Genomic DNA, 57,671 nt, shown 5'->3' on the forward strand with positions numbered 1-57,671 from the left:
CTGCCGAACACGGCCCCCTCGTCCCCGACGAGCACCGCACGGACGCTCTGTGTACCGAGATCGATACCCATCCACATATCGGCTCCCTCTGTGAAGTTCTCACTCTGCACCGAGATTTTGCGATGTGCGAGGGATTGACGCGCAACTACCGGTGTTCCAAGCTCTGTTAACCACTCGAAGGAACGCGTTATCCACGGGTGGGAACGTGGCGACAACGTCTCCTGCCGGACCGTGGAGGTCACGGATGGACATGCACGGGCAGCTCGGGCACGACCGGCGGCGGTTCCTCGCGCTCACGGCGGCGGCGTCTTCCGTCCCGTTGCTGAGCGCCTGCGGGGCCGGCTTCGGTGACGGTGACAGCAAGAGCGACGGGTCCGCCGCCGACGACGTCACCGGATCCTTCGACTGGCAGCGGCACAAGGGCACCACCGTCAAGGCGCTGCTCAACAAGCATCCGTACACGGACGCGCTGATCGCCGATCTGAAGGCGTTCACCGCGAAGACCGGCATCAAGGTCGAGTACGACGTGTTCCCCGAGGACAACTACTTCGACAAGCTGACCGTCGACCTCTCCAGCGGCCGGGCGTCGTACGACATCTTCATGCTCGGCGCCTACATGGTGTGGCAGTACGGCCCGCCGGGCTGGCTGGAGGATCTCGGCCCCTGGATGCGCAACGAGTCGGCCACCGGCGCCGAATGGGACCAGGACGACTTCCTGCCGAGCCTCCTCGAAGGCACCCAGTGGTCCCTGAAGGCCGGCACGCCGCTCGGGCAGGGCGGGCAGTACGCGCTGCCGTGGGGCTGGGAGGCCAACGTCGTCGCGTACAACACGGAGGTCTTCAACAAGCTGGGGCTGCGGCCCGCCGAGTCCTTCGACGAGTTGCGCGAACTCGCCGGGACCATCAAGCGCAAGGCGCCCGGGGCCGGTTTCGACGGGATGTACGGGGTCGCGGTGCGCGGCTCGCGGAGCTGGGCGACGATCCACCCCGGCTTCATGACGATGTTCTCCCGCTACAAGCTGAAGGACTTCACGGTCGACGGGGAGAGCCTGAAGCCCGCCATGAACTCCCCCGAGGCCATCACGTTCACCCGTGACTGGGCGGACATGGTCAAGAAGGGCGGGCCGCCCTCGTGGACCTCGTACACCTGGTACCAGTGTTCGAGCGACCTGGGCGCGAAGAAGGCGGGCATGCTCTTCGACGCGGACACCGCCGCGTACTTCCAGGCGGTGAAGGGCGCGTCGCCCGCCGCCGGGAAGATCGCGTTCCATCCGGGGCCGAAGGGGCCCGACGGTTCGCTCGCGACCAACATGTGGATCTGGTCGCTCGGCATGAACGCCAAGAGCAAGAAGAAGAGCGCCGCCTGGCTGTTCCTCCAGTGGGCCACCGGCAAGGAGCACCTGCGCAAGGGCGCGATCGAGTACAACCACATCGATCCGGTGCGCAAGTCGGTGAGCGACGACCCTGCGTACCGGGACAAGATGAGCGAACTTGCGGGTTTCATCGAGACGTTCGAGGCCGTCCAGGACCAGACGCGGATCCAGTTCACCCCGCAGGAGCAGTTCTTCGACGCGACCACGAGCTGGGCGTCGGCGCTCCAGGAGATCTACGGGGGCAAGAGCGCGGGGCCGGTGCTGAACGGACTGGCGGACGATCTGGCCTCGAAGGTCGGGTGACGCCCCATGTCCTCGTCGACGGAGGCCGATCACGGGGCGGCCTCGTCCGACGACGCGGCCGTGGCCGGCGCCCGTGAAAAGGCGTCGGCCGCGGATCGGGGTTCGGGCTCCGGCCCGGCCGCGGGCGCTCCCCCGCCCGCGGGCCCCGGCGCGGAGAGGAGCGTCCCGCGGTGGCGGCGCTCCCTTCGCCCGTATCTGCTCATCGTGCCCGCCCTGCTGCTGACCGGCGGGATCCTCTACCCCTTCGGGCTCGGCCTGTACTACACGGTGTTCGACTTCGCGGCGAGCAAGCCGCAGCCGGACTTCACGGGCCTGGAGAACTACCGGCGGATCTTCACCGACTCCTCCTTCTGGGACTCGGCGTGGGTGACGGTGCTCTACGCGGTCGGCGCCGCCGCCGTCGAGACGGTGCTCGGCGTCGCCGTGGCGCTGCTCCTGCACCGCTCGACACTGGTGGGCCGGGTGCTGGAGAAGGTCCTCATCCTGCCGCTGATGATCGCGCCGGTGATCGCCGCGATCATCTGGAAGCTGATGCTCCAGCCGTCGGTCGGGGTCGTGAACCACCTGCTGCGGCCGTTCGGTCTGGGCGGGGTGCAGTGGACGGACACCCCGACGGGCGCGCTGCTCTCCTCGATCGCCGTGGACGTGTGGGTCTACACCCCGTTCGTCGCGATCCTGGCGCTGGCGGGGCTGCGCTCGCTGCCCGCGTCGCCCTTCGAGGCGGCGGCGGTCGACGGGGCGGGCTGGTGGTTCACCTTCCGCAAGCTGACGATGCCGATGCTGTGGCCGTACGTCCTGGTCGCCGTGATCTTCCGGTTCATGGACTCGCTGAAGGTCTTCGACATCATCTACGCCCTGACGGAGGGCGGCCCCGGCGACTCCACGGTGGTGCTCCAGATCCGCGCGTATCTGGAGGCGATCCGCTTCCAGCGCTACTCGTTCGGGCTGAGCTACATGATCGTGCTGTGGGCGGTGGTCTATCTGGCGGCGATGGTGCTGGTGCGCTATCTGGGCCGGATCCAGAACCGGGCGGCGGAGGTGTCGAGGTGACGAGACGTCAGCCGCCTGCGCGGCGGAACGGGGCGGCGCGGCGACGGGTGCTGGGGATCGCCGCCGACGGCGCGCTGATCCTCTACTTCCTCTTCGCGCTCTTCCCCGTCATGTGGATGGTCGTGCTCTCGCTGAAGCCGGGACACGAACTCTTAAGCACCTACTTCTCCTTCACCCCGACCCTGGACTCCTACCGCACGGTCCTCGGCGCGGGCGAGGACGAGGGTGTGCCGTTCGTGCGGTTCTTCCTCAACTCCCTGGTGGTGTCGCTGGGGGCCGTCGGGCTCTCCCTGGTGATCGGGCTGCCCGCCGCGTACGCCGCGGCGCGCTGGCGGTTCCGCGGCTCGGAGAATCTGATGTTCACGCTGCTGTCGTTCCGCTTCGCGCCCGAACTGACCGTGATCATCCCGCTGTTCGTGCTCTACCAGCAGCTCGGTCTCTTCGACACCCACCTCGGCATGATCTGGGTCCTGCAACTGGTCACGCTGCCGCTGATCGTGTGGATCATGCGGTCGTACTTCGCCGACCTGTCACCGGAGCTGGAGCAGGCGGCGCTGCTCGACGGCTACACCCGCAAACAGGCGTTCTTCCGGGTCGCGCTGCCGCTGGTGAAGCCGGGGATCGCGGCGGTGTCACTGCTGGCCTTCATCTTCGCGTGGAACAACTTCGTCTTCCCGCTGATCCTCACCTCCTCACAGGCGCAGACCGTGACCGTGGGCGCGCTGTCGTTCCTCGGCGGCGACCGGCCCAAGTACAACCTGACGGCCGCCGCCGCGCTCGTGTCGGTGATCCCGCCGTTGCTGCTGGCGCTCACGATCCAGCGGTATCTGGTGCGGGGGCTGTCGTTCGGGGCGGTGAAGTCGTGATCGCGGCCGGGTCCGGCACCACCTCGATAGGGCTGCGCGGCGTCCACAAGTCGTACGGACGCACCACCGCGCTCGACGGCGTCGAACTGGACGTGGCCGAGGGTGAGTTCTTCTGTCTGCTCGGCCCGTCCGGGGCGGGCAAGACGACGACGCTCAAGACCGTCGCCGGTCTGGAGGAGCCGGACTCCGGCGCGGTCGAGCTGGGCGGCCGGGACATGACCGGCGTCGAGCCCTACGACCGGGGCGTGGCCATGTGCTTCGAGTCGTACGCGCTCTATCCGCACCGCTCCGCCTACGACAACCTCGCATCGCCGCTGCGCTCGCCCAAGTACCGGCTGCCGGCCGCCGAGGCCCGTACGCGGATCCACGACATCGCCGAACTGCTCGGTATCGAGCAGCTGTTGGAGCGTCCGGTGGGCGCCCTGTCGAACGGGCAGCGGCAGCGGGTGGCGCTCGGGCGGGTGCTCGTACGGCCCGCGCGCGCGTTCCTCCTCGACGAGCCGCTCTCCCATCTCGACGCCAAGCTCCGCCAGGCGATGCGCGCGGAGCTGAAGGCCATCGGGGACGTCCGGCACACGACCACGCTGTATGTCACGCACGACTCGGTGGAGGCGCTGGCGCTCGGCGACCGGATCGGGGTGATCAGGGAGGGGCGGATCGTCCAGACCGGGACGCGGGGGGAGATCTGGCACCGGCCGCACGACACGTTCGTCGCCCGCTCCTTCGGTCGCCCGATGATCAACCTGCTGCCGGGGACGGTCACCGCGGACGGGCACTTCGGGTCGGCGGAGGGCGGCTTCGAGGTGCCGCTGGACGTACCGGCGCCGCCGGGCACGGCGGTGCAGCTGGGCGTACGGCCGAGGGACGTCACCCTGGGTGAGGCCGGGGGCGCCGGGGACGCGGCGGGCGGGAGCGGCGCGGTGGAGTTGACCGGCACCGTCTACGTCACCGAGGTCCTCGGCCGCGCCACCGAGGTCACCGTCCGGCTCGGCTCCCGGCAGCTCTCGCTCGTCGCCCCGCGCGCCGGCGCGGCCGGCCTGCGCACGGACGATTTTGTACGGCTCCGCGCGGATCTTGAGAACCTGCTCCTGTTCGAGGCCGACCGGCCGGGACGTCCAGGACGAAGGATCAGCACATGAGCACCCAGCAGCAGCGCGGCCCCGCTCCGCGCCAGGCGGCGATAGCCGAGTACGTCCTCGCGCAGGGCGAGGGCACCGCCGCCGAGCTGGCCGAGCGGTTCGACGTCAGTCTGATGACCATCCACCGGGACCTCGACGAGCTCGAACGCCAGGGCATCGTGAGGAAGTTCAGGGGCGGGGTGACCGCGCAGCCGTCAGGTGTGTTCGAGTCGAACGTCGCCTTCCGGCTCAAGGCGATGCACGAGGAGAAGGCGGCGGTCGCCCGGCACGCGCTGAGCCTGATCGAGCCCGGTATGGCGGTGATGCTGGACGACTCGACCTCCACCCTGGAGATCGCGCGCCGGCTCGGCGCCATCACGCCGCTGACCGTCGTCACCAACTTCCTGGAGGCGATCAACCTGCTGTCCGGGGAGCGCGGCATCCATCTGATGGCGCTGGGCGGCGACTACGACCCCCTGCACTCCTCCTTCCTCGGGGTCAGTTGCGTCGAGGCCGTGCAGTCGCTCCAGGTCGACGTCTGTTTCACCTCCACCGCCGCGGTCTCCGGGGGCTTCGCCTACCACCAGGAGCAGCACATCGTCTCCGTGAAGCGGGCGATGCTCGGCTCGGCGGCCCGCAACGTCCTGCTGCTCGACCACTCCAAGCTCGGCCGGGTCGCACTGCACCGGCTGGCCCCGCTCTCCGCCTTCGACCTGGTGCTCGTGGACGCCGGCGCCTCCGCGGAGGCGCTGCGCGATCTGGACGAGCACAAGGTCCCCTATCAAGTCTGCGAGGTGGGCGGTGACTGAACTGACCCTGCGTGAGCTGCGCAAGACGTACGTGTCGCGCGGCCGTCCCCCCGTGGACGCGGTGCGGGGCATCGACATCGGCCTGCGCTCCGGCGAACTGCTCGGTCTCCTCGGCCCGTCCGGCTGCGGCAAGTCCACCACGCTGCGGATGATCGCCGGTCTGGAGGAGGTCACCGGCGGCGACATCCTGGTGGGCGGCGACTCCGTCGTCGGTCTGCCGGCGCGGGAGCGCAACATCGGTGTCGCCTTCGAGAACTACGCGCTCTACCCGCCGCTGACCGTCCGTGAGAATCTCGGCTTCGGGCTCGCGGCGCGCGGCCTGCACGGGCGCACGGAACGGGGCCGCCGGGTCGCCGACATGGCGGAGCGGATCGGCATCACCGACCTCCTCGCCGCCCGGCCCGCCGGTCTGTCCAGCGGCCAGAAGCAGCGCGTGGCGCTGGCCAGGGCCCTGATCCGGGAGCCGGACGTACTGCTCCTGGACGAGCCGCTGTCCCATCTGGACGCGGCGCAGCGCGATACGACCCGTCGTGAACTCAAGCGCATCCAGCGGGACTTGGGCCATACGACGATTCTCGTCACCCACGACCAGGAAGAGGCGCTGTCGCTCGCCGACCGGATAGCCGTCATGAAGGACGGCGTGATCCAGCAACTCGGCACGCCGTACGAGATCTACGACGCCCCGGCGAATGTGTTCGTCGCCGACTTCGTGGGGGAGCCCGCGATCAACCTGCTGCCGGGCGTCGTGGCGGCCGACGGGTGGGTACGGCTCGGTGCGTCGGCGCGGTTCCCGTGCCCGGCCGGTCCGCCCGTCGGCCGGGAGGTGGTGCTCGGCATCCGTCCGGAGGACCTGCGGCTGGCCCGTGAGGGTGAGTCCGGGCCCGGGACGGGGGACACCGGGTGGGGCGAGGACCCGGGCGGCGCCGTACGGGCTACGGTCAGCGCCCATGAGCCGCTCCTGGAGTCCGGAATCGCCACGCTCATGCTCGACGGCGTCGCCGAACCCCTTGTCGTGGAGACCGGCCCGGAGACACGCCTGGACCGGGGCGACACCGTACGCGTCACCGCCGACCCACGGCACACGCATGTCTTCGACGCCGAGACCGGAGAGGCCCTGACCCTGACATGAGGATCCTCGCAGCTGGTGATCATTTCGTCCTCAACTCCCTGATCACCGAGGCCCTGGGGCGCGTCGTCCCCGGCCCGGCCGAGATCACCCGACTCACCCTCCCCTGGCCGCTCACCCCCTTCGGCAGGGTCGCCGAGGTCGACGAGGCCAACGACTGCGAGGACGCGCTGATCGAGGCGCTGGACGGGGTCGAGGTCTGTGTGACCCAGATGGGGCCCTTCACCGAACGGGTGCTGGCCGCCTCCCCCGCGCTGCGGATGGTCGCCGTGTGCCGGGGCGGCCCGGTCAACGTCAACGTCGACGCCGCCCGCGCGCGCGGCGTCAAGGTCTGCTTCGCGCCGGGACGCAACGCGGCGGCCACGGCCGAGTTCACCGTCGGGATGATCCTCGCGGCCCTGCGGCGGATCCCCGAGGCACACAACTCCCTCGTTCTGGAAGGAAAATGGGACGCCTCGCACTACACGTACGAGCGCTGCGGCCCGGAGCTGGAGGACACGCCGGTGGGGCTGATCGGTTACGGCGCGGTCGGCAGCCGGGTCGCCCGCGTGCTGACCGCGTTCGGCGCCGAGGTGGAGGTGTACGACCCGTATGTACGGGGCGACGTGCACGGCATGCGGTCCCCGTCGCTGGAGGCGCTGCTGTCCCGGTCGAGCGTCGTCACGCTGCACGCGCGGCTCACCCCGGAGACGAAGGGTCTGATCGGCGCGCGTGAACTCGCGCTGCTGCCAAGGGGATCGACCCTGGTGAACGTGGCGCGCGGCGGGCTCATCGACACGGACGCGCTGTGCGACGCGCTCGACAGCGGGCAGCTGGGCGCGGCGGCGCTCGACACGTACGAGCAGGAGCCACTGCCGGCCGGGTCCCGGCTGCACGGCACCCCCAATGTGGTGCTGACCCCGCATCTGGGCGGGGCCAGCAGGGCCGTGGCCCGCAAGGCGGCGCGGATCGCCGCCGCCGAGGTCGCGCGCTACGCCAAGGGCGAGCCACTGGCGCACTGCCTGACATGAGGCCGCGCGCCGCCTTGAGGACCCCCGGAAGCTGAGGAGAGCGCGATGTACGTCGGTATCGATGTCGGCACGTCGATGGTGAAGGCCGCGGCCTTCGACGCGGGAGGCCGGGCGCTCGCCGTCGAGTCCCGCCCGGTGCGCCTCGACATCCACGGCGGCCATGCCGAGCAGGACATGGAGGAGCTGTACGGCGCGGTCGTCGACGCCCTCGACACGCTCACCGCCGCGCTGCCCGGACCGGTCGAGCTGGCCGGGCTCACCGGTCAGGGCGACGGGGTCTGGCTGGTCGACGCCGAGGGGCGTCCGGTGCGGCCCGCGATCTCCTGGATGGACGGCAGGGCTCACGAGTTCGTGGACGAGTGGCTGGCGTCCGGCGTCTTCGAGTCGGTGTTCCGGCGCAGCGGCAGCGCGATGTTCCCGGGCTGCCCGGGACCCGTGCTGGCCTGGCTCGACCGCCACGAGCCGGCCGCGCTGGACGCCGCGACGACGGCGCTGTACTGCAAGGACATGGTCTTCCAGCGGCTGACCGGGGTGCGTGCGACGGATGTCTCGGACGCGTCGATGCCGTTCCTGGACCCGAGGACACGGCAGTACTCGGGCGACGTGCTCGCGGAGCTGGGCCTCGCGCACCGGGAGGGGCTGCTGGCCCCGGTCAGCGATCCGGTCGCGATCGGTGAGCTGCCCTCGGGGTTACGGATCGCGAACGGGCCGTACGACCTGCCGGCCTGCGCACTGGGCGCGGGGGTCACCGAGCCGGGCGACGGACTGCTGATCATCGGTACGTGCCTGGCCTCGCTCGTCGCGACGGACACCCTCGACCTGGAGGGTGAGCCGGGCGGGCTGCACATCTCGACGGACCGGCCGGGGCACTGGCTGCGCGCCATGCCCGCGATGGTGGGGACCGCCGCGCTCGACTGGGTGCTGACCACGACCGGCACGGACCTCACGGAGGTGGACTCCCTGCTGGACGCGGTGGAGCCGGGCGCGGGCGGTGTCAGGGTGCTCCCCTACTTCGCGCCGTCCGGTGAGCGCGCGCCGTTCGTCGACCCGGCGCTGCGGGCCGAGGTGACCGGTGTCTCACTGGAGTCGACGGCGGCCGATCTGATCAGGGCCACCTGCGAGGGCATCGCGTACGCCGCCCGGCACTGCCTGGAGGCGGCGGGCCTGACGGGCAGCCTCGCGGTCTGCGGCGGCGGCACCCGGAGCCCCGCGTGGATGCGCCTGTTCGCCGATGTGCTCGGCCGCCCGCTGCGGATCGTGGAGGGCGAGGTGGGCGCACGGGGCGCGGTCCTCGCGTCGGCGGCACGCCACGGGGTGCCGCTGGACATCGCCGCGTGGACTTCCCCCGCGGCGGTGGTGACGCCGGACCCAGTGCGGGCGGCGTACTACACGAAGGGTTACGACGACCACCTCGCGCTCCTGGCGTCGGCGCGGGCGCGGCACGGTTCGTAGGGGCGGGCGGGGTGGCCCGGCGCGGGGGTGGCGCACCGGACGGGTGTCGGCACCGTACGCGGCCCCGCCCCGTCGTCATGTCCGGGACCGGGACCGGCTCGTGCGGCCCCGCACCCCCGGCTCGGGCACGGCGCACGCCGTTCGACGGGAGGCGGTGGCTCGTGCGCGGGACGCGGCCGGGGTCGCAGTCCGGACCGCGCGCCGTACGCGGCGCTCGGGAGCCGGGCGCGCCCGGCGTCGGACACCGGGTGCGTGGGCGGGCGGCATTCGGGGTGAACCCCGGATTGACGGCCGCCGCACAGGCGGTGAATCCGGCGTGCATCGCGCCAACTCGGGCCGCTCGCCTGCCTATCGTGCTGCCGCCGAACCCTGGATCACATCAAATGACCGACGTTCACGAGCCCGACGAGGGAGACCCGAATGTCCGCACAGCCCAGACGCCGCTCGATACTGCTCGCGGCCGGCGCCGCCACCGCCGCCACCGCGCTGCCCGTCACGGCCACCACCGCCGCCGCGTCGCCCCGGCGGCCCGAAGGCTCCGGCCGGCCCGTGGTCATCGGCCACCGGGGCGCCGCCGGCTGGCGGCCCGAGCACACGGCGGCGGCCTACACCTACGCCGTGCAGACGGGCGCCGACTGGATCGAGCCCGATCTGGTCCCCACCAAGGACCATGTCCTGGTCGTGCGGCACGAGAACGAGATCTCCGGGACGACGGACGTCGCCGAGCACGCGGAGTTCGCCGGCCGGCGGACGACGAAGACCGTCGACGGGCGGCCGGTGACGGGCTGGTTCACCGAGGACTTCACGCTGGCCGAGCTGAAGACCCTGCGGGCGGTCGAGCGCCTGCCGCTGATCCGTGACCGCAACACCGTCTTCGACGGCCGCGAGCCGGTGCTGACCTTCGAGGAGGTCGTGAAGCTGGCCCGTGAGCTGTCCCGGCGCCACCGCCGCCGGATCGCCGTCTTCCCGGAGACCAAGCACCCCACGTACTTCCGCTCCATCGGCCTGCCCCTGGAGCCCGCGCTCGCGCGGATCGTGCGGCGCTACCGGCTGGACGCCGACGAATGCGTGGTGCAGTCGTTCGAGCCCAGCAGTCTCGCCGCGTTCGCCGAGGAGCGGCTGCGGCTGCCGCTCTGGCAGGCGCTGGGCACGACGGGCGCACCGTACGACCACGTCGCGGCGGGTGACCCCACGACGTACAAGGACATGATGACGCCGCAGGGGCTGGGGAGGATCGCGCGGTACGCGGACTGGATCGGGCCCGACAAGTCGTCCGTCGTGGAGCCGTTCACCCTGCTGGCCGATGCGCACCGGGCGGGTCTGAAGGTGGGCGCGTACACCTTCCGCGCGGAGAACCAGTACCTGCCGGCGGCCTTCCGCCGCGGCACCGACCCCAACGCGTTCGGTGACGCCTTCGCCGAGTACGCCCTGCACTTCGGCCGCGGCGTGGACGCCGTGGTGACGGACTACCCGGACATCGCGTCGATGGCGCGGGACGCGGCGGAAGCCTGAGCGCGGGCCGGGCGGTACTTCGTGGACACGGCCTAGGACCAATGCCTGATCAACATCGGACCCTCTTGCTGTTAGCGTGCAGTTGCATAAGATGTGCAATAAGCAGCAGGAGGGCTCGCCCATGGCCATCTACACACTCCCCGAACTCCCCTACGACTACGCGGCGCTCGAACCGGTCATCAATCCGCAGATCATCGAGCTGCACCACGACAAGCACCACGCCGCGTACGTCAAGGGTGCGAACGACACCCTGGAGCAGTTGGACGAGGCACGCGACAAGGAGTCCTGGGGCGCGATCAACGGCCTCCAGAAAAGCCTCGCGTTCCATCTGTCCGGCCACATCCTCCACTCGATCTACTGGCACAACATGACGGGCGACAACGGCGGCGGCGAGCCGCTGGCGGCCGACGGTGTGGGCGACCTCGCCGACGCGATCACCGCGTCGTTCGGCTCGTTCGCCGGCTTCAAGGCCCAGCTCACGAAGGCCGCGGCGACGACGCAGGGCTCCGGCTGGGGCGTCCTGGCGTACGAGCCGGTCAGCGGCAGGCTGATCGTGGAGCAGGTCTACGACCACCAGGGCAACGTGGGTCAGGGATCCGTGCCGGTCCTGGTGTTCGACGCCTGGGAGCACGCCTTCTACCTCCAGTACAAGAACCAGAAGGTGGACTTCATCGAGGCGATGTGGCGCGTCGTGAACTGGCAGGACGTGGCGAAGCGTTTCGCGGCGGCGAAGGAACGGGACGACGTCCTGCTGGCGCCCTGACCGGTCCCCGCGCCCGTGCCGCCACCCCCACAGGCGTCCTGCTCGTGATCGTCTTCTCAGCCTTCACCTGCGGACGGAGTGACGAAGGACCCCCGCGAGGACATGACTCGCGGGGGTCCTTCCACATACGCCCGGTCACCGGTGGGCGCCGCGACGGTCTCACCGCGCGGCCCGGGAAAGGCCGGTCAGTCGAAGATCGGGCCCTGCGTACGGGTGCGCTTGATCTCGTAGAAACCGGGGATCGAGGCGACCATCAGCGTGCCGTCCCACAGCTGGGCGGCCTCCTCGCCCTTGGGGGCGGGGGTCACGACCGGGCCGAAGAAGGCGATCTGCTCGCCGTCGGAGCCGGGAACCGCGATCACCGGGGTACCGACCTCCTGGCCGACCTTGTCGATGCCCTCCTTGTGGGAGGCGCGCAGCTCGGTGTCGTAGGTGTCCTTGTCCGCGTAGTCGATGAGGTCCGCCGGCAGGCCGACATCGGCCAGCGCCGCGACGATGGTGGCGCGCTCGTTGCCCTCCCCGCCGTTGTGGATACGGGTGCCGAGCGCGGTGTAGAGCTTGCCGACGACCTCGTCGCCGTGCAGTTGCTGGGCGGCGATCACGACGCGGACCGGGGCCCACGCGGCCTTCATGCCCTCCCGGTACTGCTCGGGAAGCTCGTCGAGCTTGTCCTCGTTCAGCACGGCCAGGCTCATGACGTGCCAGTTGACCTCGACGTTCCTGACCTTCTCGACCTCCAGCATCCAGCGGGACGTCATCCAGGCCCATGGACAGATCGGATCGAACCAGAAGTCGACGGGCGTCCGGGCACTCGTTTCACTCATGGGCGTGTCTCTCCTAGAAAAAGAACCGGCTGCGGTCCAACGATGGGCGACGTACGGGGCAACGCCACCGGTCGCCGGAGTCATTCCCGGCAGCCGTCGGACACGGTGCCCCGTGGGAGAATTCGAACCGTTGTAGGCAAAAACACGCACCTAGGAGTGTCCGTGCCCGGTGAGAACCTGTCCCGCGACGAGGCCCGCGAGCGGGCCGAGCTGCTGTCCGTCGACCGGTACGAGGTCGCGCTCGACCTGCGGTCGGCGGTCGGCGAGGCGCCGGGTGACGCGCCGGACGGGGCCCCGGCGGACGGGCCGGGTGCGCCCCGCACCTTCCGCTCCGTCACGACGATCCACTTCCGGTCGGCGCGGCCGGGCGTGGCCACCTTCGTCGACCTGGTGGCGCCGAGCGTGACGTCGCTGACCCTGAACGGCCGCTCGCTGGACCCGTCCGTCGTGTTCGACGGCTCGCGCATCGCGCTGTACGGGCTGGCCGAGGAGAACGTGCTGGTCGTCGACGCGCGGTGCGCCTACAGCCGTACCGGCGAGGGGATGCACCGCTTCGTCGACCCGGAGGACGGCGAGGTCTACCTCTACACGCAGTACGAGCCGGCCGACGCGCGCCGCGTCTTCGCCAACTTCGAACAGCCCGATCTCAAGGCGCCGTTCACCTTCGAGGTGACCGCGCCGGCGGGCTGGACGGTCTGGAGCAACGGTGGGACGACCGGATCGGGAGCCGAGACCGGGGTGTGGACGTTCGCCGAGACCAGGCCGATCTCGACGTACATCACGGCCGTCGTGGCGGGGCCGTACCACCACGTCACCGATGTGTACCGGCGCGAGCTGCCCGACGGCTCCACGCTGGAGATCCCGCTCGGCGCGCTGTGCCGCAAGGGCCTCGCCCGGCACTTCGACGCCGACGACATCTTCCTGGTGACCAAGCAGGGCCTGGACTTCTTCCACGACAACTTCGACTACCCGTACCCCTTCGGGAAGTACGACCAGGCGTTCGTGCCCGAGTACAACATCGGCGCGATGGAGAACCCCGGCTGTGTGACCTTCCGCGAGGACTACGTCTTCCGGGGCAAGGTCACCCAGGCGTCCTACGAGCGCCGCGCGAACGTCATCCTGCACGAGATGGCGCACATGTGGTTCGGCGATCTCGTGACGATGCGCTGGTGGGACGACCTGTGGCTCAAGGAGTCGTTCGCCGACTTCATGGGTTCGCTGGCGCTGGCGGAGTCGACGCGCTTCACCAACGCCTGGGTCACCTTCGCCAACAACCGCAAGGCGTGGGCGTACCGCGCCGACCAGCTGCCGTCCACGCATCCGGTCACGGCCGACATCCGGGACCTGGAGGACGCCAAGCTCAACTTCGACGGCATCACCTACGCCAAGGGCGCGTCGGTGCTGAAGCAACTCGTCGCGTACGCCGGGCGCGAGGCGTTCCTGGAAGGCGCGCGGCGCTACTTCAAGCGGCACGCGTACGGCAACACCCGCCTCGGTGACCTGCTCTCCGTCCTGGCGGAGACGTCGGGGCGCGACATGGTGTCGTGGTCGCGTTCCTGGCTGGAGACGGCGGGCGTCAACTCGCTGACCCCGGCGGTCACCTACGACTCCTCCGGGCATGTGACCGAGCTGGCCGTGCTCCAGGAGGCCACCGGGTCACATCCCGAACTGCGCCCGCACCGGGTGGCGGTGGGCCTGTACCGGCGCGAGAGCGTGGACGCCGAGCTGGTCAGGTACACACGCGCCGAGGTCGACGTCGACGGGCCGCGCACGGTCGTCACGGAGCTGGCCGGCGCCGAGCGGCCCGATCTGATCCTGGTCAACGACGACGACCTCACGTACTGCAAGATCCGCTTCGACGAGGGCTCGCTGGAGACGCTGCGCGGGTACCTCGGCGAACTCACCGACCCGCTGGCGCGGGCGCTGTGCTGGTCGGCGCTGTGGAATCTGACCCGCGACGGGCTGATGCCGGCACGGGACTTCATCCAGCTGGTGCTGCGGTTCGCGGGGCGCGAGTCGGACATCGGCGTCCTCCAGAGGCTGCACGCCTGGGCGCAGGGCGCGCTGATCCACTACGCGGCGCCGCAGTGGCGCGAGGAGGGCGCGCGGGCGCTGGCGGAGGGCGCGCTGCGCGAGCTGCGGCTGGCCGGGCCGGGCAGCCAGCACCAGCTGACCTGGGCGCGGTTCTTCGCGTCGACGGCCACCTCGGACGCCGATTTCCAGCTGCTGCGGAGCCTGTTGGGGAACACGGCGAAGATCGACGGCCTCGACGTGGACCAGGAGCTGCGCTGGAGCTTCCTGGGTCCGCTGGCCGCGCACGGTCTGGCCGACGAGTCCGTGATCGCGGCGGAGCTGGCCCGCGACGACACGGCGTCCGGCAGGCGCCACCAGGTGCGGTGTCTGGCCTCGCGCCCCTCGGAGGAGGTCAAGGCGACCGCGTGGGCGGATGTCGTCGACTCCGACGCCCTGTCGAACGCGCTGGTGGAGGCGACGATCGCGGGCTTCGCGCAGCCGGGGCAGCGGGAGTTGACCGCGCCGTACGCCCAGAAGTACTTCGAGATGATCGAACGGGTGTGGGCCGAGCGCTCGATCCAGATCGGCATGGACCTGGTGCAGGGGCTGTATCCGAGCCTCCAGGACCGTCAGGAGACGGTGCGCGACACGGACGCCTGGCTCGCGGCGCATCCGGACGCGCCACCGGCCCTGCGCCGTCTGGTACTTGAGGCACGGGACGATCTGGCGCGGGCGCTGGCGGCGCAGGCGTGCGACGCGACGTCGGCGGCGACGTCGGGCTGAGCGGGGCGGGGCGCATCCCGCATGATCGGCGGGATGCGCCCGAAAGCACCCCGCGTGATCGGCAGTCGAACGTCCGTACTTTAGGACGAGCTCGTCCTGATTTGCCGACGGACCCGTAACAGCGGTTAGCGGGTGGGCCGTTCGTGGGGAGGCCCCGGACATGAACAACTCCTCCACCTCCCGCGGCGGCGAAGCCCCTTCCCCCCTCTCCCCCCGCCCGCTCAGCCACCTCGCCGGCGCGCAGCGGCGTGTCCTGTCCGCCGCGCAGTTGCGCGAGCACGGTGTCGGCGCGGCGAGCGCCGCCGCGCGGTGCGCGCCCAGAGGCCCCTGGCAGCAGTTGCTGCCGGGGGTCTTCCTGCTCCATCAGGGGCCGCCGACCAGCGAGGAGCGCCTGCACGGAGCTCTGCTGTACGCGGGGCGCCGGCCGGACGTCCCGGTCCGGCCCACCGGCCCCGGCACCGGCGCCCCCGGCGACCTCGCGATGATCACCGGCCTGGCCGCCCTCACCCTGCACGGTCTCCCGTCGGCCCCCACGCTGACCTTGCTGGAACACATCGACGTACTGGTCCCCCGCACCCGCCGGCTGCGCTCCACCGGCTGCGTCCGTATCGTGCGGGCCCACGCGCTGCCGGCCGCGCGGCAGGTCACCGGCCTGCCGGTGGCCCCCGTGGCACGCGCCCTGGCCGACGCGGTCGCCGGGCTCACCGACCCGGCGGCCGTCCGCCGGCTGCTCACCGGGGCCGTGCGGCACGGCCACTGCGAACCGGCTTCCGTCGTGCGGGAGTTGAGCCGGGCGCGGCTGCTGTCCCGGCCGCATGTCGTGGACGCCGTGGACTCACTGCTCGCCGCCGGACGGGCTGTCGCCGAGGGCCGGCTCTACGAGATGGTGCGGACGTACGGACTCCCCGAGCCGGTCTGGAACGTCGACCTGCGTCTGCCGGGCGGCCCGCACCTCGGCGGCCTCGACGCCTACTGGCCCGACCACGCGGTAGCCGTGGAAGTGGACACCCGCGCACCGCGCCACGGCAGGACACCGAAGGACGACGTCACCTGGTCCGAGTGCGCCCGTAAGCGCGAACACCTAGAGCGCCTCGGCATCACGGTGGTCCACCTGACCCCCCGCAAACTGCGGGACTCACCGGAACTCCAGGCCACGGTGGTCCGCACGGCCCTCCTCACCTCCTCCGACCGCGAGCCCCCGGCCCGTGTGATCGTGCTGCCCAGATGACGGCGCGGACCACGGCAGGACCGAAGAAGACCCGGATATGCGGCGGTTGGTCCTCGATGGCGGAGGCCGCGCGATGGCGGATGTGCGCCACCGGCACTTCCCCGCACCGACAGCTCTCCACAAACCCTGGTCATTTACGCAAAGCTGAGCGGTCATCCGGTACCGAATTCCGGACTGTCTCTTTCACAACCAGGGATGCTGATGACCTCCGAATCCGAGAGCTCCATATCCGGGCCGAGACGCGTGGCTCGGGTCGCCGCCGCCACGGGCCTGGCCGCAGCGCTGATAGCCACCGGCGCGCTGCCTGTCTTCGCCGCTCCGGCTGCCGACGACCCGGCCGCCTCCGCACCTGTGAAACCCGCCAAGTCCGCCTCCGAGAAGCTCGGTTCGGACGACGTCGATCTGCTCGACAAGGCGGTGGCCGAGGGTGAGAAGAACGTCACCGTGATGGTGGCCACGGCCCCGGGCCGGACCGAGCAGGTCTCCGACCAGTTGGACGCCGTGTCCGGCGCCGTGGTCGGCAAGACGTACGACAAGCTCGGTTACGTACGGGCCACTCTGCCCACGGGCAAGGCCGAGGCCGCGCTCAAGGCGGCCGGGAAGCTCTCCTCCGTCCACGGCATCGACCTCAAGCACGAGATCGAGCTGGACGACCCGACGCCCGCCGCCGACACGGTGAAGGGCGCCGCGAAGGCCTCGGGCGCCAAGGCCGCCACGGCGCCCGGCGCGAACACCCCGGCGAAGAACCCGTACAACCCGTCCTTCGAGACGGGCGCGGTCGATTTCGTCAAGAAGAACCCGAAGGCGGACGGCCGCGGGGTCACCATCGGCATCCTCGACTCGGGCGTCGACCTGGGCCACCCGGCGCTGCAGAAGACCACCACCGGCGAGCGCAAGATCGTCGACTGGGTCACGGCGACGGACCCGGTCAACGACGGTGACGGCACCTGGCGTCCGATGCAGCTCGACGTCAAGGGCCCGTCGTTCACGGTCAACAACCGCGCGTACACGGCCCCCGCCGGCAACTACAAGTTCAACCTCTTCGCCGAGTCCGCCACGCGCGGCGGCGACATGGCCGGGGACCTGAACCGCGACGGCGACACCACCGACGTGTGGGCGATGCTGTACGACCCGGGCACCCGGACCGTGCGCGTCGACCTCGACAACGACGCCAAGTTCGGCAACGACAAGATCATGAAGCCGTACCGCAACGGCTTCCAGATCGGCTACTTCGGCGAGGACGACCCGAAGACCGAGATCGTCGAGCGCATCCCGTTCGTCATCGAGGTCCGTGAGGACGTCGTCAACAACGCGGGCGTCAAGTCCGACTACGTCAACATCGGTGTCATCGAGGGCTCGCACGGCACCCACGTCGCCGGTATCACCGCGGCGAACAGCCTGTTCGGCGGCAAGATGAACGGCGCGGCGCCCGGCGCCCAGCTCGTCTCCTCGCGCGCCTGCACCTGGAGCGGCGGCTGCACCAACATCGCCCTCACGGAGGGCATGGCCGACCTCGTCATCGAGCGCGGCGTGGACATCGTCAACATGTCCATCGGCGGACTGCCCGGTCTGAACGACGGCAACAACGCGCGGGCCGAGCTGTACACCCGGCTGATCGACACCTACGGCGTCCAGCTCGTGATCTCCGCGGGCAACGACGGTCCGGGCACCAACACCATCAGCGACCCCGCGGTCGCGGACAAGGTCATCTCGGTCGGCGCCTCCATCTCCAAGGAGACCTGGGCGGCGAACTACGGCTCGGTCGTCACGACCGACTACGACATGATGCCGTTCTCCGCCCGCGGTCCGCGTGAGGACGGTGGCTTCGCGCCGATCATCTCGGCCCCCGGCGCCGCCATCAACACCACGCAGACCTGGTCCGCCGGCGGCCCCGTGGCCGAGGCCGGCTACCAGCTGCCGCCCGGCTACTCGATGCTCCAGGGAACCTCGATGGCCTCGCCGCAGGCCACCGGCGCGAGCGCGCTGCTGCTCTCGGCGGCCGAGCAGAAGGGGATCGACCTGACCCCCGCGAAGCTGCGCACCGCCCTCACCTCCACCGCCGACAAGATCGACGGCAAGAAGGCGCACGAGCAGGGCGCGGGCCTCATCGACATCGTCGACGCGTGGGACGCGATCAAGGACGGCGCGAAGGCCAACGAGTACAGCGTCAAGGCCCCGGTCGACACGTCGATCGACTTCGCGCTGGAGACCCCGGGCTTCGGCACCGGTGTGTACGACCGTGAGGGCGGCCTCCAGGCCGGCAAGAGCCGGACGTACGACGTCACCATCACCCGCACCACCGGCCCCAACCGTCTGGTGGAGCACCAGCTCAACTGGAAGTACAACGACGGCACCTTCAAGCTGCTGAGCGGCAAGAAGGTCAAGCTGCCGAAGAACAAGGCGGTCACCGTCACCGTGCAGGCCCGGCCCGACCAGGCCGGCACGCACAGCGCCATCCTCGAACTGGACGACCGTTCCAGCACGGGCGTGGACAAGCAGATCCTGACCACGGTGGTCGTCTCCAAGAAGCTGGCGAAGCCCTCGTTCACGTACTCGTCGCTGGGCTCGGTCGAGCGCAACGGCACCGAGTCGTACTTCGTCACCGTCCCCGAGGGCGCCAAGACCCTCGAGGTCGCGCTCGGCGGACTCGCCGAGGGCAGCCAGACCCGCTTCATCAGCCTGCACCCGCAGGGTGTGCAGATGGAGGACAGCTCGACGATCTTCTGCTACCCGAACTACACCAACCCGGCCAACACCTGCCGTCCGGACCTGCGTTCGTACGTGGACCCGACGCCGGGCGTCTGGGAGATCGAGGTCGAGTCGCGTCGTACGTCGCCGACGCTGAACAACCCGTACAAGCTGGACGTCACCGTGCTCGGTGCCGCGTTCGACCCGGCGGTCACCACGCTCCCCGAGGCCGAGATCGGTACGCCGGCCCCGGTCGAGTGGACCGTCACCAACGAGGCCGCCGCCATCGACGGCAAGCTCGCGGGCGGCTCGCTCGGCTCGGCGAAGGTCGACCGGCCTTCGATCGGCCAGGGCGAGGAGAAGGAGACGACCGTCACCATCGGTGAGGGTGTCGAGCGGCTCGACGTGGCCATCGGCGGCGTCTCGGACCAGTCGGCGGACCTGGACCTCGCGGTCTTCAGGGACGGCGTGCTCGTCGGCCAGGCCGCCGACGGCGACTCCGAGGAAGCCGTCAGCCTGGTCGAGCCCGCGGCCGGTGAGTACACCTTCGTGGTGGCCGGCTACTCGGTCCCGGCCGGGACCACCGAGTACGACTACCGCGACGTGTTCTACTCGGCGTCGCTGGGCGAGGTCACGGTCGGCGACGCCCCGGTGAAGCTCGCCAACGGCGCGTCGGCGGAGGTCTCCGCCGAGGTGACGGTGGCCGGCGCCGCTCCGGAGGGCCGGCAGTTCTTCGGCGAGGTCCAGCTGCTGAACGCGCGCGGTACTGCCGCGGGCACCGGCAGTGTCGTGATCGAGAAGGTCCTGCCGTAACGGCGTAACGGTCCCCGTACGCGTTGCGGGGGGATCTGCGTGGCAGAAGGGGGCGGGCGTCCGGACGGGCGCCCGCCCCTCACGTGTGCCCGCCCCGCCGTGTGACCCATGACGCACCGTCCCGACCAGCAAAATGGATTGGACAAGCCGGGCTCGGACAGACGCATCATGGACGCGGCACCCGGGCCGCATGTACGTACGGAGGAGTCCCTGTGAAGGTCGGAATCGTCGGAGCCACCGGTCAGGTCGGCACAGTCATGCGCACCATCCTGGCCGAGCGGGACTTCCCGGCCGACGAGCTGCGGCTGTTCGCCTCCGCGCGCTCGGCGGGCTCCACCATCGAGTGGCGGGGCGAGCCGATCACCGTCGAGGACGCCTCCACCGCCGACTACACCGGCCTGGACATCGTGCTCTTCTCCGCGGGCGGCGCCACCTCCAGGGCGCTCGCCGAGAAGGTGGCCGCCCAGGGCCCCGTCGTGATCGACAACTCGTCCGCCTGGCGCGGTCACCCCGAGGTCCCGCTGGTGGTCTCCGAGGTCAACCCGCACGCGGTCGCCGACCGCCCCAAGGGCATCATCGCCAACCCGAACTGCACGACGATGGCCGCGATGCCCGTGCTGCGACCGCTGCACGCCGAGGCGGGCCTGGTCGCGCTCGTCGCCACCACCTACCAGGCCGTGTCCGGCTCCGGTCTCGCGGGCGTCGCCGAGCTGCACGACCAGGCCCGCAAGGTCGTGGAGACCGCCGACCGGCTGACCTTCGACGGCGACGCCGTGGAATTCCCCGAGCCCACCGTCTACAAGCGCCCGATCGCCTTCAACGTGCTACCGCTCGCGGGCTCGATCGTGGACGACGGATCCTTCGAGACGGACGAGGAGCAGAAGCTCCGTAACGAGTCCCGCAAGATCCTGGAGATCCCGGAGCTGAAGGTCTCCGGGACCTGTGTGCGGGTGCCGGTCTTCTCCGGGCACTCCCTCCAGGTGAACGTGCGCTTCGAGCGCCCGATCGGTGTGGAGCGCGCGTACGAGCTGCTGAAGGACGCCCCCGGCGTCGAGCTGTCCGAGATCCCCACCCCGCTCCAGGCGGCCGGCACGGACGCCTCCTACGTAGGACGCGTCCGTGTGGACGAGACGGTGGAGAACGGTCTGGCGCTGTTCGTCTCGAACGACAACCTGCGCAAGGGCGCGGCGCTGAACGCGGTGCAGATCGCGGAACTGGTCGCCGCGGAGCCGCGCGGCGACAACTGACGCGTTCGCGCCACCACCAGCCCACCGGGCCGGGGCGTTCGACGGGCGGCCCCGGCCCGTCGGGGGCGGGTGTCGCAGTCGGCGGGGAGGTGTTCCCCGGCTTCGTCGGGACCGGCGCGGTGCGATCCGCGGGGCGGTGCTCCCGCCGGGGCCGGGGACGATGTCCTGGGAGGGCCCGCCGCTCCGCCGGGGGGGGACAGCAGCCGCAGGGCGCGGATCCAAGGGGACGGCGGCACGGCGTCCTGCCCACGCCGCCGGTGATATCTTCCAGGGCACGGCGGTCCGTGGCGTTACCGCCTGGAACCGGGGGGTGCCACCATGACGCCGTATCTGCCGCGCTCGGCCACCGGGTCGGGGTTGCCGCTCTTCTGCCTGCCCTGCGCGGGCAGCGGCGCGTCCGCCTACCGTGGGTGGCAGCAGACACTGGACGAGCTCGGCTCCGGGCTGCAAGTACTTCCGGTGCAGTTGCCGGGCCGTGAGGAGCGGGCTCACGAGCGCCGGTTCACCGAGGTCTCGGCCCTGGTCGAGGAGATGGACGAGCAGCTCGACGCCGCCCTCGCCCGGCCTCACCTCCTGTACGGGCACAGCATGGGCGCGTTCGTCGCCCACGCCCTGGTGCTGCGGCGGCAGCGGCGCGGTGCGCTCTTGCCGCGGGCACTCGTGCTCAGCTCCCACCGCGCCCCGCACGTGCCTCCCAACCGCGTCCTGGATCCCGGCGCCGACGACCAACTGCTGGCCACGCGGCTCGCCCAACTGGGCGGCATCCCGCCCGAGCTGGCTGGCCGGCGCGGGTTCCGGTCCAGGCTTCTGCCGCTGATCCGGGACGATCTTCGGCTCTGCTCCACAACCCTGCCCGTGGCGGAGACCGAGCCCCTGCGCGTGCCGCTGCACCTGTTGGTCGGCGCCCGCGATCAGCTGGTGCCGGTGGCCGCGATGGAGGCATGGTCCGCGCACGGCGGCCTGGGCAGCGAGCTGCGCACGATGCCCGGCGGACACTTCTTCGTCCGCACCCACGAGGACGCCCTACTGCGCCACCTGGCCGCGGTGGCAGACCGGTACCGCGCTGTTCCTGCCGGTGTCCTGCCCCGTCACTCGGCAGGACACCGGACGCACGAGACACCCTGTTCAGGGCAGGGGACCGAAGCGTGCGCAAGGTGAGCGCCCCGCGGGGAACGGCGGTACGGCGCGAGGCGGCCGTCACGGTGGGCGAGGTGTGCGCTACGGGCGTCCGGGCTGGGACGGACCCGGCCCCCGGCCGGTCCGTCGCGCATCCGCGCGCACCGGGGCCGACGGCGCGCGGCAATGCGTTGTCCGCCGCCCCACGCGGGCTCACACCCCGTCAGCACGAGATCGCCCTCCTCGTCGTCGAGGAAATGACGAACCGCCGGATCAGCTCCGGGCCGGTCGTCTCGGAGTGGACCGTGACCAGCCACCGGCGTGCCGTCACGCGGAAGCCAGGTTGTGGCAACCGGGCGCACGTGGTGGGTCCCCTCGCGCGGGCCCGGGGGTGAACATGCAGACACACGGAGGCGTGCGCCTGTGGAGGGGCCGCGCACCGGACACCGCCGATGCCGGAGACGTGGCCCTGCTGGACGAGCTGGAACAACGCCGCTTCGAGAAGTACCGGGACCCGGTCACGGCCGCCCACTACGCCGGCGCCCGGGCCGCGATCCGGCGTACGGTCGCGCGCTGGCACGGTGTCCGGCCGACCGAGGTGGTGTGGGGCAGGGGGCGATGCCCGGGCTGCGGCAGCGATCGGCATGGCCCGCCGCTCATCCGCGCGCCCCGCACCGACTGGCGGGTGAACTCGTCACGCTCCGGCGCGTGGTGGATGCTCGCCCTCTCCCACTCGGTACCTGTGGGTGTGGACATCGAGCACCGCCGCCCGCTCGCGGTGCCCGCCGTGGTGCGCCGCTGCCTTGGCGCCGAGGAGCGCGCCTACGTCGCCGCGGAGCCGGAGGGCCGGGCGCGCGACGAGGCGCTGATGCGCTGCTGGGTACGGAAAGAGGCCGTGGCCAAGGGCTGGGGCGTCGGGCTCGGCACCGACCTGGCCCGTCTGGCGGTCCGTCCGGACCGGCCCGGAGCGGTTCTGGAGCGTACGCGGGCGCAGGGCGCGGCCGCGAGGGAGCTGTGGGTGGTCGAGGACGTGCCGGCCGGAGCGGACTGCCTGGCGGCGCTCGCCCGCCCCGCCGGACCGTCCGGGCCGCTGGTGGTCCAGCCGCCGGAGGCCGGGGTGTGGCGCGGGGATGACGCCGCGGTCGCCGAGGGGCTCGGGGCAGGCTGAAAGGGCAGGCAAACGAGCCGCCGGCTCCCGGGTGTCGTTCCGGGGCCGGCGGTCGGAGTGACCGGTCGTCAGAAGACCAGCGGTCCAGGCGTCTGCTTGGAGACGGCCTTGCACGTGTTCGGCACGCCCAGAATGTTGAGGCTGAGCGACACGTCACCGGAACCGGTGGCCGGGATGTACGAATCGAGGCTGTCACCGGCGACGACCGGCGCGGTCAGCGGGCCGATGGTCAGCGGCTGGCCGGCGGGCGTCGCCTCGTTGGCGGTACCGGTGAAGTCCACCGTGCCACCGGCGGCCCTCTCCAGGCGCAGGGTGGCGGTGACTGAGTCAGCCGGAATGTCGGCCGGAGCGAGACCGCCGCTGGTGGACACCTTGACGGAGCCGACGCCGCCCGAGGCCGAAGCCTCGATCTCCAGGTCGGTGACCCCGAACGCGCCGCAGTCGTACGTCGCGCTCACGGTCTGCGCCGCGCCGGGGACCGCGGAGGCCGGGGAGGCAAGGGCCATCCCGCCGAGCAGCGCGGCAGCGGCGGCAGCGGTGGCTGCCTGGATGATCCGACTCATGTCTCTTCCTCTTCTCACTGGTGAAAGGGGTGCTGAGGCGTGTGGGGACCGGCCACCCCCGCGGGGGTGGACACGGTGTGCTCGGGCCGGCGGACATGGCGGAGCCCGTCCGGGCCGACCCGCTCGGTCACTCGCGCACACCCCCGGCCCGCCAGTGCACGGCCGCCGCTCCGGCGAAGTCCCCGGCATGGGCGAAGCCGGCCAGCATCAGCAGGCTGCCGTCCGCGACCCGCCCCTCGCGGATGCCGTGGTCAAGCGTGATGGGGACGCCCGCACCGAAAAGGTTCCCGAATCGGTCGAAGGTGTCCAGATGGCGCTCTTGAGGAATGGAGAGCCGCTCCTGCCACTGCTTCAAGAACATCCGGTTGGGCTGGTTGGTGATCAGCAGGTCGATGTCGTCTGTCTTGAGGTCAAGTTGCTCGCACACCCGGCCCACCACCTCCGGGACGAGCCGGTTGCCTCGCTCGACGATGTCCGACACCTTGTCGGGGGTGAACCCGACATGCATCTGGCTCTCCCCCGCCTCCCAGTACTTGCGGCCGTCGTGGAGTGTGAGGCCGCAGTCACGGGTGTAGTCGCCTCGGTTGGTCACCGCGATACCGAGCACCGGCGACTCGTCGGAGGCGGCCAGGTAAGCGGCGGCGCAGCCGTCCCCCGGGATGACGGCCTCCGGGAGCTTACGCACCTCGGACTGGGTCATCACCGGGCCCGCGCTGTTCTGGACGTTGAACAGCAGCGCGGAGTTCGCCTGGCCCGAGGCGATCAGGGCTCTGCCGAGCCGGAGCATGTGGACGAAGGAAGCGCAGCCGCCGTTGTGGGCGTCCAGCACCCAGTCGGCCCGGACTCCGAGCCGGTGGGCGACCTCGGCGCCCGGCCCGGTGAACGGCACCTCCGGCAGGAGTGTGTTGGTGATCACCGCGTCGGCACCCCGGAGCGCGTCCTTGCCGATCCGTTCCGCGAGGAGCGCGCCGGCCTTCTCCATCATGTCCGCTGGAGTCTCGTCGCGGGACACCTGGTGCCGGTGGCTCGGCGCCTTGAACATGGTGCTTCCGGCCAGCTCACCGTCGTTCCCCTGGTACGGCAGGAAGTAGTCCGTACCCACCGGATCCCCCGGCATGTAGGAGGCGAGTTCGAGCAGACTCACCGTCCTCATGCTGTGGTTCCGTGGCGGAGTTCAAGGATCGTCTTGAGGTTGTCGATCTCTATCTTGTGCCCGGCGTAGAAAAGGCCCCAGGTGTCACCGACCCAGGGGCGCTCGGGGCTGGAGGCCAGCTCGGGGTGCGGGTTCTTGTCGTAGTTCGGGTGGTGGCAGTTGGTCCAGATGACCACTGAGCCGCGCTTGCCCAGCACGGTTTCGGCCGAGATGATCCGGTGGATGTAGACCATCCACAGTTCCTCGCCCTGGTCCCAGGCGCACTTCATGTCCACGGTGAGCGCGTCCGGGTTGCCGTCGATACGCAGGAAGATCTTGGTCTCGTCGTCGAGCAGGGTGTCGCGGCCCTGGTAGAGGCCGGGGGTGCCGGTAGGCGCGAAGTCACGGGTGCTGTAGGTGTATTCGTTGAGGTTGCGCTCGTCGGTCAGGTAGTCGTAGACGGCCTGCGGCGGTGCGTCGATGTACTGGTGGACGGTCACGAACTCGCCGTACACCTCGTCGTAGGTGAAGGCCTCCTTGGTCAGCTTGCCCGCGTGTGCGAACGCCTCCTCCCGGGGAGTGGTCTCCCAGCGCAGCAGCCCGGGAACGTCCTTGAGGTCGCTGGGGACCGCGGGAGGCGGGGTGTAGCCGACGGTGGGGTCGTTGTGCGTCGGGGCGGTGGTCATCCTGGTACAACTCCTAGATTGGCGGGCCGGTTGGAACCGGCGGCGATGACGTGCTGGAAGGGGCGGAAGGGGGGCACCTCGGCCGGATCGACCTCGATGCAGATCAGTGCGGGCGCGCGGGTGGCATGGACCCGTTCGAGCGCCGCGCGCAATTCGTCGGCGCTACGGGGTGTCACCGCGTCCAGACCGGGGAACATGGCCGCCATGCCGTCGCCGATCCGGGCCGGGCGGAAGAGGTTGTAGGAGTAGTCGCCCGCGTAGAACAGCAGCTCCCGGGTGTAACACATCCCGTGGGACTGGTTGTTGAAGATCACAAAGGTGACAGGCAGCTGGTGCTCGATCGCGGTGTGCACCTCCATGCCGTGCATGAAGAACGCCCCGTCGCCGGCCACCACACAGGTGCGCCGCCCGGTGGCGAACGCGGCACCGATCGCGGCACCGAAACTGTGGCCCATGCCGCCCATGCCCATGGCGGTGATGAACCGGCCGCCCGGGGGCAGGCCCACATGGTTGAGCGCGACCGCGCCGGTGTTGCCCGCGTCGCTGACCACGATGGAGCGCTCGGGGAGGACTTCGCCGATCACGCGGGCCGCTGCCACCATGTCCAGCGCCTCCGTCGAGGTGTCCGGCACCACCGTGGCCGGCTCGGGCGCCGCCGTCACGTCCACCGGTGCGAGCCCGGGCCTACGCAGGTTGTCCGCCGGAGCCCGTGCGGCGCCGCCGGACTCCTGCCCCGCGGTGGGCGCGAGCAGTTCCCCGGTCAGCGTCGTCATCTCCTCGGCCAGGTCCCCGGTGAGCCGCACCAGGTCCTCGTACGGCTCCAGGAACGGGGCCCTGGGGTCGAGGCAGACGACCGGTACGCCCTTGAGGTGATCGTGCAGCCCGGCCCCCGCCATCTGCGGCAGCCGGGTGCCGACCAGCAGGACGGCGGAAGCCTGCTCCACCGCTGCCTGCACCTGTGCGCTGCCGATCACTCCGGCGATGCCGAGATGACGGGGGTCCCGGTCGTCGAAGACATCCTTGGCGTCCGGTGCCACCGCGACGCGCGCCTCCAGCGCTTCGGCCAGAGCGGCCAGTTGGGGCCGGGCATCCGCTCTGGCCACGCCCTCGCCGGCGATCACCGCCACGCCGTGCCGTGCCACGGCCGAGCGCAGCAGGGCCACCGCCCGCGCGCGGTCGGCGTCCGCGGAACGCGGGCGGGCGGCGCGGGTCGGCGCCCCGGGCCTGCTCCACGGTTCGAGTACGGCCTGCTGGATGTCCTTGGGCAGCAGCAGAACGGCTGGTCCGGGCTCGGACAGCGCGGCGGCGAAGGCCCGCGGCAGCTCCTCCGTGATCGCCTCCGGGTCGGTCACCCGTACACAGTGCACGGCGATCTCCGTGAACAGCCGGGCCGCGTCGATCGAGCCCGCGAGCCCGCTGGTCTCCTGGAAGGACCCGCGACCGTCCAGTGACAGTGGCGGCTGGCCGATGAGCGCGAGGGCCGGTACGTGGGAGGCCCGCAGTTCGGCCAGTCCGGGAACCAGGTTCATGGCACCGGCACCGGAGGTGGAAGCGATCACGGGCATCCGCTGGGACGCACGGTGATAGCCGTCCGCCATCGTGGCGGCCGAGAACTCGTGTTTCGCGACCACGCCGAGCGGGCCGTCCACCGAGAGGTGAAGCGCGTCGTAGAGGTCCTCGATATTGGCGCCACCGACTCCGAAGACATGCCGAACTTCCTGGCACCTCAAGAAATCGACGATGAAGTCGACCACACGGGATTCGCTTCTCATAAGACCGTTCTTTTCTGAGGCGGTGGTCCACTTATTTGAATTTCAGCGGCACAGCATCGGCAAGTGACACCTGTCTGCCATCCGCCAGGAAGGAACGACATGACAGGGATTTGCCATGCGATGTGCTATGTGCCGTTCGCCCGGCCGGGTTAGCTTCCTTCAATCGCGATCAATCGAGAGGAAAAATCCGTGATCACCGTCGAAACCGTGTGCACCCTCATAGCGAAGAAGCTCGGCAAGAAGGCCGCCGACCTTACTCTCGACGCTGACACCGCCTTCGACTCGGTTGGCCTCTCCAGCCTCCAGATCGCCGACATCGTCTACACGATCGAGGACGACGCCGAGGTCGAACTGGACCCGAGCCAGGCGGCCAGCGTCAAGACGGTCGGCGATCTGGTCAACCTGATCGAGACGACCCGGGCCGCCGGTGCGACCACGTGAGCACGACCGCATACCAGGGTGCCACCGCCGAGGCCATCCGGCACCACTACGACGTCTCCAACGACTTCTACGCGCTGTGGCTGGACCGGTCCCTCACGTACACCTGCGCCCTGTGGGCGGAGCCCGTACTCGGCACAGAGGCTGTGCCGGACGACCTGGAAACGGCGCAGGCACGCAAGCTGGACTACCTGATCGAGGGGGCGCGCGCCGTCGGCACACGGCGCGTCCTCGACGTGGGATGCGGATGGGGCAGCGTGCTGAGCCGGCTGACGCAGGTGCACGGCGTCCAGCAGGCGGTGGGCCTCACGCTCAGCGACAGTCAGGCCGCTCTCGCCGAGTCGGCCGGCATCCCCGGGGCCGAGATCCGCGTGGAGAACTGGCGTGACCATCATCCGGCCGAGCCCTACGACGCCATAATCTCGATCGGCGCCTTCGAGCACTTCGCCCGTACCGGGCTCTCGCGCGCCGAACGCGTGGCGGCCTACCGGGAGTTCTTCGGGCGCTGCTTCGAGTGGCTGCCGCCGCGCGGCCGCCTCGCCCTCCAGACGAACGTCAAGGGCAACAATACGGTGATGGACAAGGCAACCGTGCGCGAGCTGATGTTCATCATCGAGACCATCTTCCCGGAATCCGAAATTCCGGCTCTCTCGGAGGTGGTCGAGGGGAGCGAGAAGCTCTTCGACGTCGTCTCCCTGCGCAACGACCCAGACCACTACAGCCGGACCTGTGCGGAATGGCTGCATCGACTCAGGAACAACCGGGAGGCGGCCGTCCGGTTCTCCAGCGAGGAGAACGTTGCCAACTACGAGAACTACCTGGAGGCGAGTGTCAGGCATTTCCAGAATCGCCATCTGGGACTGTCGAGAATTATTTTCCAGAAGGGGCGCTGAGTGATTAGCCGAAAGCATGTCGTCTACTGGCACGAGACGGAGCCGGTCGTTCCCGAGCCACCGCTGCGTGAGAACGCGGACTGCGACATCGCCATCGTCGGCGGCGGTTACACCGGGCTGTGGGCCGCGCACTTCCTCAAGGAGGCCGAGCCCGCGCTCGACATCCGCGTCATCGAGGCCGAGTACGCCGGGTACGGGGCGTCCGGCCGGGCGGACGGCTTCGTCACGCCGACCATCGGTAAGGACATCCAGGGCCTGGTCAGGACGTTCGGGACGCGCCGCAGCCTGGAAGCGTCCCAGGCGGTAGGTCGCTCCGTGCTGGAGATCGGCCGCTTCGCCCGCCGCAACAAGATCGACGTCGAGTACGAGGCCAACGACTACCTGATGGTGGCCACCACCCAGGCGCAGTTGAAGCGGCTGCGCGCGGACCGCGAGCTCGCCGGCACCATCGCCGGCCGGGAGCAGCCGCCCCTCCTCTCGGCGGCCCAGGCTCGTGAGGTGATCGGCTCCCCGGCCGTGCTGGGAGCCACCCGCACCGGCGGCGCGCTGGTCAATCCGTTCAAACTGGCCCGCGGGGTGGCCCGCGTGATCAAGGAACGGGGGGTGGTGATCCACGAGAACACCCCGGTCCTGGAAGTGCGGCCCGGGGTACGGCCGCAAGTGGTCACTCCCGGGGGCACGATCACCGCCGACAAGGTGATCGTCGCCGCCAACGCACTCCAGTCCACCTTCCAGCAGTTCCGCAACAAGACGGTGCCGCTGTGGAGTTACGCGATGGTGAGTGAACCGCTCACCGAGGAGCAGCTCGGCCGCGTCGACTGGGCGGGCCGCGAGGGCATGGTCGAGGCCAAGACGTTCCTGACCTGCGCCCGCTTCACCGCCGACAACCGCCTGCTGTGGGCGGGCGGCCCCGCCTTCTACTTCTGGGGCCGGGACACCCGTCGGCGGCGCATGAACGACCAGCGCGCCTACCGCGCTCTCTTCGAGGAGTTCGGCCGGTTCTTCCCCATGTGGCGGGACCTGCGATTCACCTACACCTACGGCGGCGTCATGGACATCACCCGTGACTACGCCCCGCACTTCGGCTCGCTGCCGGGCGGCAACATCTTCTACGGCTACGGATTCAACGGCAACGGCATCGCCGCCACCCACACCGGCGGCAAGGTGCTGCGGGACCTGGTACTGGGCAAGGACTCGGACTTCTCCCGCTTGCTCTATGTGGACGACGCGCAGCGCTCGGCACGTGCCTTCCCGCCGGAGCCCTTGCTGTACATCGGGGCCCGCGCCACCGCACGCCTGATGGAGTGGAAGGAGTCCCGGGCATGAGCACGAACCGCACCGTACTGCTGACGGGGGCCGCCGGCGTCGTCGGCCGGGCGATCCTGCGAGAGGCCCCGGGCCGCCCCCTCCGGCTGATCTCGATGGTCCGGCCCGGGGGCAGCGCACTGCCCGCCGAGGCGGAGGAACAGCTCGCCGCCGACCTGGCCGAACCACGCTTCGGGCTGGACGAGGACAGCTACCGGACGCTGGTCCGCGACGTGGACACCGTCATCCACTCGGCCGGGCTGACCGAGTGGGGCCTGCCGGACGAGCGCTACCGGCCGGTCAACGTGGAGGGCACCCGCCGGGTGATGGAGTTCGCCGAAACGGCCGGCGCGACGGTGCACTTCATGAGCACCGCATTCGTCGCCGCGCTGTCGGCGGGCGCGCCGCACCGGCTCAGCGAGACCAACGTCACCACCAACTACGTCCGCTCCAAGCTCCGTTCCGAACAGCTGCTGCGCGACAGCGGTCTGCCGCACACCGTCTTCCGGCCGACCAATCTGATCGGCGACTCCCTGACCGGCTGGACATCCCGGGGGCAGATCGTCCAGCTCATGTCGGACTGGATCTGCCGCGGGCGGGCGCCGTTCCTCCCGGTGCACCGCGGCAACCGGATCGATGTCGTCCCCCAGGACCTGCTCGCCAAGGCGGTACTGCGCTGCGTCGAACTGGACGAGAACAGCGGGGAGTTCTGGGTGACCTACGGCGAGGAGGCGATGGACATGGAGACCGCGGTCGAGGTGTGCGCCAAGCACGCCTCCTCACTCGGGCGCCCTCTCACCCCGCCGCCGGTCACCGATCCCGACACCCTCGACCCCGAGGAGCTGCGCCGACTGCCCCCGCTGGCCCGCTCCTACCTCTCGGTGTTGCGCGACGTCAGCGAGGTCACCCGGTGCGGAGGCGGCGTACTGCCCAGCTCCATGCCCGAGTTGCGTGAGCGCTACGGCCTGCCGCACATCGCGGACACGGAGGCCTACGCGCGGACCCTCGCCTACGCTTCCGCCCACCTCAGCTAGCGAGCCGAAAGGACACTCTGTGGACCAGGACATGCACCAGGAGTGGCAGCCGCCCCGACTGGAGAAGACCGTCGCCGTGGTCACCGGAGCCAGCAGGGGGGTGGGACGCGGCATCGCCCTCGCTCTGGGCAGCGCCGGCGCGACGGTGTACGTGACCGGGCGCAGCACCCGCACCACCGGGCGCACCGAGGACCTGCCGGGAACGGTGGACGACACGGCCGAGGAGGTCACCGCCCGCGGCGGCACCGGCATCGCGGTGCGCTGCGACCACCGCTCCACCGACGACAACCAGGCGCTGGCCGACCGCGTCGCGGCCGAACACGGCTCCCTCGACCTGCTGGTGAACAACGCCTGGGCCGGCTACGAGCGTTCCGCCGACATCCGCTTCGACGCCCCTTACTGGAAGCAGCCGATGTGGCGGTACGAGCTGTGCGAGGGCTCGCTGCGCGCCCAGTACGACGTGACCAGGCTGCTCACCCCGCTGATGACGGAGCAGCAGAGCGGGTTGATAGTCGGCATCGGCTTCACCGATGGCGACATCTACCTGGGCCAAGCCGCCTACGACGTGTTCAAATCGGCGAGTGACCGGCTGAGCAGGGCGTTCGCCGCGGACCTGCGCAAGCAGCGGGTCGCGGCACTGTCGGTGCACCCCGGATTCGTACGCACCGAGCGGGTGGAGGCGGCCTGGGAGGCGCTCGGCGACGGACCCGCCGCCGTCGTCCACTCCCCCGAGTACGTGGGTCGCGCGATCGCCCACCTGGCCGCCGACCCACAGGTGCTGGAACGCTCCGGCCAGGTGCTCTCGACCGGTGACCTGGCCGAGGAGTACGGGTTCAACGACATCGACGGCCGGCGACTGCCCGCCTTCCGCCTGGAGGGACGGATGAGCCTCGCCACGCGTATGGACCGGCTGAACCGGGTCATCAGCCGTACCGGTACCTCCTGACCTCCTCGGCACCATCCGGTCCTGCGGCACAGCACAACGCACCCGACGTGAAGGAATCTCAATGAGCAGGGGAACAGTCCGGCCCACCAAGGGACCCCCGACCGGCGCGGCAGCCAAGGCGGCCGGACTCGCGCTCGCGGTCACCTGCGGTGCGCAGTTCATGGTCATCATCGACGACACCGTCGTCGCCATGGCGCTGCCGACCATCCGCGACGAACTCGGCTTCGATCGGGCCTCGCTGGCCTGGGTCGTCGATGCCTACATGTTGCTGTTCGGCGGCTTCCTGGTGCTCGGCGGCCGCTGCGCCGACCTGTTCGGCCCCCGTCGGGTGTTCCTCACCGGCTTGAGCGTCTTCACCCTCGCTTCGCTCGGGTGCGGGCTGGCCAACTCACCGGAGACGCTGATCGTGGGCCGCGGGGCCCAGGGGTTCGGTGCGGCGCTGCTGAGTCCGGCCGCCCTGACCATCCTCATCACCGTCTTCAGCGAGGCCAAGGAGCGGCGCAGGGCGCTGGGTATCTGGGGCGGGCTCACCGGCATATCCGGTGTCTCCGGGGTGCTGCTGGGCGGCGTCATCACCGATCTGATCGACTGGCGATGGGTGTTCTTCGTGAACATCCCCATCGGCATCCTGCTGTTCGTTCTCACGCTGCGGCCCGCGCTCGCCGACCGCGCCGAGCGGCCCTCCAAGCGGCCCTCCACCGACGGCACCGGGGCTGTGCTCATCACCGGCGCGCTGCTGCTCCTCGTCTACACCGTCATCAGCACCAACCACCGCCCGTGGGGATCCGCGGAGACCGTGGGCGGTCTGATCGGCTCCGCGGTGCTGCTGGCCGCGTTCGTGGTGCGGGAGCAGCGCGCAGACGAACCGCTGATCCGGCTCGGCCTCTTCGCCAACCGGCAGATCGCCACCGCCAACGTCATGATGCTGCTCGCGGCCTCGGGGCTGTACGGGATCTTCTTCTTCCTGACCCAGTACATGCAGAACCTGCTGGACTGGTCGCCGCTGAAGGCGGGCGTCTCCTGGGCACCGTTCGGCGTCACCATGGCGGTCTTCTCCGGGATCGCCATCCAGCTGCTGCCGAAGGTGGGCAGCCGTGTGCTGTGCCTCGTCGGCCTCGGTTCGGCGACCCTCGGGCTCGGGCTGCTGCTCAGGACACCGCTGGAGGCGTCGTACGCGGCGGATCTGCTGCCGACCCTGCTGCTGTGCGCGGCGGGTTACGGGCTGGCCATGGTGCCGCTGGTGGTGGCGGCCGTCAGCGGAGTGCCCAAGGCGGACTCCGGGGCGGCCTCCGGGGTGCTCAACACCGGCCAGCAGATCGGTGGCGCGATCGGACTCGCCGTCCTGGCCACCCTGGCGAGCAGCCGGCTGGATGACGAGGTCTCCTCCGGCGCCGCTCTGCCGGACGCGCTGCTGACCAGCTTCCACTCGGCGTTCCTGCTCGGAACGGTGCTCACCGGATGTGCCGCGCTGCTGTCACTCGCACTGCCCGCGCTGCGCACCGAGTTCGACCCGGAGACCACCTCGGGCGTCTGAATCCCGCAAGCCCGCGCCCCTGTCGGCACGACAGGACGACCACACGCCACAGAAACCGGACACGGCAGGAACCGAGAGAAGAGGACAGCAAGGATATGGACGGCAGAGAACACCGCTGGTACATGCTCGTCGCGTCACTGGTACCACTGCTCGCACTCGGCGCGGCCATGGTGCTGGCCTGGAACCACATCTTCGGCTGGACCGATGTGCTGGTCACCCTGATCATGTACGCGATATCGGGGCTCGGCATCTCCGCCGGGTACCACCGGATGCTGACGCACCGCGCGTTCGAGACGTACAAGCCGATACGCGTCGCGCTCGCCACGGCCGGCGTACTGGCGGGCCAAGGGCCTCCGATCATCTGGGCGGCCCACCATCGCAAGCACCACCGGGTCGCCGACAAGGAGGGCGATCCGCACAGCCCCCATCTCGGCTTCGCACCCGGTTTCAGGGGCGCGATGGCCGGCATGTGGCACGCGCACCTGGGATGGCTCTTCGACGAGGGGCTCAAGTCCGACCCCATCCGCTACTGCCCGGACCTGGTCCGCGAGAAGCCGCTGCGCTGGCTGAGCGAGAACTTCATCGCAGTCGTCGCCGCCGGCATCCTGCTGCCCGGCCTGCTGGCCTTCGCCATCACCGGGGGCTCCGTCGAGGCGCTGCTGACCGGCATCCTGTGGGGCGGCCTGGTGCGGATCTTCCTGATCAATCACATGACGTACGCGGTGAACTCCATCGGCCACTACTTCGGCAGCCGGCGGTTCGCCACCACCGACGAGTCCCGCAACGTCGCCTGGCTCGCCCTGCCGTCCTTCGGTGAGGCGTGGCACAACAACCACCACGCCTTCCCCCGCTCCGCGCGGCATGGGATGAAGTGGTACGAGGTCGATCTCTCGGCCGTCTTCATCTGGAGTCTGGAGCGGACCCGGCTGGCCTGGAAGGTCATCCGGATCGACCCCGAGCGGATGACGATGCGCGAGGCCGGAGTCAGCCGGGTCGAGGGCAGCAAGCTCAGCCGGGAGGAGTTGCTGACCGGGCAACAGAGCATCGCCCCCATGGCGCACCGGTCGCGCGACGGTTCCGACATCTCCCTCGTGGACGTGGAGTAGCAGTGGCAGCCACCGGCACCGGCACCGGCACCGAACTGTGGGACCTGCTGCTGCGCGGCCGGTCCCGGGGAGTCCTGCACCACTGGGACGGGGAGGGCTTCGGGCACACCCCGTGGCGCGAGGTCGTGCGGGAGGCGCACGGCATGGCGGCCATGCTCCGTGCGGCCGGTGTGCGGCCCGGGTCCCGGGTCGCCACCGTCCTGACCAACTCGGCGCACACCGTGCGCGGCCTGCTCGCGGTCTGGCTGGCCGGCGGCACCGTCGCGTCCTTCCCGCTGCCGGCCCGCGGCCAGACCCCCGAGGAGTACGGGAGCCAGCTCACGCGGCTGACCGAGCGGCTCGATGCCACGGTGCTGCTGACGGACGAGACCATCGCGCCGATGGTGCCGGCCGGGCTGGCCGCGCGGCTCCCGGTCCGCAGTTGGACCTCGCTGTACGGCGGCGGGCACATCGACCCGTCGCCGCCCGGCCCGGAGGAGACCGCCTTCGTCCAGTATTCGTCCGGCAGCACCAGCGTGCCCAAGGGCTGCGCGCTCACCTCCCGCGCCATCGCGACGCACCTGCACATGCTCTACGACCTGGCGGACGGGCGCGTGGGCGACGAGACGATCGTCTCCTGGCTGCCGCTCTCCCACGACATGGGGATCTTCGGAACCCTGCTGAACGCCTGGGCGTTCGACTACGACTTCGTCCTCTCCTCCCCCGAACGCTTCGGGATGGCGCCGCGCACCTGGTTCCGGGACATGTCGGAGTTCGGCGCCACCATGTCCGCCGGCACCAACACCGCCCTGCACCTGGCGGCCAGGGCGCAGGGCCGCACGCCGCTGCCGAAGCCGCTCGCCCTCAAGGTCTTCGTCGTGGGCGCCGAGCGAGTGGACGCGGCGACCCTGGAGACCACCATGGCCGCGTTCGGGCCCTCGGGCCTGTCCCGGGCGGCGTTCATGCCCGCCTACGGCATGGCCGAGGCGACCCTGGCGGTCTCCAGCAGCAGGACGTGGCTGGAACCGTCCACCCGCAGCTTCGACGGGGCGGGGCTGATGGCCGGTGAGATCACCGAGGTCCCCGACGGCACTCCGGGCGCCACGCGGCTGGTATCCAACGGACCGCCGCTTCCCGGGGTCACGGTGACCACGCAGGAGCCGGGCCGGGTCTCACAGCTCCTGGTCTCCTCCCCCAGTCTGGCCTCCGGCTACCTCGGGGACCCCGTGCAAACGGCCGAGCGGTTCCGGGACGGCGTGCTGCACACCGGCGACCTGGGCTTCGTCCACGAGGGCGAGGTGTACTTCGTCGGCCGGGCCGACGACCTGATTTCGGTAGGGGGGCGCAACGTCTACACCAGCGAGATCGAGTCGGCGGTCGAGTCGCTCGGCTCGGTCCGCACGGGGTGCTCGGCTCTGGTGGACGTGGCCGACGGCGGCGTCTCCCGGCTGGTCCTGTTGCTGGAGCCCAGGCGGCGGAGCGACGACTTCCACCTGATCGCCGACCGGGCCGCCGCCGTCGCGCGTGAGAAGTCGGGCATCGCGCTCGCGGAGTGCGTCTTCGTCGAGCGCGGCCACCTGCCCCGGACACCCAGCGGGAAGGTCCAGCGCTTCCGCTGCCGGGCCGCCCTGAGGCCGGGCGGGGACGCGATCAAGACCCTGGCCCGGGTCCTCCTCGGCTGACCCGTCGACACCGTTCGAGAGAAGGATTCCATGCCGCAAGACGGCTCGGCTCAGCCATACTTCTTCACCTCCACAGAGATCACCGGCCGGGAGGACTGGCTTCGCCTGCACCTCAACGAGAACCCGTACGGCCCTCCGCCCGGCACGGTCGAGGACGTGTGCGCCGAGGCCTCCGACCACCTAAACCGTTACCCGGACAGCGAGTGCGCGGCGATGCGGGAGCGTCTGGCCGAGCACTTCCGGGTCGCCCCCGAAATGATCGCGCTCGGCAACGGCACCGATGAGCTGGTGCTGCTCGCCTCGCTGACGTTCCTGCGCGGGACCGGCGGCTTCGTCGCCACCACCGGCGGCACCTTTCCCGGCTACGTGACCTCGGCCGCGGCCGTGGGCGCGCGGACGCACACCGTCCCGTTGACGGGCGCGGCGATCCCGGTCGCCGGCCTCACGGCCGCCATGCGGCAGGGTGCCGCCCTCACGTTCGTCTGCAACCCGCTCAACCCCACCGGGGCGCTGCTGGACCGCGACGAGGTCCATGAGCTGATCGACACCGCCGAGAGCACCGGAACCGTGCTGGTATTCGACGAGGCGTACATCGACTTCGCCGGCCCCGCCCACGAGTTCGCGCTGGAGGCGGTGCGGGAGGGACGGCGGGTGCTGGTGACCCGCACCTTCTCCAAGGCGTGGGGCCTGGCCTCGGTGCGCGCGGGCTTCGCCGTCGGCCCACCGGACCTGATCGGGCAGCTCAACACCACCGCGATGGCGCTGCCCTTCAACGTCAACCGCCAGGCCCAGCGGGCCGTGCGGCGCGCCCTGGACGTACCCGAGTACCTGGACCGGGTGCGGGCGGACAACGCCAGGGTCAGGGAGCTGCTGTGCAAGACCCTGGACTCGCTGGGTCTCGGCTACTTTCCCTCGGCGGCGAACTTCGTGATGGCGCAGGTTCCGGGGAAGGGCTCCGAACCTGGCGACAGCGTCCGCTTCGCTGCCCGTCTCGCCGAGGAGCACCACGTCCTCGTCCGCGATCTGACCGCCCTCGGGCTGCCGGGCCTGCTGCGCATCTCGGTCGGTACGGAGGCGGAGGTCGAACGCCTCGCCGCAGCTCTGACCCAGCTGCTCGGCCGACCGTGACCCGGTTCCGTGCCGAGTGCCGCCCGGCACGGAGCCCGATTCCGGCGCCGGATCGGCACATCTCACGAATGGAGCGGAGCAACCGGCCATGAGCCACTACAAGTCGAATCTGCGGGACCTGGAGTTCGTCCTCTTCGAGGTGCTGGGCCGCGCCGGGGCATACGGTCGGGGGGCGTTCGCCGCAACCGACCAGGAGACCGCGCGGGCCATGCTGGCCGAGGTCGAGCGCCTGGCCGTGCACCAACTGGCGGACGCCTCCGTGGCGGCGGACCGCACCCCGCCGGTCTACGATCCCGCGGCTCGCTCGGTCACGCTGCCCGACTCCTTCAAGCGCGCCTATCGGGCCTGGCTTCAGGGCGGCTGGCACCTGCTCGACCTGCCGGTGTCGCAGGGTGGGGCCGAGGTGCCGCCGTCGCTGCGCTGGGCGGTGGCGGAGCTGGCTCTGGGCGCCAACCCCGCGCTCTACCTCTATCAGGGGTTCGTCGGCTTCGCGCGAGTACTCGACCGCCTCGGCAACCAGGAGCAACGGCAGCTCGCCCGGGTGATGGCCGAACGGCAATGGGGCGGCACCATGGTGCTGACCGAACCCGAGGCGGGCAGTGACGTGGGCGCCTGCCGGACCAGGGCGCGGCGGCAACCCGACGGGAGCTGGCACCTGGAGGGGGTCAAGCGGTTCATCACCTCCGGCGAGCACGATCTGGCCGAGAACATCGTCCACTTCGTACTCGCCCGGCCGGACGGCCACGGTCCCGGAACCAAGGGACTGTCACTGTTCCTGGTGCCCAAGTTCCGGATCGCCGAGCCAGCGACCGGCCGGCTGGGGGCCCGCAACGGGGTCTACGCCACCGCGCTGGAGGACAAGATGGGCCTCAAGGCCTCGGCAACCTGTGAACTCACCTTCGGGGCCGAGGAGCCGGCGGTCGGCATGCTGCTCGGCGAGGAGCACGACGGCATCCGGCAGATGTTCCAGATCCTCGAGCAGGCCCGGATGATCGTCGGGACCAAGTCCGCGGCCACCTTGTCCTCCGGGTACCTCAACGCGGCCGCGTACGCGAAGGAGCGGGTGCAGGGCTCGGACTTGGCCGCCCTCGGCGACCGCTCCGCCCCCAAGGTGCCCATCATCCGGCACCCGGAGGTACGGCGCTCGCTGCTGCTCCAGAAGGGCTTCGCGGAGGGGCTGCGCGCCCTGGTCCTCTACACGGCGACCGTGCAGGACCGGATCGCGTCGGCGCTCGCCGAGGGGAGCACCGACGAGGAGGCGACGGCGCTCAACGACCTGCTCCTGCCCATCGTCAAGGGCTACAGCTCCGAGCGCGCCTGCGAGCAGCTCAACCACGCCCTGCAGATTCTGGGCGGAGCGGGCTACACGAAGGACTTTCCGCTGGAGCAGTACATCCGCGACACCAAGATCGACACCCTGTACGAGGGAACCACCGCCATCCAGGGGATGGACTTCTTCTTCCGCAAGGTCGCCCGGGACCAGGGCTCGGCCCTGCACGCCCTGCTCGCCGAGGTGGAGAAGGAGGCGCGCAACGAGACGGGTGGCGGCCTGGCGGCGGAGCGTGCGCTGCTCGCGGAAGCGGTGGCGCAACTGCGCGCGATGGCAGACGTCATGGGCACGTGGCTGCTCTGTTCGCTGGAGGAGCCGACGGCCGTCCACCAGGTGGGGTTGAACACCACACGGCTGCTGATGGCAACCGGCGACGTGCTGCTCGGCTGGCTGCTGCTCCGTCAGGCAACGGTGGCCGAGGAGAAGCTGGCGACGTATCAGGATGACCGGAACAGCGCCGAGCACGCGTTCTATCTGAGCAAGATAGCGACGGCCAGGTTTTTCGCACAGGAGGTGCTTCCGCTGCTCACCGCCCAACGCGCTCTCGCCGAACGTCAGGACAGCGTCCTGATGGAGCTGCCGGACGACGCCTGGTGACCACGTACCGGGCCCCGCGATCCATCGGCTCGCCACCCGCGAAGCGCCCGACCCCTCCAGGGCGTGTCTCACAGGTCCCGCCCTTCGGGCGGACGACGCCACTTCCGAAACACGCCCCAGGTCCCCTCATCGTCGCGCATGCAAGGAGCCGCTCGTGACCGAGTCCAACACCACCGTCCTCGCCCCGGGCCACCAGACGATGCTGCTGGCTCACCGCGCCATGGTGCGCGACCTTGAGCGCATCGGCCGCGCCGCCCGTGAACTGCCGGCGGTCAACGCTGAACGCACCGCCGCTCTGCGCGACTACGTGGGAAGGATCTTCCAGCTGATCGAGCACCACCACGAGGGCGAGGACGACTTCCTCTGGCCGAAGCTGCGCGAACGCGGCGCCGACGAGGAGGCGCTGGCCCTGATGACCGCCGAGCACGAGGAGCTCACCAAGGTCCTGCACACCTGGCACACGACGAGTCGGCGGCTCGGTACCGATGAGGCGGCCCCGGCTGAGCTGGCCACCCGGACGGACGAGCTGCGCGTGCAGCTCGCCAAGCACGCCGCCGACGAGGAACGCGAGCTGTCGGGGCGACTGGCCCCCGCCCTGGACGACAGGATCTGGAAGGGCTTCGCGAAGCACATGCGAAAGACGGCACCGGTCTGGACACTGCGGTTCATGCCGGCCTGGCTGCTGTCCGCGGCGGGTCCCGGAGAGCGCGACGGTGTGCCCGGCGCACCGGTCGGGCGGCTGTTCAGCGGCTGGCTGGAGAAGAACCGGCTCGCCGCCTTCGGTGAGCACTACCGAACACACCGGCCAGGGGACTGATCCACCGGCGCCCGGCTCCGGCGCGCCGGAAATGAATGAACGGCACAACCGAACAACTGAACCGCCCGGTCACCGAACACTTCCAACTCGTGTGACGCCGGGTGGCGGTTCAGCACATCCCGAATGAGAGGGAATATCTATGCAAGTACCAATATATTCCCCGCCCCCTGGGCAGAAGAGAGGGGACGCGACAGGCCCCCCACCGTCGGCGCTCCTCGAAGCGGGCCGCCGTTGGATCGAGGAGTTCATCACCCGACCGCACGAGGGCACGAACAGGGAGGGCGCGGTCTGCCCCTTCGTGGAACCCGCGACGAGGGCGGGGACCTTCCTGCTGAGGGAGTGGGAGGTCGATCCGGAGATCGACACCGAGGGCCTGGTGCAAGTGGTGCGCCGGATGGCCGAGACGTTCGAGACCATCCGCTGGGAGGGCCGTAACCGCACCCTGCACACGCTGGTGCTGGTGCTCTCGGGTCTGCCCGAGCGGCGCTTCCGTCTGCTCGACGAGGCGCACCGCCTGGTCAAGCCCGAGCTGGTGGACAGGGAGCTGATGGCCGCGCAGTTCCATCCGCACTGCGACGAACGGGCCGCCCGCAACCCTGAGTTCCAGGTGGCCCGGGCTCCGGTGCCGATGCTCGCCATGCGCCGGATGGCCTTCCACGACGTGCTCTTCCTCGACTCCGATCCCGAGTGGTTCGCCGCCTACGAGAAGCGGTACGGCACGCGGCACGAGCGGGGACCGGCCGTCGACCCGCTGTTCGCCGAGACGTACGCCGCGGCGCGGGACCGGTGGGACAGGGCCTGACCTCCCCGTCACCGCGCCCGCGGTTCCCCACCGCGCGATGATCCCGAGAACGAGCCGCCCCGAGTCCGGTTCGACCTCGCAGGCTCCGGTGTCGCGCGGTTCGTCGGGTACGGCGGGCCGGGTCACGCCCCCGAGCATCACGCCACCGGGCGGCGGGGTCCGCATGGAAGGATGGGCCAAAACGTAACGATCCGAGGAGCTGACCGGGTGCCTGGCACAAATCTGACCCGCGAGGAGGCGCAGCAGCGAGCGCGCCTCCTCACCGTGGACTCGTACGAGATCGACCTCGATCTCGGCGGCGCGCAGGAGGGCGGGACCTACCGGTCCGTCACGACCGTGCGCTTCGAGAGCGCGGACGCCGGGGCGGAGACCTTCATCGACCTGGTGGCGCCCGCCGTGCACGAGGTGGTGCTGAACGGCAAGGCGCTGGACGTGGCCGCGGTGTTCCGGGACTCGCGCATCGCGCTCCCGCATCTGCGGCAGGGCGCGAACGAGCTGACGGTGACCGCGGACTGCGAGTACACCAACACCGGTGAGGGTCTGCACCGGTTCGTCGACCCGGTCGACCAGCAGGCGTATCTGTACACGCAGTTCGAGGTGCCGGACGCGCGGCGCGTGTTCGCGTCGTTCGAGCAGCCGGACCTCAAGGCGACGTTCCGGTTCACCGTGACGGCCCCCGAGGGCTGGACCGTCATCTCGAACTCCCCGACGCCGGAGCCCGATTCGAACGTGTGGCGTTTCGAGCCGACGCCGCGGATCTCGACGTACATCACCGCGCTGATCGTCGGCCCGTACCACTCGGTGCACAGCGCGTACGACAAGGACGGCCGGTCGGTGCCGCTCGGTGTCTACTGCCGGCCCTCGCTGGCCGAGTACCTGGACGCGGACGCGATCTTCGAGGTCACCCGGCTCGGTTTCGACTGGTTCCAGGAGAAGTTCGACTACGCGTACCCGTTCGCCAAGTACGACCAGCTCTTCGTGCCCGAGTTCAACGCGGGCGCGATGGAGAACGCGGGCGCCGTCACCATCCGCGACCAGTACGTCTTCCGCTCGAAGGTGACGGACGCGGCGTACGAGACGCGCGCGGAGACGATCCTGCACGAGCTGGCGCACATGTGGTTCGGCGACCTGGTCACCATGGAGTGGTGGAACGACCTGTGGCTGAACGAGTCGTTCGCGACGTACACCTCGATCGCGTGCCTCGCGTACGCGCCCGAGTCGCGGTGGCCGCACTCGTGGACGACGTTCGCCAACTCCATGAAGACCTGGGCGTACCGGCAGGACCAGCTGCCCTCGACGCACCCGATCATGGCCGACATCACCGACCTGGACGACGTGCTCGTCAACTTCGACGGGATCACGTACGCGAAGGGTGCCTCCGTCCTCAAGCAGCTCGTCGCGTATGTCGGGCAGGACGAGTTCTTCCGGGGCGTGCAGGCGTACTTCAAGGCGCACGCGTACCAGAACACGCGCCTGTCCGATCTGCTGGGCGCGCTGGAGGAGACCTCCGGGCGTGATCTGAAGACCTGGTCGAAGGCGTGGCTGGAGACGGCCGGCATCAACATCCTGCGGCCGGAGATCGAGCTGGACGAGTCGGGGCACGTGGTCTCCCTCGCCGTACGGCAGGAGGCGCCCGCGCTGCCTCCGGGTGCCAAGGGCACGCCGGTGCTGCGCCCGCACCGCATCGCGATCGGCTGCTACGACCTGGACGCGCACGGCAAGCTGGTCCGTACGAGCCGGATCGAGCTGGACGTCGACGGCGAGCTGACCCAGGTGCCGTTCCCGCACAACACGCCGCGGCCCGCGGTGATCCTGCTCAACGACGACGACCTGTCGTACGCGAAGGTCCGCCTCGACGAGGAGTCGCTGCGGGTCGTCACCGCGCATCTCGGGGACTTCACCGAGTCGCTGCCGCGCGCGCTGAGCTGGGCGTCGGCGTGGGACATGACGCGTGACGGCGAGCTCGCCACCCGCGACTACCTGGCGCTGGTGCTGTCGGGCATCGCCAAGGAGACGGACATCGGCGTCGTGCAGTCGCTGCACCGCCAGGTGAAGCTCGCGCTGGACCTGTACGCGGCGCCGGAGTGGCGCGAGGCGGGGCTCTCGCAGTGGACGGAGGCGACGCTGGCGCATCTGCGCACCGCGGAGCCGGGCAGCGACCACCAGCTCGCGTGGGCGCGCGCCTTCGCTGCGACGGCCCGCACCCCGCAGCAACTGGACGTGCTCCAGGGACTGCTGGACGGTTCGGAGTCGGTCGGGGGCCTGGCCGTCGACACCGAGCTGCGCTGGGCGTTCGTCCAGCGGCTGGCGGCGGTCGGTCTGCACGACGAGGAGGAGATCGCCGCGGAGTACGAGCGCGACCGCACGGCGGCGGGCGAGCGGCACGCAGCGGCGGCACGCTCCGCGCGGCCGACCGCCGAGGCGAAGGCCGAGGCGTGGGCGTCGGTCGTGGAGTCCGACAAGCTCCCGAACGCGCTCCAGGAAGCGGTCATCGGCGGCTTCGTCCAGACGGACCAGCTCGAACTGCTGGCGCCGTACACGGAGAAGTACTTCGCGGCCGTCAAGGACGTGTGGGACTCGCGCAGCCACGAGATGGCCCAGCAGGTCGCGCTGGGCCTGTACCCGGCGCTCCAGGTCGCGCAGTCGACCCTGGACGCGACGGACAACTGGCTGGCGTCCGCCTCCCCGAACGCGTCGCTGCGCCGTCTGATGTCGGAGTCGCGCGCGGGCGTGGAGCGTGCGCTGCGCGCCCAGGCCGCTGACGGGGCGGCGGGGTGAGGACGCCCTGACGTCGAGTCGGGGGGCGGGGCCGGTCCTGTCGGGGCCGGCCCCGCCCCCTTCCCCGTACGGTCCCGTCCCACGCCGCCCGTGGAGCAGCGCCCGTGGGACACAGAGAGGCGCCGCGCGGCACAGGTGTGCCGCGCGGCGCCTCTCCGAGAGGGGAGGCCGTCAGACCTGCTGCTGCTTCCTCGACTTGTCGAGGACCATCACCAGTCCGGCGATCACCGCGAACAGCACCAGTGGTGCGGCCACGTACAGACCGAGGGTCTCCCCGATCGTCAGGCCGGGACCGGGGTCGTCACCGTCGTCGCGGGTCACGGCGAGCACGGGAGACGACATGAGCAGCATCATCAGCGTCGTTCCGGCCATCACGGCGCCGGCGCGCAGGGCGTTCTTCTTGTCCACGGTGCCAACGTAGCGAACGCGTGGGGCGGGCGCGCGGCCGGGGGTCCCGTACAAGGGGTCAAGTCCCGACAGAGGGGCGCAATACGCCCATCAGGTCGTGCAGCCGGGGCGCGGCGGCCAGTTCCTCCAGCGTCATCGGCCGGCCCGTCGCGTCGGCGACCGGCAGCCGCCAGTTGGGGTACTGGTCCCAGGTGCCCGGCAGATTCTGCGGCCTGCGGTCGCCCACGGCGTCGGGCAGCCAGACGCCGACCATCCGGGCCGGGGTGCGCAGCAGGAAGCGGTAGACCGCCCGGATCTGCTCCTCCTCGTCGCCTCCGTCCGGCGGCAGCAGACCGAGCCGGGCGAGCGTGCCCAGCCAGTCCGCGACCTCGGCGGACTCCTCGTGCTGCTCCTGCTCCAGCGGGCGGCCGAGCAGCCCGAGCCGGTGCCGCAGCTCCACGTGCTCGCCGGTCAGGCGCGCGGCGGTGGACGGCAGATCGTGGGTCGTGGCGGTCGCGACGCAGTCCTCGCGCCAGCTCACCGGGGCCAGCGCACGGCCGGTGCCCTCCCAGTCGCGCTCGAACCAGAGCACGGAGGTGCCGAGCACCCCGCGCCGGTGCAGCACCTCCCGTACGCCGGGCTCGACCGTGCCCAGGTCCTCCCCTATGACGACGGCGCCCGCGCGGTGCGCCTCCAGGACGAGCACGGCGAGCATCGCCTCGGCGTCGTAGCGCACGTATGTGCCCCGGGTGGGTTCGGCGCCCGCCGGGACCCACCAGAGCCGGAACAGGCCCATCACATGGTCGATCCGCAGCGCTCCGGCGTGTGTCAGCAGGCCGCGGAGCAGTCCTCGGTACGGCGCGTAGCCGGAGGCGGCGAGGACGTCGGGGCGCCAGGGCGGCAGCCCCCAGTCCTGGCCGTGGGCGTTGAAGGCGTCCGGCGGGGCGCCCACGGACATGCCCTCGGCGAACGCCTCCCGCTGCGCCCAGGCGTCGGCGCCGCCGGGATGAACGCCCACCGCGAGGTCGTGGACGACGCCGACGGCCATGCCCGCGTCACGGGCGGCGCGGCCCGCCGCGGCGAGTTGTTCGTCGGTGAGCCAGGCCAGCCAGCAGTGGAAGTCGACGCGGTCGAGCAGTTCGTGCCGGGCACGGCTCGTCTCGGCGGAGCGGGGGTCGCGCAGGCCCTGCGGCCAGTCGTGCCACTCGGAGCCGTGCACCTCGGCGAGTGCGCACCAGGTGGCGTGGTCCTCCAGGGCCTGACCCTGCTCGGCCAGGAAGTGGTTGTACGCGGCGCGGCGGCCGGGTCCGAGGGGCACCTCTCGGACGATGCCCAGGGCCTGGCGCTTGAGGTCCCACACGGCGTCGCGGTCGATCAGCGCGCCCTTGTCGAGGACCGCGGCGCGCAGTGCGGCGGCCTGCTCCAGCAGCCCGTCGAGCCGCGCGGTCCCGAGGCCCGTGACGTACGCGTACTCGGGGACGGCCTCGACCCGCAGATGGACGGGGTCGGGGAAGCGGCGCGAGGAGGGGCGGTACGGGGAGGGGTCGGTCGGGTCGCCGGGGACGGCGGCGTGCAGCGGGTTGATCTGGACGAATCCGGCGCCCAGTTCACGGCCGGACCAGGTGGCGAGTTCGGCGAGGTCTCCGAGGTCGCCCATGCCCCAGGAGCGCGCGGACAGCAGGGAGTAGAGCTGGACGAGGAAGCCGTGCGTACGGGACGGCGGCTGCGGCACCTCGCGCGGGGCGACGACGAGCACGGAGCCCGCCGTACGGCCGTCGGCGGCGACGGCGGCGAGCCGGTGCACCCCGAGGGGCAGATCGGGCCAGGAACGGCTCTCGGGGCCCGGGGCCGGTCGTTCGGAGGCGGTGTCGGGCGCCGATGCGGGGCCGTCCGCGGGCGGTGCGTCGGGCGACGGCCAGTCGACCGTGTCGCCCTGCTCGGTCTCCACCCGCAGGACGGTGCCGGGCGGCAGACCGGCGAGGGCCTGGGGAAGCGCGGGCGGCAGGACCGCTGCCGCGGGGACGGACCGGCCGGCGGGGTCCTCGGTGCCGCCGGATCCGACAGGGGTGGCCGGGGTGGTCCACACGACCACGGTGGGCGGCAGCAGGCGGCTCTCGGCCTCGGACTCGGCGCGGGTCAGCGCGGTGAGGACGGCCTCGTCCGTGGACGCGTCGACGCCGAGCGCGGCGAGCACCGCGACGACCGTCTCGTCGGGGACCGGGACGGTGACGCCGGGGCTGGGTGAGTGGACGGTGGCGACACCGTGCAGCGCCGCGAGCCTGGCCAGGCCCATTCAGACTCCTGAGAACTCCGTGCCACCGGCCGTACCGGGCGCGGTCGGCTCGCTGGTCAGTGGTGCGGCGTCGGCGAGCGGGGGCTCGCTGGTCAGCGGCGCCGCGTCGGCGAGGGGCGGTTCGCTGGTGAGCGGGCCCGGGATGTCGCTGGTCAGCGGCCCGGGCAGGGTGACGGCGAGGGGTTCCTCGCCCGCCGGGTCACCGGGAACCACCTGTTTGGAGAGGGCGGAGAGAAGCAACTGTGCGGATGCGGCCATGGCGGCGCCTCCAAATGACGGCTCGGACAACGGGACACAGCAGCCCTACCCAGTCGGCACGGCCGCAGACGTACTGTTGCGGTAAACGTGCCCCGGGTCACGATGCGTTCCCCGAGCGGGAGTTGATCTCCCTGCCTATCACGACGGTCAAATGAGGCATAACGGCCACGCGCATTGACACCCACACCCCGGGGTGGTGGGCTCGTCGCCGATCGACAGGACGGACCGGAACACGGGGGCCACGAGGGGAGCGGGGCGTGCGGCTCGGGCGCGGTAAACAGAGGGCGACAGCGGTCGCGGTCGCGGTGATCGGCGGACTCCTCGGCACGGCGCCCGGCGCGACGGCGGTTCCCGCCGATCCGGGGTCCCCGGTGACCACCACACCTGACGGTGAGGGGGAGTCGGCGCCGCCGGCCGTCTGGCCCCGTCCCCAGTCGCTCAAGTCGGGCGGCTCGGCCGTCGCCCTCGGTGACGAGGTCACCGTCGTCGCGCCGGGCGACGCGGACCCGTACGCCGTGGCGGCCCTGACGGACGCGCTGCGCGAGGCCGGGGTCCGTACGGTGCGTACGGCCGCCCCGCCCGCCTCGGGCCGCCCCTCGGACGTCTCCCAGCCCGGCACCGGCCCGGTCGTACTCGCGGGCGGCGGCGAGGCCCAGGACGCCCTCAGGGCCCTGCGGGCACCGGAGCGGGGCGACATCCCCTCCGGGGGCTACCGGATCGCCGTGGGCACCGTCGCGGGCCGCGGGACGGTCGCGCTCGACGGGGTCGGCGACGACGGCCTCTTCCACGCCGCGCAGACGCTGCGGCAGCTGATCGGCGGCGCACCCGGCCGGGCGAAGGTCCCCGGCGTCCTCGTGCGCGACTGGCCGGGCACCGCCGTTCGGGGAATGGCGGAGGGCTTCTACGGGGAGCCCTGGGGCCATCAGGAGCGGCTGGCGCAGCTGGACTTCATGGGGCGGACGAAGCAGAACCGCTACCTCTACGCGCCGGGCGACGACGCGTTCCGCCAGGCGCGCTGGCGCGAGCCGTACCCCGCCGCGCGGCGGGCGGAGTTCCGCGATCTGGCCGAGCGCGCGGCACGTAACCATGTGACGCTCGCGTGGGCCGTGGCTCCGGCCCAGGCGATGTGCATGTCCTCGCAGGACGACGTCAAGGCGCTCACCCGCAAGATCGACGCGATGTGGGCGCTGGGTGTGCGCGCCTTCCAGCTCCAGTTCCAGGACGTCAGCTACAGCGAGTGGCACTGCGAAGGGGACCGGGACGCCTTCGGTTCGGGTCCCGGGGCCGCCGCCAAGGCGCAGGCGCGTGTCGCGAACGCGGTGGCCGAGCACCTCGCGCGCCGGCACGCGGGCGCCGAGCCGCTGACCGTGATGCCCACGGAGTACTTCCAGGAGGGCGCGACCGAGTACCGCACGGCGCTCGCCGGGGACCTCGACCGGCGGGTCCAGGTGGCGTGGACGGGTGTCGGTGTCGTGCCGCGCACCATCACCGGACGCGAACTGGCCGGTGCGCGCGAGGCGTTCAAGCACCCCCTGGTCACGATGGACAACTACCCGGTCAACGACTACGAGCGGGGGCGTATCTTCCTCGGCCCCTACACGGGCCGTGAGCCCGCCGTCGCCGCCGGTTCGGCCGCGCTGCTCGCCAACGCGAGCGAGCAGCCGTCCGCGTCCCGCATCCCGCTGTTCACCGCCGCCGACTACGCCTGGAACCCGCGCGGCTATCGGCCGCAGGAGTCCTGGCAGGCGGCGATGGACGACCTCGCGGACGGCGACCCCGAGGCGCGCGAGGCGATCGGCGCGCTCGCCGGGAACCACTCCTCGTCGATCCTGGACCCCACCGAGTCGGCCTATCTGCGCCCTCTGTTGAAGGAGTTCTGGAGCACCCGTACGGACGCGGCGTCGGCGGCGGACCCGAAGGCCAGGGACCGGGCGGCGAGCAGGCTGAGGGCGGCCTTCACCGTGATGCGGCAGACGCCGGAGCGCCTGGCCGGCGCGGCGGAGGGCCGGCTGGACGAAGAAGTGCGGCCGTGGAGCGAGCAGTTGGCGCGGTACGGCCGGGCCGGTGAGCTGTCGGTCGACATGCTCCAGGCGCAGTCGCGGGGCGACGGCGACGCCGCCTGGCAGGCGGCGCTCGGCCTCGAACCGCTGCGCGAGGAGGCGGCGAAGAGCACGGTCACGGTCGGCGAGGGCGTGCTCGATCCGTTCCTCGACCGCGCGGCCAAGGAGTCGGCGGCCTGGACGGGCGCCGACCGCTCGGCGGGACCCGAGGCGCGCGCCACCCACAGCACCGACGCGTACACCGTCGGCGTGGGCCGCCCCCGCCCCGTCGGCGTGATCACGACCATGACGGAGCCGGGCACCGGCGACGGCGCCTCGGTGGAGGCGCACGTGCCCGGCGAGGGCTGGCGGCGGCTCGGCGCCGTCTCGGAGAGCGGCTGGACCCAGACGGACGCGAAGGGGCTGCGCGCCGACGCCGTACGGATCACCTGGCCCGTGGTGCCGGGCGCGAAGGCGCCGGAGGTGCGGCGGGTGGTGCCGTGGTTCACCGACGAGCCGCGGGTCCGGTTCGAACTCGCCCGGACCGTGACGGACGCCGAGATCGGCGGGAAACCCCGGACGGTCGAGGCGGAGCTGGAGGCGCAGCGCCCCGGTCCGGTCAGCGGCGCGCTGGCGGCGAAGGCCCCCGAAGGCATCGAGGTGACGGTGCCCGAGCGGGTGACGGTGCCGCGCGGTGTGCGGACGACCGTGCCGATCCGGGTCGGCGTCGCCGAGGACACCCCACCGGGGACCTACCGGGTGCCGCTGACGTTCGGCGGCGAGGAGCGCGTCCTGACGGTGCGGGCCTCGCCGCGTACGGGCGGACCGGACCTCCTGAGGACGCCGGCCGTCACCGCCTCGTCGTCCGGCGACGAGACCCCCGACTTCCCGGCGGCGGCGGCCGTGGACGGCGACCCCGCCACCCGCTGGTCGTCACCGGCCGAGGACGGCGCGTGGTGGCAGGCGGAGCTGGCGGAGCCGGTCCGGCTGGGCAAGGTCGTACTGAACTGGCAGGACGCCCACGCGAGCGGCTACCGGGTCCAGGTGTCGGCCGACGGGCGGGTGTGGCGCGACGCCGCGCGCGTGGAGGAGGGCCGGGGCGGGCGCGAGGAGGTCCGGATGGACGCGAAGGACACCCGCTTCATCCGGATCCAGGGCGAACGGCGCGCGACCCGGTTCGGTTACTCAATGTGGTCGGTGGAGGCGTACGCGGTGACGGAAGCGGCGCCGCCTCCGTAAAGAGGTGACGCCGTCACGGCCCCTGCGTCCAGCACGACAGAGGCCCGGATCCTAGGCAGAGATGCCGTCGATCCGGGCCACCGCGTCCTCGGCGCCGAAGGGTTGCAGATACGGCATCCAGCGCGGATCCCGGTGTCCGGTCCCGATGATCCGCCAGGCGAGTCCGGACGGCGGCGCGGGCTGGTGGCGCAGTCTCCACCCCAGCTCCCGCAGATGCCGGTCGGCCTTCACATGGTTGCAGCGGCGGCAGGCGGCCACCACGTTGTCCCAGACGTGCTTGCCGCCCCGGCTGCGCGGGATGACGTGGTCGACGCTGGTGGCGACACTGCCGCAGTACATGCAGCGCCCGCCGTCGCGGGCGAAGAGCGCGCGGCGGGTGAGTGGAACGGGCCCCCGGTAGGGGACCCGTACGAACCGCTTCAGCCGTACGACGCTGGGCGCGGCGACGACCTGGGTCTCGCTGTGCAGGAAGGCGCCGGATTCCTCCAGGCAGATGGCCTTGTTCTCCAGAACGAGGACGAGCGCGCGGCGGAGCGGTACGACGCCGAGCGGCTCGTACGACGCGTTGAGGACCAGGACATGTGGCACGGTGCCTCCAGTTGCGCCGGCGGCGCGTGGCTCGCGCCGGGACGATCTGTCTCAGTCTCCCCTCATGCCTGGTCCAAACGCCACCACGTCTTGGTAACGGGCTCGGAGTGTTTTCGCCCACACCCACCCCGCGGCCCCTGACCTGGCGTCTCCGCGCCCCCGCGCCTTCCTGGGACTTCGCCCGGCGCCGGCGCGTGAGGAGTGTCTCTCCCCCCGCGCACGGCGACGAAGGACTCGCGATGCCCCGTTAGTGTGGTTGGTCCCGCCCGTGTTTCCAGGAGGTTCCCGCCGTGTCCCTGTCCGCCGCGCCGGCCCCGGACCCGTCGTCCGGGCCCGCCACATTCGACGAGGCGGCGGAACGCGCCAACGACGCCGCCGGCTGGGTGGAGCAGAACTGGTCCACCTGGCTCAGCGTCGGCCTGCGCATCCTGCTGATCGTGGTGATCGCGCTCGTCCTGCGCCATGTGCTGCGGCGCACCATCACCAAGCTGATAGCCAGGATGAACCGCAGCGCCACGGCGGTCGAGGGCACGGCGCTCGGCGGCCTCCTGGTGAACGCGGAGCGGCGCCGGCAGCGTTCGGAGGCGATCGGATCAGTGCTCCGGTCGGTGACGTCGTTCGTGATCCTCGGTACGGCGGCGCTGATGGCGCTCGGGGCGCTGAACATCAATCTGGCCCCGCTGCTCGCGTCGGCGGGTGTCGCCGGTGTGGCCCTGGGCTTCGGCGCGCGCAACCTCGTCACCGACTTCCTCTCCGGGGTCTTCATGATCCTGGAGGACCAGTACGGCGTGGGCGACACCATCGACGCGGGCGTCGCGTCCGGCGAGGTCATCGAGGTCGGGCTGCGGGTGACCAAACTGCGCGGCGACGACGGCGAGATCTGGTACGTCCGCAACGGCGAGGTGAAGCGGATCGGCAACCTCAGCCAGGGCTGGGCCACGGCGGGTGTCGATGTGACGGTCCGGCCGACCGAGGACCTGGACCGGGTCCGCGAGGTCATCACCGCGGTCGCGGAGAAGATGGCGAAGGAGGACCCCTGGGCCGAGCGCCTGTGGGGCCCGGTCGAGATCCTCGGCCTGGACTCCGTGCTGCTCGAATCGATGACGGTGCGGGTGAGCGCGAAGACGATGCCGGGCAAGGCGCTGGGCGTGGAGCGCGAGCTGCGCTGGCGCATCAAGCAGGCGTTCGACGCGGCGGACATCCAGATCGTCGGCGGGCTGCCGCTGGCGGGCACGGAGGCGGCCGCGGCCGACCCGACGGCCGGTGTGGCGGCGCCGTCGGCCCTGGCGAGCCCCACGTCCCCGCAGTCTCTTGCGGCGTCGCCGATACCGCCCCAGTCCCCGAACCCCAACCTGACGAAGTAGGGCCGGGCGCCCGGCCACGGCACGAGGCACCTGCCCGAAGAGGCACCCGGTCGAAAACCCTTCGCACACGCGCCCCCGCAGGTAACGCTTTGGTTGCCTCGGGGGCGCTGCCCGTGAACGGGTATTGACTGCTCCCTGACGTGCGGCCTACTTTCCTCCCATCAAATAGGAAACTTTCCTAACAGTGTCGCGACACGACACCGGGGAGAGCCGTCGCCGAAGGGCAGGTGCACACGTCGTGAGCGATCCGTCCACGCCGTCCCCGGGCACACCGCGCGTTCTGCGCGCGATGAACGACCGTGCCGCGCTCGATCTGCTGCTGGCGCACGGCACCCTCTCCCGTACCCGGATCGGCAAACTGACCGGCCTCTCCAAGCCCACGGCCTCCCAGCTGCTGGCCCGTCTGGAGGCGGCCGGTCTCGTCGTCGCCACCGGCACCACGGAGGGGCGGCCGGGGCCCAACGCGCAGCTGTACGCGGTGAACGCGGGCGCCGCCCACGCCGCCGGGCTCGACGTGAACCCGCAGCGCATCCTCGCCGCCGTCGCGGACATCACCGGCGCCACCGTCGGCCGGTTCGAACTGCCCACACCGGGACGCCGGCCGGCGGACGGTGTCGTGACCCAGGTGACCGACGCGCTGGAGGGAGCCGTGAAGGCCGCCGGACTGGCGCGCGGCGACGTGCACCGCGTCGTCATCGGTACGCCTGGCGCCTTCGACCCGTCCACCGGGCGTCTGCGGTACGCCTCGCACCTGCCCGGCTGGCACTCCCCCGCACTGCTCGACGAGCTGGCCGCCGCCCTGCCGATGCCCGTCGAGTACGAGAACGACGTGAACCTCGCCGCGGTCGCCGAACAGCGGCTGGGAGCGGCCCGCGGCCACGACGACTTCGTCCTCCTGTGGAACCAGGAAGGTCTCGGCGCCTCCCTCGTCATCGGCGGGCGGCTGCACCGCGGTTTCACCGGGGGCGCCGGCGAGGTCGGCTTCCTCCCGGTGCCGGGCACCCCTCTGGTACGCCAGGTCGTCAAGGCCAACAGCGGCGGCTTCCAGGAGCTGGCGGGCGCCCAGTCCGTACCGCGCCTGGCCCGTACCCTCGGCATCGAGACGCCGGAGCAGCCGTACGCGGACGTCGCCGCCGCCCTCCTCACGAAGGCCGCCGCCGGACACGAGGAGGACCCTCGGCTGGCGGAGCTGCTGCGCCTGTTCGCGCAGCGGCTCGCCACCGGTCTGGCCTCCGTGACCGCGGTGCTCGACCCCGAACTCATCGTCCTCGCGGGCGGGGTGACCGCCGCCGGCGGCGAACCGCTGCGCGCGCTCGTCCAGGCGGAGCTCGCCGAACTGGCCGCCTCCAGGCCCCGGCTGGTCGTCGGAGAGGTACGGGAACACCCCGTGCTGCGGGGTGCGCTGGAGAGCGCCCTCGCGACCACCCGCGACGAGGTCTTCGACACCTCCCGCTGATCCGCCCGCCCGCCGCCCCGCCCCCTCGGCCCGCCCGACCGGCCCCCTCAAGACCCCCAGACCGCCCCAAGGCCCCCTCAGCCCCCCTCAAGGCCCCACCACATCCCTTTCAGGACCCGACCGACACCGGGAGTTCCGTCATGCCCAGAAACCGCCGTCTGACCGCTTCCGCCGTCGCGGTCGCCGCGCTGTCCGTCCTCACCGCCGCGTGTACCGGGCAGTCCGGCAACTCCGCCTCGGACGATCCGAACGCCAAGACCACGATCACCTTCTGGCACGGCTGGAGCGCGCCCTCCGAGGTGAAGGCGATCAAGGACAACATCGGCCGCTTCGAGGACGCCCACCCCAACATCAAGGTCAACGTCGTCGGCAACATCAACGACGACAAGCTCAACCAGGCGCTGCGCGCGGGCGGTTCGAAGGGCCCGGACGTCGTGTCGTCCTTCACCACCTCCAACGTGGGCAAGTTCTGCTCGTCCGGCGCCTTCGCCGACCTCGCCCCCTTCATAAAGAAGGACGAGATAGACCTGGCGAAGACGTTCCCGAAGGTGCTGCTCCAGTACACCGAGTTCGAGGGCGACCGCTGCGCGCTGCCGCTGCTCAGTGACGCGTACGGGCTGTACTACAACAAGGACGCCTTCAAGGAGGCGGGCATCACGGCCCCGCCGAAGACGATGTCCGAGCTGGCCACCGTCGCGAAGAAGCTCACGAAGCCCAAGGGCGACAGCTACGAGCAGGTCGGCATGATGCCGACCTACCACGGCTACGAGACGGTCGTCGACCACTACATGTCGAGCTGGGACCACGCGTACTTCGACGAGGACGGCAAGTCCAGCATCGCCAAGGACCCGGCCTTCGCCGAGATGTTCACGTACCAGAAGAAGCTGGTGGAGGACCTCGGCGGCTTCGGCAAGCTGGAGAAGTTCCGCTCGACCTTCGGTGACGAGTGGGGCGCCAAGCACCCCTTCCACACCGGCCAGGTCGCGATGCAGCTCGACGGCGAGTGGCGGCTCGGCATGGCCGAGGACGCGGGCGTCGACTTCGAGATCGGCGTGGCGCCCATGCCCGTCGCCGACGACGAGGCCGACAGCTACGGCAAGGGCTTCCTCTCCGGCACGATCATGGGCATCGCGCCGCAGAGCGAGAAGCAGAACGCCGCGTGGGAGCTGGTGAAGTACATGACCACCGACACGAAGGCGGTCGTGGAGTTCGCCAACGGCATCCGCAACGTGCCCTCCACGTTCGCCGCGCTCAAGTCGCCCGACCTGAAGTTCGACCCCCGCTTCAAGACGTTCCTCGACATCGCGCAGCACCCGAAGTCCAGCACCCCCGACGGCGCGATCAACGGCGCGACGTACCAGACGACGCTCCAGGACTTCGGCTACCAGTACGAGAAGGGCTCCGTGAAGGACCTCCGGAAGGGCCTGGAAGAGACCGCGAAGCAGATCGACCGCGACATCGAGCAGGCCAAGTAGCGGGCGGGGAAGCCGACTGATGTCCAGCAACACGCTCCGTCCGCAGCGCCCCGGCGGCGGCCTCGCGGCGAAGCGCAGGAGACGGGCGCTGCGGACGGTGGCGTTCATGTCGCCCTGGCTGATCGGGTTCACGGTCTTCTTCGCGTATCCGCTCGCGTCGACCGTGTACTTCTCCTTCATGAAGTACGACGGTTTCAACTCCCCCGTCTGGAACGGGCTCGGGAACTGGAGTTACGTCTTCGGTGACTACCCGATGTTCTGGCCGTCGCTGCGCAACACCCTGTGGCTGGTGCTGGTGATGGTCACCTGCCGGGTCGTGTTCGGTCTCGGCGTCGGCATGCTGATCACAAAGATCAAGACGGGCACGGGGGTCTTCCGGACCCTGTTCTACCTGCCGTACCTGGCGCCGCCCGTCGCGGCCACGCTCGCCTTCGTGTTCCTCCTCAACCCCGGTACGGGGCCGGTCAACACGATCCTCGGCGACCTCGGACTGCCCACTCCGGGCTGGTTCAACGACGCCTCCTGGTCCAAGCCGGCGCTCACGGTGCTCGCCGTCTGGGGCATCGGTGATCTGATGGTCATCTTCATGGCCGCGCTGCTCGACGTACCGAAGGAGCAGTACGAGGCGGCAGAGCTGGACGGCGCGTCGTCCTGGCACCGCTTCCGCTACGTGACGCTGCCGAACATCTCGCCCATCGTGCTGTTCGCCGTGGTCACCGGGGTGATCCAGGCGATGCAGTACTACACACAGCCACTGGTCGCGGGCAAGGTCGCCTCCGGTGTGATCGGCGGCTCCGGCCAGCAGTTCGAGCCCGGCTACCCGGACAAGTCGACGCTGACCCTGCCGCAGCTCGTCTACAACCTCGGCTTCCAGCGCTTCGACTACGGCGCGGCCTGCGTCGTCGCGCTCGTGCTGTTCGCCCTGGCGATGGTCTTCACCGCGTTCCTGATGCGGCGTCGCGGCGGACTGATCGGAACGGGTGACTGACCATGCCCCCTCAACTGCTCGACGCGCCCGGCCGGCCCGTGCGGCCGGCGGACGACACGCGCACACCGGCGGCCCGTACCGCGCGCCGCAGGGCGGTGCTGCACTGGATCGCCGTGCACGCGCTCGGTGTCGCGGCGGCGCTGTTCTTCGTGCTGCCTTTCGTCTTCCTCTTCCTCACCTCGGTGATGAGCGACCAGCAGGCGCTCACCCGCGACCTCACCCCGAACAGCTGGGAGTGGGGCAACTACACCAAGGTCTTCGACACGCCGGGCTTTCTGACCTGGTGGAAGAACACCCTGCTCTACGCGGGGCCGGGGACCGTCCTCTCGGTCGCCTCCTCGATCCCCGTGGCGTACGCGCTGGCCAAGTTCCGCTTCCGCGGGCGGCAGTTGTCGCTGATGCTCGTCATCTCGATGATGATGCTGCCACCGCAGGTCGTCATCATCCCGATGTATCTGTTCTGGGCGAAGCAGCTGGACCTGTCGGGCACGCTCTGGCCGCTGATCATCCCGATGGCGTTCGGCGACGCGTTCTCCATCTTCCTGCTGAGGCAGTTCCTGCTGACGATCCCGGACGAGTACCTGGACGCGGCCCGCGTCGACGGCTGCGGCGAGTTCCGTACCCTGATCAGGGTCGTCCTGCCGATGGCGAAGCCGGGCATCGCCGCGGTGGCGCTGTTCCAGTTCTTCTACGCGTGGAACGACTACTTCGGTCCACAGATCTACGCGTCGGAGAATCCGGCCGCCTGGACGCTCAGTTACGGGCTGGAGTCCTTCAAGGGCGCGCACCACACCGACTGGAACCTGACCATGGCCGCGACCGTACTGGTCATGGCCCCCGTGATCCTCGTCTTCTTCTTCGCGCAGAAGGCCTTCGTCGAGGGCGTCACACTGACCGGAGTGAAGGGCTAGCAACACACATGAAACTCGCAGTAGTGGGTGGCGGGTCCACCTATACACCTGAGTTGATCGACGGCTTCGCCCGGTTGAGGGACACCCTCCCGATCAGTGAGCTCACGCTCGTCGACCCGGCGGCCGGCCGGCTGGAGCTGGTGGGCGGTCTCGCGCGGCGGATCTTCGCCAAGCAGGGGCACCCCGGCACGATCGTCACGACGTCCGACCTGGACGCGGGCATCGCAGGCGCCGACGCCGTCCTGCTCCAACTGCGCGTCGGCGGACAGGCCGCGCGCCTGGGCGACGAGACGTGGCCGCTGGAGTGCGGCTGTGTCGGCCAGGAGACGACGGGCGCCGGCGGTCTCGCCAAGGCGCTGCGTACGGTCCCGGTCGTGCTGGACATCGCCGAGCGGGTACGGCGCGCCAACCCGGACGCGTGGATCATCGACTTCACCAACCCGGTGGGCATCGTGACGCGCGCCCTGCTCCAGGCCGGACACAAGGCGATCGGGCTGTGCAACGTCGCGATCGGCTTCCAGCGGAAGTTCGCGAAGCTGCTGGACGTCGCCCCCTCGGCCGTCCATCTGGAGCACATCGGGCTCAACCATCTGACCTGGGAGCGGAGCGTACGGCTCGGCGGCCCCGACGGTGAGAACGTGCTGCCCAAGCTGATCGCCGAGCACGGCGACGCGATCGCGGACGACCTGCGGCTGCCGCGCCGGGTGCTCGACACCCTCGGCGTGGTGCCCTCCTACTACCTGCGCTACTTCTACGCGCACGACGAGGTCGTCCGGGAGCTGGGCACCAAGCCGTCACGGGCCGCGGAAGTGGCCGAGATGGAGGCGCGGTTGCTGGAGATGTACGGGGATCCGGCGCTGGACGAGAAGCCCGAGCTGCTGGCCAAGCGC

At 70.8% G+C, this 57,671-nt stretch carries 46 protein-coding genes (2 of these 46 only partly in view); 36 read left to right on the top strand and 10 right to left on the bottom strand.

Annotated features, from left to right (window positions below; all coding sequences use genetic code 11):
- Positions 1 to 77, bottom strand: partial view of an FGGY family carbohydrate kinase gene (locus SSPS47_RS10100; RefSeq protein WP_164250389.1) — the beginning only. 1,384 nt of this gene lie to the left of the window's left edge; 77 of the gene's 1,461 nt are visible here — the first part of the coding sequence; its start codon is at positions 75 to 77; its stop codon lies beyond the left edge, outside the window.
- A 167-nt stretch (positions 78 to 244) separates the two neighbouring features.
- Between SSPS47_RS10100 and SSPS47_RS10105 the strand changes: the two genes are divergently transcribed.
- The 10 genes from SSPS47_RS10105 to SSPS47_RS10150 all read left to right on the top strand — a co-directional run bounded on the left by SSPS47_RS10105 (position 245) and on the right by SSPS47_RS10150 (position 11,381).
- A complete protein-coding gene (locus tag SSPS47_RS10105; protein WP_164250391.1) occupies positions 245 to 1,675 on the top strand; it encodes a sugar ABC transporter substrate-binding protein in 1,431 nt (476 codons plus the stop codon).
- A 6-nt stretch (positions 1,676 to 1,681) separates the two neighbouring features.
- On the top strand, positions 1,682 to 2,725 hold the full coding sequence (locus SSPS47_RS10110; protein ID WP_239064831.1) for a sugar ABC transporter permease: 1,044 nt from the start codon (positions 1,682 to 1,684) through the stop codon (positions 2,723 to 2,725).
- On the top strand, positions 2,722 to 3,591 hold the full coding sequence (locus tag SSPS47_RS10115) for a carbohydrate ABC transporter permease (RefSeq protein WP_203557816.1): 870 nt from the start codon (positions 2,722 to 2,724) through the stop codon (positions 3,589 to 3,591). Before SSPS47_RS10110 ends, SSPS47_RS10115 begins: the two co-directional genes overlap by 4 nt.
- Positions 3,588 to 4,730 (top strand): ABC transporter ATP-binding protein, encoded by a 1,143-nt coding sequence (locus SSPS47_RS10120; protein ID WP_239064832.1) that lies wholly within the window; start codon positions 3,588 to 3,590, stop codon positions 4,728 to 4,730. The genes SSPS47_RS10115 and SSPS47_RS10120 overlap by 4 nt, the downstream gene beginning before the upstream one ends.
- Positions 4,727 to 5,518: a DeoR/GlpR family DNA-binding transcription regulator gene (locus SSPS47_RS10125; protein WP_164250392.1), complete on the top strand. Its 792-nt coding sequence runs from the start codon at positions 4,727 to 4,729 to the stop codon at positions 5,516 to 5,518. The genes SSPS47_RS10120 and SSPS47_RS10125 overlap by 4 nt, the downstream gene beginning before the upstream one ends.
- Complete coding sequence (locus SSPS47_RS10130; protein ID WP_164250394.1) at positions 5,511 to 6,647, top strand: ABC transporter ATP-binding protein; 1,137 nt, start codon at positions 5,511 to 5,513, stop codon at positions 6,645 to 6,647. Before SSPS47_RS10125 ends, SSPS47_RS10130 begins: the two co-directional genes overlap by 8 nt.
- Complete coding sequence (locus tag SSPS47_RS10135; RefSeq protein ID WP_164250396.1) at positions 6,644 to 7,654, top strand: 2-hydroxyacid dehydrogenase; 1,011 nt, start codon at positions 6,644 to 6,646, stop codon at positions 7,652 to 7,654. Before SSPS47_RS10130 ends, SSPS47_RS10135 begins: the two co-directional genes overlap by 4 nt.
- 45 nt (positions 7,655 to 7,699) lie before the next feature.
- Positions 7,700 to 9,106, top strand: coding sequence for an FGGY-family carbohydrate kinase (locus tag SSPS47_RS10140; protein WP_164250398.1), 1,407 nt, complete (start codon positions 7,700 to 7,702; stop codon positions 9,104 to 9,106).
- Between the two features lie 420 nt (positions 9,107 to 9,526).
- The gene (locus SSPS47_RS10145; RefSeq protein WP_164250400.1) at positions 9,527 to 10,618 is read left to right on the top strand and encodes a glycerophosphodiester phosphodiesterase family protein; all 1,092 of its coding nucleotides are present in this window, start codon (positions 9,527 to 9,529) and stop codon (positions 10,616 to 10,618) included.
- Positions 10,619 to 10,739: 121 nt separating this feature from the next.
- Positions 10,740 to 11,381: a superoxide dismutase gene (locus tag SSPS47_RS10150; protein ID WP_164250402.1), complete on the top strand. Its 642-nt coding sequence runs from the start codon at positions 10,740 to 10,742 to the stop codon at positions 11,379 to 11,381.
- Between the two features lie 185 nt (positions 11,382 to 11,566).
- Here SSPS47_RS10150 and SSPS47_RS10155 read toward each other — a convergent pair whose 3' ends face one another.
- Positions 11,567 to 12,205, bottom strand: coding sequence for a DsbA family protein (locus tag SSPS47_RS10155; RefSeq protein ID WP_147875312.1), 639 nt, complete (start codon positions 12,203 to 12,205; stop codon positions 11,567 to 11,569).
- 162 nt (positions 12,206 to 12,367) lie between these two features.
- Between SSPS47_RS10155 and pepN (SSPS47_RS10160) the strand changes: the two genes are divergently transcribed.
- The 6 genes from pepN (SSPS47_RS10160) (at position 12,368) to SSPS47_RS35955 (ending at position 23,261) form a co-directional block, all read left to right on the top strand.
- A complete protein-coding gene (gene pepN, locus SSPS47_RS10160) occupies positions 12,368 to 15,001 on the top strand; it encodes an aminopeptidase N (RefSeq protein WP_164250404.1) in 2,634 nt (877 codons plus the stop codon).
- 160 nt (positions 15,002 to 15,161) lie between these two features.
- A complete protein-coding gene (locus SSPS47_RS10165; protein ID WP_164250406.1) occupies positions 15,162 to 16,229 on the top strand; it encodes a hypothetical protein in 1,068 nt (355 codons plus the stop codon).
- Between the two features lie 195 nt (positions 16,230 to 16,424).
- Positions 16,425 to 19,730, top strand: coding sequence for a S8 family serine peptidase (locus SSPS47_RS10170; protein WP_164250408.1), 3,306 nt, complete (start codon positions 16,425 to 16,427; stop codon positions 19,728 to 19,730).
- A 212-nt stretch (positions 19,731 to 19,942) separates the two neighbouring features.
- Positions 19,943 to 20,977 carry an aspartate-semialdehyde dehydrogenase gene (locus SSPS47_RS10175; RefSeq protein ID WP_164250416.1) on the top strand — a complete coding sequence of 345 codons (1,035 nt, stop codon included), beginning with the start codon at positions 19,943 to 19,945 and terminating at the stop codon, positions 20,975 to 20,977.
- A gap of 318 nt (positions 20,978 to 21,295) precedes the next feature.
- Entirely contained in the window at positions 21,296 to 22,135 is an 840-nt protein-coding gene (locus SSPS47_RS10180; RefSeq protein WP_164250417.1) for an alpha/beta fold hydrolase, read from the top strand.
- Between the two features lie 355 nt (positions 22,136 to 22,490).
- Positions 22,491 to 23,261, top strand: a complete 771-nt coding sequence (locus SSPS47_RS35955) for a 4'-phosphopantetheinyl transferase superfamily protein (RefSeq protein ID WP_164250421.1) — start codon at positions 22,491 to 22,493, stop codon at positions 23,259 to 23,261.
- A 68-nt stretch (positions 23,262 to 23,329) separates the two neighbouring features.
- Here the strand turns inward: SSPS47_RS35955 and SSPS47_RS10195 are convergent, their stop codons facing one another.
- From SSPS47_RS10195 to SSPS47_RS10210, 4 genes are all read right to left on the bottom strand, one after another.
- The gene (locus SSPS47_RS10195) at positions 23,330 to 23,824 is read right to left on the bottom strand and encodes a hypothetical protein (RefSeq protein WP_164250423.1); all 495 of its coding nucleotides are present in this window, start codon (positions 23,822 to 23,824) and stop codon (positions 23,330 to 23,332) included.
- 127 nt (positions 23,825 to 23,951) lie between these two features.
- Positions 23,952 to 24,977, bottom strand: coding sequence for a 3-oxoacyl-[acyl-carrier-protein] synthase III C-terminal domain-containing protein (locus SSPS47_RS10200; protein WP_164250425.1), 1,026 nt, complete (start codon positions 24,975 to 24,977; stop codon positions 23,952 to 23,954).
- Complete coding sequence (locus SSPS47_RS10205) at positions 24,974 to 25,642, bottom strand: SRPBCC family protein (RefSeq protein ID WP_164250427.1); 669 nt, start codon at positions 25,640 to 25,642, stop codon at positions 24,974 to 24,976. Before SSPS47_RS10205 ends, SSPS47_RS10200 begins: the two co-directional genes overlap by 4 nt.
- Complete coding sequence (locus tag SSPS47_RS10210) at positions 25,639 to 27,414, bottom strand: thiamine pyrophosphate-binding protein (protein WP_164250429.1); 1,776 nt, start codon at positions 27,412 to 27,414, stop codon at positions 25,639 to 25,641. The genes SSPS47_RS10205 and SSPS47_RS10210 overlap by 4 nt, the downstream gene beginning before the upstream one ends.
- Positions 27,415 to 27,603: 189 nt before the next feature.
- Here SSPS47_RS10210 and SSPS47_RS10215 point away from each other — a divergent pair, with 189 nt between their 5' ends.
- From SSPS47_RS10215 to pepN (SSPS47_RS10275), 13 genes are all read left to right on the top strand, one after another.
- Positions 27,604 to 27,855: an acyl carrier protein gene (locus SSPS47_RS10215; protein WP_164250431.1), complete on the top strand. Its 252-nt coding sequence runs from the start codon at positions 27,604 to 27,606 to the stop codon at positions 27,853 to 27,855.
- Positions 27,852 to 28,745, top strand: a complete 894-nt coding sequence (locus tag SSPS47_RS10220) for a cyclopropane-fatty-acyl-phospholipid synthase family protein (RefSeq protein ID WP_164250433.1) — start codon at positions 27,852 to 27,854, stop codon at positions 28,743 to 28,745. Before SSPS47_RS10215 ends, SSPS47_RS10220 begins: the two co-directional genes overlap by 4 nt.
- A complete protein-coding gene (locus SSPS47_RS10225) occupies positions 28,746 to 30,071 on the top strand; it encodes an FAD-binding oxidoreductase (protein WP_164250435.1) in 1,326 nt (441 codons plus the stop codon).
- Entirely contained in the window at positions 30,068 to 31,084 is a 1,017-nt protein-coding gene (locus SSPS47_RS10230; RefSeq protein ID WP_164250437.1) for an SDR family oxidoreductase, read from the top strand. The genes SSPS47_RS10225 and SSPS47_RS10230 overlap by 4 nt, the downstream gene beginning before the upstream one ends.
- 19 nt (positions 31,085 to 31,103) lie before the next feature.
- Entirely contained in the window at positions 31,104 to 32,030 is a 927-nt protein-coding gene (locus tag SSPS47_RS10235; RefSeq protein WP_239064833.1) for an SDR family NAD(P)-dependent oxidoreductase, read from the top strand.
- Positions 32,031 to 32,091: 61 nt separating this feature from the next.
- Positions 32,092 to 33,564, top strand: a complete 1,473-nt coding sequence (locus tag SSPS47_RS10240; protein WP_164250439.1) for an MFS transporter — start codon at positions 32,092 to 32,094, stop codon at positions 33,562 to 33,564.
- A gap of 95 nt (positions 33,565 to 33,659) precedes the next feature.
- Positions 33,660 to 34,670 (top strand): acyl-CoA desaturase, encoded by a 1,011-nt coding sequence (locus SSPS47_RS10245; RefSeq protein WP_164250441.1) that lies wholly within the window; start codon positions 33,660 to 33,662, stop codon positions 34,668 to 34,670.
- A 2-nt stretch (positions 34,671 to 34,672) separates the two neighbouring features.
- Positions 34,673 to 36,331: an AMP-binding protein gene (locus SSPS47_RS10250; protein ID WP_239064834.1), complete on the top strand. Its 1,659-nt coding sequence runs from the start codon at positions 34,673 to 34,675 to the stop codon at positions 36,329 to 36,331.
- Between the two features lie 30 nt (positions 36,332 to 36,361).
- A complete protein-coding gene (locus SSPS47_RS10255) occupies positions 36,362 to 37,459 on the top strand; it encodes a histidinol-phosphate transaminase (RefSeq protein WP_164250443.1) in 1,098 nt (365 codons plus the stop codon).
- Between the two features lie 88 nt (positions 37,460 to 37,547).
- Positions 37,548 to 39,386: an acyl-CoA dehydrogenase gene (locus SSPS47_RS10260; RefSeq protein ID WP_164250445.1), complete on the top strand. Its 1,839-nt coding sequence runs from the start codon at positions 37,548 to 37,550 to the stop codon at positions 39,384 to 39,386.
- A gap of 154 nt (positions 39,387 to 39,540) precedes the next feature.
- Positions 39,541 to 40,203, top strand: coding sequence for a hemerythrin domain-containing protein (locus tag SSPS47_RS10265; RefSeq protein WP_239064835.1), 663 nt, complete (start codon positions 39,541 to 39,543; stop codon positions 40,201 to 40,203).
- A gap of 139 nt (positions 40,204 to 40,342) precedes the next feature.
- Positions 40,343 to 41,005, top strand: a complete 663-nt coding sequence (locus tag SSPS47_RS10270) for a DUF6875 domain-containing protein (protein ID WP_164250446.1) — start codon at positions 40,343 to 40,345, stop codon at positions 41,003 to 41,005.
- A gap of 207 nt (positions 41,006 to 41,212) precedes the next feature.
- Entirely contained in the window at positions 41,213 to 43,783 is a 2,571-nt protein-coding gene (pepN, locus tag SSPS47_RS10275; RefSeq protein WP_164250448.1) for an aminopeptidase N, read from the top strand.
- Positions 43,784 to 43,954: 171 nt separating this feature from the next.
- Here the strand turns inward: pepN (SSPS47_RS10275) and SSPS47_RS10280 are convergent, their stop codons facing one another.
- The 3 genes from SSPS47_RS10280 to SSPS47_RS10290 are packed head-to-tail and all read right to left on the bottom strand — an operon-like array spanning position 43,955 to position 46,721.
- On the bottom strand, positions 43,955 to 44,191 hold the full coding sequence (locus tag SSPS47_RS10280; protein WP_147875322.1) for a hypothetical protein: 237 nt from the start codon (positions 44,189 to 44,191) through the stop codon (positions 43,955 to 43,957).
- Positions 44,192 to 44,249: 58 nt separating this feature from the next.
- Positions 44,250 to 46,463 carry a 4-alpha-glucanotransferase gene (gene malQ / locus SSPS47_RS10285; RefSeq protein WP_164250450.1) on the bottom strand — a complete coding sequence of 738 codons (2,214 nt, stop codon included), beginning with the start codon at positions 46,461 to 46,463 and terminating at the stop codon, positions 44,250 to 44,252.
- Positions 46,464 to 46,721 carry a hypothetical protein gene (locus SSPS47_RS10290; RefSeq protein ID WP_078077309.1) on the bottom strand — a complete coding sequence of 86 codons (258 nt, stop codon included), beginning with the start codon at positions 46,719 to 46,721 and terminating at the stop codon, positions 46,464 to 46,466.
- Positions 46,722 to 46,978: 257 nt separating this feature from the next.
- Between SSPS47_RS10290 and SSPS47_RS10295 the strand changes: the two genes are divergently transcribed.
- Positions 46,979 to 49,999 carry a beta-N-acetylglucosaminidase domain-containing protein gene (locus tag SSPS47_RS10295; protein ID WP_164250452.1) on the top strand — a complete coding sequence of 1,007 codons (3,021 nt, stop codon included), beginning with the start codon at positions 46,979 to 46,981 and terminating at the stop codon, positions 49,997 to 49,999.
- Between the two features lie 51 nt (positions 50,000 to 50,050).
- Here the strand turns inward: SSPS47_RS10295 and SSPS47_RS10300 are convergent, their stop codons facing one another.
- Positions 50,051 to 50,587 carry an HNH endonuclease gene (locus SSPS47_RS10300; RefSeq protein ID WP_078077307.1) on the bottom strand — a complete coding sequence of 179 codons (537 nt, stop codon included), beginning with the start codon at positions 50,585 to 50,587 and terminating at the stop codon, positions 50,051 to 50,053.
- A gap of 290 nt (positions 50,588 to 50,877) precedes the next feature.
- On the opposite strand from SSPS47_RS10300, the gene SSPS47_RS10305 reads away from it, so the two are divergent.
- From SSPS47_RS10305 to SSPS47_RS10330, 6 genes are all read left to right on the top strand, one after another.
- Positions 50,878 to 51,951, top strand: coding sequence for a mechanosensitive ion channel family protein (locus SSPS47_RS10305; RefSeq protein ID WP_203557817.1), 1,074 nt, complete (start codon positions 50,878 to 50,880; stop codon positions 51,949 to 51,951).
- Positions 51,952 to 52,240: 289 nt separating this feature from the next.
- The gene (locus tag SSPS47_RS10310) at positions 52,241 to 53,407 is read left to right on the top strand and encodes an ROK family transcriptional regulator (RefSeq protein ID WP_164254490.1); all 1,167 of its coding nucleotides are present in this window, start codon (positions 52,241 to 52,243) and stop codon (positions 53,405 to 53,407) included.
- Positions 53,408 to 53,547: 140 nt separating this feature from the next.
- Positions 53,548 to 54,882, top strand: a complete 1,335-nt coding sequence (locus SSPS47_RS10315) for an ABC transporter substrate-binding protein (RefSeq protein WP_164250454.1) — start codon at positions 53,548 to 53,550, stop codon at positions 54,880 to 54,882.
- 19 nt (positions 54,883 to 54,901) lie between these two features.
- A complete protein-coding gene (locus SSPS47_RS10320; protein WP_164250455.1) occupies positions 54,902 to 55,870 on the top strand; it encodes a sugar ABC transporter permease in 969 nt (322 codons plus the stop codon).
- Positions 55,871 to 55,872: 2 nt separating this feature from the next.
- Positions 55,873 to 56,781: a carbohydrate ABC transporter permease gene (locus SSPS47_RS10325; protein ID WP_164250457.1), complete on the top strand. Its 909-nt coding sequence runs from the start codon at positions 55,873 to 55,875 to the stop codon at positions 56,779 to 56,781.
- 8 nt (positions 56,782 to 56,789) lie between these two features.
- Positions 56,790 to 57,671, top strand: the 5' portion of a protein-coding gene (locus SSPS47_RS10330) for a 6-phospho-beta-glucosidase (protein WP_164250459.1). It continues 393 nt past the right edge of the window; only the first 882 of its 1,275 coding nucleotides appear in the window; its start codon is at positions 56,790 to 56,792; the stop codon falls past the right edge of the window.

Origin of the sequence: Streptomyces sp. S4.7, assembly GCF_010384365.1 — a bacterium.
Lineage (GTDB): Bacteria > Actinomycetota > Actinomycetes > Streptomycetales > Streptomycetaceae > Streptomyces.

Excerpts from the sequence above, each read along its gene's own strand:
- SSPS47_RS10105 (WP_164250391.1), top strand. The coding sequence starts at position 245 with ATGGACATGCACGGGCAGCTCGGGCACGACCGGCGGCGGTTCCTCGCG.
- SSPS47_RS10110 (WP_239064831.1), top strand. The coding sequence starts at position 1,682 with ATGTCCTCGTCGACGGAGGCCGATCACGGGGCGGCCTCGTCCGACGAC.
- SSPS47_RS10125 (WP_164250392.1), top strand. The coding sequence starts at position 4,727 with ATGAGCACCCAGCAGCAGCGCGGCCCCGCTCCGCGCCAGGCGGCGATA.
- SSPS47_RS10135 (WP_164250396.1), top strand. The coding sequence starts at position 6,644 with ATGAGGATCCTCGCAGCTGGTGATCATTTCGTCCTCAACTCCCTGATC.
- SSPS47_RS10140 (WP_164250398.1), top strand. The coding sequence starts at position 7,700 with ATGTACGTCGGTATCGATGTCGGCACGTCGATGGTGAAGGCCGCGGCC.
- SSPS47_RS10145 (WP_164250400.1), top strand. The coding sequence starts at position 9,527 with ATGTCCGCACAGCCCAGACGCCGCTCGATACTGCTCGCGGCCGGCGCC.
- SSPS47_RS10150 (WP_164250402.1), top strand. The coding sequence starts at position 10,740 with ATGGCCATCTACACACTCCCCGAACTCCCCTACGACTACGCGGCGCTC.
- SSPS47_RS10155 (WP_147875312.1), bottom strand. The coding sequence starts at position 12,205 with ATGAGTGAAACGAGTGCCCGGACGCCCGTCGACTTCTGGTTCGATCCG.
- SSPS47_RS10165 (WP_164250406.1), top strand. The coding sequence starts at position 15,162 with ATGAACAACTCCTCCACCTCCCGCGGCGGCGAAGCCCCTTCCCCCCTC.
- SSPS47_RS10170 (WP_164250408.1), top strand. The coding sequence starts at position 16,425 with ATGCTGATGACCTCCGAATCCGAGAGCTCCATATCCGGGCCGAGACGC.
- SSPS47_RS10180 (WP_164250417.1), top strand. The coding sequence starts at position 21,296 with ATGACGCCGTATCTGCCGCGCTCGGCCACCGGGTCGGGGTTGCCGCTC.
- SSPS47_RS35955 (WP_164250421.1), top strand. The coding sequence starts at position 22,491 with ATGCAGACACACGGAGGCGTGCGCCTGTGGAGGGGCCGCGCACCGGAC.
- SSPS47_RS10195 (WP_164250423.1), bottom strand. The coding sequence starts at position 23,824 with ATGAGTCGGATCATCCAGGCAGCCACCGCTGCCGCCGCTGCCGCGCTG.
- SSPS47_RS10200 (WP_164250425.1), bottom strand. The coding sequence starts at position 24,977 with ATGAGGACGGTGAGTCTGCTCGAACTCGCCTCCTACATGCCGGGGGAT.
- SSPS47_RS10205 (WP_164250427.1), bottom strand. The coding sequence starts at position 25,642 with ATGACCACCGCCCCGACGCACAACGACCCCACCGTCGGCTACACCCCG.
- SSPS47_RS10210 (WP_164250429.1), bottom strand. The coding sequence starts at position 27,414 with ATGAGAAGCGAATCCCGTGTGGTCGACTTCATCGTCGATTTCTTGAGG.
- SSPS47_RS10230 (WP_164250437.1), top strand. The coding sequence starts at position 30,068 with ATGAGCACGAACCGCACCGTACTGCTGACGGGGGCCGCCGGCGTCGTC.
- SSPS47_RS10240 (WP_164250439.1), top strand. The coding sequence starts at position 32,092 with ATGAGCAGGGGAACAGTCCGGCCCACCAAGGGACCCCCGACCGGCGCG.
- SSPS47_RS10245 (WP_164250441.1), top strand. The coding sequence starts at position 33,660 with ATGGACGGCAGAGAACACCGCTGGTACATGCTCGTCGCGTCACTGGTA.
- SSPS47_RS10255 (WP_164250443.1), top strand. The coding sequence starts at position 36,362 with ATGCCGCAAGACGGCTCGGCTCAGCCATACTTCTTCACCTCCACAGAG.
- SSPS47_RS10260 (WP_164250445.1), top strand. The coding sequence starts at position 37,548 with ATGAGCCACTACAAGTCGAATCTGCGGGACCTGGAGTTCGTCCTCTTC.
- SSPS47_RS10270 (WP_164250446.1), top strand. The coding sequence starts at position 40,343 with ATGCAAGTACCAATATATTCCCCGCCCCCTGGGCAGAAGAGAGGGGAC.
- malQ (WP_164250450.1), bottom strand. The coding sequence starts at position 46,463 with ATGGGCCTGGCCAGGCTCGCGGCGCTGCACGGTGTCGCCACCGTCCAC.
- SSPS47_RS10290 (WP_078077309.1), bottom strand. The coding sequence starts at position 46,721 with ATGGCCGCATCCGCACAGTTGCTTCTCTCCGCCCTCTCCAAACAGGTG.
- SSPS47_RS10310 (WP_164254490.1), top strand. The coding sequence starts at position 52,241 with ATGAACGACCGTGCCGCGCTCGATCTGCTGCTGGCGCACGGCACCCTC.
- SSPS47_RS10315 (WP_164250454.1), top strand. The coding sequence starts at position 53,548 with ATGCCCAGAAACCGCCGTCTGACCGCTTCCGCCGTCGCGGTCGCCGCG.
- SSPS47_RS10320 (WP_164250455.1), top strand. The coding sequence starts at position 54,902 with ATGTCCAGCAACACGCTCCGTCCGCAGCGCCCCGGCGGCGGCCTCGCG.
- SSPS47_RS10325 (WP_164250457.1), top strand. The coding sequence starts at position 55,873 with ATGCCCCCTCAACTGCTCGACGCGCCCGGCCGGCCCGTGCGGCCGGCG.